General features: G+C 29.3%; 54 protein-coding genes (1 of these 54 running past the window's edge). 25 read left to right on the top strand and 29 right to left on the bottom strand.

Features of this window, described 5'->3' with window-relative positions; genetic code table 11:
• Together H518_RS0118095 and H518_RS0118090 are read right to left on the bottom strand one after the other, a co-directional pair.
• Positions 1 to 233 carry the start of a helix-turn-helix domain-containing protein gene (locus H518_RS0118095; protein WP_028890388.1) on the bottom strand. The gene continues 583 nt to the left of window position 1, outside the view, so only the first 233 of its 816 coding nucleotides appear in the window; it begins with the start codon at positions 231 to 233; the stop codon falls past the left edge of the window.
• Positions 234 to 317: 84 nt separating this feature from the next.
• Complete coding sequence (locus H518_RS0118090) at positions 318 to 794, bottom strand: tetratricopeptide repeat protein (RefSeq protein WP_028890387.1); 477 nt, start codon at positions 792 to 794, stop codon at positions 318 to 320.
• 331 nt (positions 795 to 1,125) lie between these two features.
• On the opposite strand from H518_RS0118090, the gene H518_RS0118085 reads away from it, so the two are divergent.
• A complete protein-coding gene (locus tag H518_RS0118085; protein ID WP_028890386.1) occupies positions 1,126 to 4,101 on the top strand; it encodes a DEAD/DEAH box helicase in 2,976 nt (991 codons plus the stop codon).
• Positions 4,102 to 4,308: 207 nt separating this feature from the next.
• Here the strand turns inward: H518_RS0118085 and rocD are convergent, their stop codons facing one another.
• Positions 4,309 to 5,553 carry an ornithine--oxo-acid transaminase gene (gene rocD / locus H518_RS0118080; RefSeq protein WP_028890385.1) on the bottom strand — a complete coding sequence of 415 codons (1,245 nt, stop codon included), beginning with the start codon at positions 5,551 to 5,553 and terminating at the stop codon, positions 4,309 to 4,311.
• Between the two features lie 597 nt (positions 5,554 to 6,150).
• Here rocD and H518_RS0118075 point away from each other — a divergent pair.
• The 11 genes from H518_RS0118075 to H518_RS21200 all read left to right on the top strand — a co-directional run bounded on the left by H518_RS0118075 (position 6,151) and on the right by H518_RS21200 (position 14,418).
• Positions 6,151 to 6,627: a lipocalin family protein gene (locus H518_RS0118075; protein ID WP_028890384.1), complete on the top strand. Its 477-nt coding sequence runs from the start codon at positions 6,151 to 6,153 to the stop codon at positions 6,625 to 6,627.
• Between the two features lie 17 nt (positions 6,628 to 6,644).
• Entirely contained in the window at positions 6,645 to 7,340 is a 696-nt protein-coding gene (locus H518_RS0118070; protein WP_028890383.1) for an OmpA family protein, read from the top strand.
• Between the two features lie 102 nt (positions 7,341 to 7,442).
• Positions 7,443 to 8,894, top strand: a complete 1,452-nt coding sequence (rlmD, locus tag H518_RS0118065; RefSeq protein ID WP_028890382.1) for a 23S rRNA (uracil(1939)-C(5))-methyltransferase RlmD — start codon at positions 7,443 to 7,445, stop codon at positions 8,892 to 8,894.
• Positions 8,895 to 8,900: 6 nt separating this feature from the next.
• Positions 8,901 to 9,380, top strand: coding sequence for a DUF6452 family protein (locus H518_RS0118060; RefSeq protein ID WP_028890381.1), 480 nt, complete (start codon positions 8,901 to 8,903; stop codon positions 9,378 to 9,380).
• A complete protein-coding gene (locus H518_RS0118055) occupies positions 9,361 to 10,077 on the top strand; it encodes a DUF6048 family protein (protein ID WP_028890380.1) in 717 nt (238 codons plus the stop codon). The genes H518_RS0118060 and H518_RS0118055 overlap by 20 nt, the downstream gene beginning before the upstream one ends.
• A 60-nt stretch (positions 10,078 to 10,137) precedes the next feature.
• Complete coding sequence (locus H518_RS0118050; protein WP_028890379.1) at positions 10,138 to 11,085, top strand: isopenicillin N synthase family dioxygenase; 948 nt, start codon at positions 10,138 to 10,140, stop codon at positions 11,083 to 11,085.
• A 4-nt stretch (positions 11,086 to 11,089) separates the two neighbouring features.
• Positions 11,090 to 11,413 (top strand): translation initiation factor, encoded by a 324-nt coding sequence (locus tag H518_RS0118045; RefSeq protein WP_028890378.1) that lies wholly within the window; start codon positions 11,090 to 11,092, stop codon positions 11,411 to 11,413.
• A 148-nt stretch (positions 11,414 to 11,561) separates the two neighbouring features.
• The gene (locus tag H518_RS0118040) at positions 11,562 to 12,506 is read left to right on the top strand and encodes a DUF1835 domain-containing protein (RefSeq protein WP_028890377.1); all 945 of its coding nucleotides are present in this window, start codon (positions 11,562 to 11,564) and stop codon (positions 12,504 to 12,506) included.
• Entirely contained in the window at positions 12,507 to 13,376 is an 870-nt protein-coding gene (locus tag H518_RS0118035) for a nucleoside phosphorylase (RefSeq protein ID WP_028890376.1), read from the top strand.
• Positions 13,377 to 14,237, top strand: a complete 861-nt coding sequence (locus H518_RS0118030; protein WP_028890375.1) for a substrate-binding domain-containing protein — start codon at positions 13,377 to 13,379, stop codon at positions 14,235 to 14,237.
• 19 nt (positions 14,238 to 14,256) lie between these two features.
• Positions 14,257 to 14,418, top strand: a complete 162-nt coding sequence (locus H518_RS21200) for a hypothetical protein (protein WP_155995264.1) — start codon at positions 14,257 to 14,259, stop codon at positions 14,416 to 14,418.
• 54 nt (positions 14,419 to 14,472) lie between these two features.
• Here H518_RS21200 and H518_RS0118020 read toward each other — a convergent pair whose 3' ends face one another.
• The gene (locus tag H518_RS0118020) at positions 14,473 to 15,114 is read right to left on the bottom strand and encodes a protein-L-isoaspartate(D-aspartate) O-methyltransferase (RefSeq protein WP_028890374.1); all 642 of its coding nucleotides are present in this window, start codon (positions 15,112 to 15,114) and stop codon (positions 14,473 to 14,475) included.
• 274 nt (positions 15,115 to 15,388) lie between these two features.
• On the opposite strand from H518_RS0118020, the gene H518_RS0118015 reads away from it, so the two are divergent.
• From H518_RS0118015 to H518_RS0118005, 3 genes are all read left to right on the top strand, one after another.
• Positions 15,389 to 16,348 carry a Gfo/Idh/MocA family protein gene (locus H518_RS0118015; protein ID WP_028890373.1) on the top strand — a complete coding sequence of 320 codons (960 nt, stop codon included), beginning with the start codon at positions 15,389 to 15,391 and terminating at the stop codon, positions 16,346 to 16,348.
• A gap of 29 nt (positions 16,349 to 16,377) precedes the next feature.
• Positions 16,378 to 17,265, top strand: coding sequence for a 3-hydroxyacyl-CoA dehydrogenase family protein (locus tag H518_RS0118010; RefSeq protein ID WP_028890372.1), 888 nt, complete (start codon positions 16,378 to 16,380; stop codon positions 17,263 to 17,265).
• Between the two features lie 435 nt (positions 17,266 to 17,700).
• A complete protein-coding gene (locus H518_RS0118005) occupies positions 17,701 to 18,171 on the top strand; it encodes a hypothetical protein (protein ID WP_028890371.1) in 471 nt (156 codons plus the stop codon).
• On the opposite strand, the gene H518_RS0118000 is transcribed toward H518_RS0118005, so the two are convergent.
• The 13 genes from H518_RS0118000 to H518_RS0117940 form a co-directional block, all read right to left on the bottom strand.
• The gene (locus H518_RS0118000; protein WP_028890370.1) at positions 18,125 to 18,934 is read right to left on the bottom strand and encodes a zinc ribbon domain-containing protein; all 810 of its coding nucleotides are present in this window, start codon (positions 18,932 to 18,934) and stop codon (positions 18,125 to 18,127) included. The genes H518_RS0118005 and H518_RS0118000 overlap by 47 nt on opposite strands.
• Before the next feature lie 25 nt (positions 18,935 to 18,959).
• Entirely contained in the window at positions 18,960 to 19,664 is a 705-nt protein-coding gene (locus H518_RS0117995; RefSeq protein ID WP_028890369.1) for a recombinase family protein, read from the bottom strand.
• 217 nt (positions 19,665 to 19,881) lie between these two features.
• Positions 19,882 to 20,958 carry a nucleotidyltransferase family protein gene (locus H518_RS0117990; RefSeq protein WP_028890368.1) on the bottom strand — a complete coding sequence of 359 codons (1,077 nt, stop codon included), beginning with the start codon at positions 20,956 to 20,958 and terminating at the stop codon, positions 19,882 to 19,884.
• 34 nt (positions 20,959 to 20,992) lie between these two features.
• Positions 20,993 to 21,460, bottom strand: a complete 468-nt coding sequence (locus H518_RS0117985; protein WP_043707284.1) for a Mov34/MPN/PAD-1 family protein — start codon at positions 21,458 to 21,460, stop codon at positions 20,993 to 20,995.
• The gene (locus tag H518_RS0117980) at positions 21,457 to 23,127 is read right to left on the bottom strand and encodes a ThiF family adenylyltransferase (RefSeq protein ID WP_043707281.1); all 1,671 of its coding nucleotides are present in this window, start codon (positions 23,125 to 23,127) and stop codon (positions 21,457 to 21,459) included. The genes H518_RS0117985 and H518_RS0117980 overlap by 4 nt, the downstream gene beginning before the upstream one ends.
• Entirely contained in the window at positions 23,127 to 24,074 is a 948-nt protein-coding gene (locus H518_RS0117975) for a nucleotidyltransferase family protein (RefSeq protein WP_028890365.1), read from the bottom strand. The genes H518_RS0117980 and H518_RS0117975 overlap by 1 nt, the downstream gene beginning before the upstream one ends.
• A 72-nt stretch (positions 24,075 to 24,146) precedes the next feature.
• Complete coding sequence (locus H518_RS0117970) at positions 24,147 to 25,019, bottom strand: hypothetical protein (RefSeq protein WP_028890364.1); 873 nt, start codon at positions 25,017 to 25,019, stop codon at positions 24,147 to 24,149.
• A 25-nt stretch (positions 25,020 to 25,044) separates the two neighbouring features.
• On the bottom strand, positions 25,045 to 26,148 hold the full coding sequence (locus H518_RS0117965) for a trypsin-like serine peptidase (RefSeq protein WP_028890363.1): 1,104 nt from the start codon (positions 26,146 to 26,148) through the stop codon (positions 25,045 to 25,047).
• Between the two features lie 97 nt (positions 26,149 to 26,245).
• Positions 26,246 to 26,869, bottom strand: a complete 624-nt coding sequence (locus H518_RS0117960; RefSeq protein WP_028890362.1) for a response regulator — start codon at positions 26,867 to 26,869, stop codon at positions 26,246 to 26,248.
• Complete coding sequence (locus H518_RS0117955) at positions 26,866 to 28,674, bottom strand: sensor histidine kinase (protein ID WP_155995263.1); 1,809 nt, start codon at positions 28,672 to 28,674, stop codon at positions 26,866 to 26,868. The genes H518_RS0117960 and H518_RS0117955 overlap by 4 nt, the downstream gene beginning before the upstream one ends.
• A gap of 23 nt (positions 28,675 to 28,697) precedes the next feature.
• Positions 28,698 to 29,243, bottom strand: coding sequence for a hypothetical protein (locus tag H518_RS0117950; protein ID WP_028890360.1), 546 nt, complete (start codon positions 29,241 to 29,243; stop codon positions 28,698 to 28,700).
• Positions 29,244 to 29,453: 210 nt separating this feature from the next.
• Positions 29,454 to 30,374 (bottom strand): type I restriction-modification system subunit M, encoded by a 921-nt coding sequence (locus H518_RS0117945; protein WP_028890359.1) that lies wholly within the window; start codon positions 30,372 to 30,374, stop codon positions 29,454 to 29,456.
• 278 nt (positions 30,375 to 30,652) lie between these two features.
• Positions 30,653 to 31,033 carry a hypothetical protein gene (locus H518_RS0117940; protein WP_028890358.1) on the bottom strand — a complete coding sequence of 127 codons (381 nt, stop codon included), beginning with the start codon at positions 31,031 to 31,033 and terminating at the stop codon, positions 30,653 to 30,655.
• 312 nt (positions 31,034 to 31,345) lie between these two features.
• Between H518_RS0117940 and H518_RS0117935 the strand changes: the two genes are divergently transcribed.
• Positions 31,346 to 33,031, top strand: a complete 1,686-nt coding sequence (locus H518_RS0117935; RefSeq protein WP_028890357.1) for a hypothetical protein — start codon at positions 31,346 to 31,348, stop codon at positions 33,029 to 33,031.
• Between the two features lie 373 nt (positions 33,032 to 33,404).
• On the opposite strand, the gene H518_RS0117930 is transcribed toward H518_RS0117935, so the two are convergent.
• Complete coding sequence (locus H518_RS0117930; RefSeq protein WP_028890356.1) at positions 33,405 to 33,701, bottom strand: hypothetical protein; 297 nt, start codon at positions 33,699 to 33,701, stop codon at positions 33,405 to 33,407.
• 532 nt (positions 33,702 to 34,233) lie between these two features.
• Between H518_RS0117930 and H518_RS0117925 the strand changes: the two genes are divergently transcribed.
• Together H518_RS0117925 and H518_RS0117920 are read left to right on the top strand one after the other, a co-directional pair.
• Positions 34,234 to 35,043 carry a hypothetical protein gene (locus tag H518_RS0117925; protein WP_028890355.1) on the top strand — a complete coding sequence of 270 codons (810 nt, stop codon included), beginning with the start codon at positions 34,234 to 34,236 and terminating at the stop codon, positions 35,041 to 35,043.
• A gap of 298 nt (positions 35,044 to 35,341) precedes the next feature.
• A complete protein-coding gene (locus H518_RS0117920; RefSeq protein ID WP_028890354.1) occupies positions 35,342 to 36,484 on the top strand; it encodes a serine hydrolase domain-containing protein in 1,143 nt (380 codons plus the stop codon).
• A gap of 63 nt (positions 36,485 to 36,547) precedes the next feature.
• Here the strand turns inward: H518_RS0117920 and H518_RS0117915 are convergent, their stop codons facing one another.
• Complete coding sequence (locus H518_RS0117915; protein WP_028890353.1) at positions 36,548 to 37,726, bottom strand: THUMP domain-containing class I SAM-dependent RNA methyltransferase; 1,179 nt, start codon at positions 37,724 to 37,726, stop codon at positions 36,548 to 36,550.
• Positions 37,727 to 37,838: 112 nt separating this feature from the next.
• On the opposite strand from H518_RS0117915, the gene H518_RS0117910 reads away from it, so the two are divergent.
• The 6 genes from H518_RS0117910 to H518_RS0117885 all read left to right on the top strand — a co-directional run bounded on the left by H518_RS0117910 (position 37,839) and on the right by H518_RS0117885 (position 43,657).
• Positions 37,839 to 38,564 (top strand): class I SAM-dependent methyltransferase, encoded by a 726-nt coding sequence (locus H518_RS0117910; RefSeq protein WP_028890352.1) that lies wholly within the window; start codon positions 37,839 to 37,841, stop codon positions 38,562 to 38,564.
• Positions 38,561 to 39,241 (top strand): ZIP family metal transporter, encoded by a 681-nt coding sequence (locus H518_RS0117905; protein ID WP_028890351.1) that lies wholly within the window; start codon positions 38,561 to 38,563, stop codon positions 39,239 to 39,241. Before H518_RS0117910 ends, H518_RS0117905 begins: the two co-directional genes overlap by 4 nt.
• Before the next feature lie 104 nt (positions 39,242 to 39,345).
• Positions 39,346 to 39,888, top strand: a complete 543-nt coding sequence (locus H518_RS0117900) for a hypothetical protein (RefSeq protein ID WP_028890350.1) — start codon at positions 39,346 to 39,348, stop codon at positions 39,886 to 39,888.
• A 65-nt stretch (positions 39,889 to 39,953) separates the two neighbouring features.
• On the top strand, positions 39,954 to 41,606 hold the full coding sequence (locus H518_RS0117895) for a tetratricopeptide repeat-containing sensor histidine kinase (protein WP_028890349.1): 1,653 nt from the start codon (positions 39,954 to 39,956) through the stop codon (positions 41,604 to 41,606).
• A 67-nt stretch (positions 41,607 to 41,673) separates the two neighbouring features.
• The gene (locus H518_RS0117890) at positions 41,674 to 42,315 is read left to right on the top strand and encodes a response regulator transcription factor (RefSeq protein ID WP_028890348.1); all 642 of its coding nucleotides are present in this window, start codon (positions 41,674 to 41,676) and stop codon (positions 42,313 to 42,315) included.
• A 76-nt stretch (positions 42,316 to 42,391) separates the two neighbouring features.
• Entirely contained in the window at positions 42,392 to 43,657 is a 1,266-nt protein-coding gene (locus H518_RS0117885) for a hypothetical protein (protein WP_155995262.1), read from the top strand.
• A 77-nt stretch (positions 43,658 to 43,734) separates the two neighbouring features.
• Here the strand turns inward: H518_RS0117885 and H518_RS0117875 are convergent, their stop codons facing one another.
• Positions 43,735 to 44,295 (bottom strand): hypothetical protein, encoded by a 561-nt coding sequence (locus H518_RS0117875; protein ID WP_043707279.1) that lies wholly within the window; start codon positions 44,293 to 44,295, stop codon positions 43,735 to 43,737.
• 56 nt (positions 44,296 to 44,351) lie between these two features.
• The gene (locus H518_RS0117870; RefSeq protein ID WP_028890345.1) at positions 44,352 to 45,875 is read right to left on the bottom strand and encodes a helicase HerA-like domain-containing protein; all 1,524 of its coding nucleotides are present in this window, start codon (positions 45,873 to 45,875) and stop codon (positions 44,352 to 44,354) included.
• 87 nt (positions 45,876 to 45,962) lie between these two features.
• Between H518_RS0117870 and H518_RS0117865 the strand changes: the two genes are divergently transcribed.
• Positions 45,963 to 46,595, top strand: a complete 633-nt coding sequence (locus tag H518_RS0117865; RefSeq protein ID WP_028890344.1) for a 7-carboxy-7-deazaguanine synthase QueE — start codon at positions 45,963 to 45,965, stop codon at positions 46,593 to 46,595.
• A gap of 64 nt (positions 46,596 to 46,659) precedes the next feature.
• Here H518_RS0117865 and H518_RS20170 read toward each other — a convergent pair whose 3' ends face one another.
• The 8 genes from H518_RS20170 to H518_RS0117825 all read right to left on the bottom strand — a co-directional run.
• Complete coding sequence (locus tag H518_RS20170; RefSeq protein WP_051263843.1) at positions 46,660 to 47,364, bottom strand: DUF2911 domain-containing protein; 705 nt, start codon at positions 47,362 to 47,364, stop codon at positions 46,660 to 46,662.
• 234 nt (positions 47,365 to 47,598) lie between these two features.
• Positions 47,599 to 48,552 carry an acetyl-CoA carboxylase carboxyltransferase subunit alpha gene (locus H518_RS0117855; protein WP_028890343.1) on the bottom strand — a complete coding sequence of 318 codons (954 nt, stop codon included), beginning with the start codon at positions 48,550 to 48,552 and terminating at the stop codon, positions 47,599 to 47,601.
• An 89-nt stretch (positions 48,553 to 48,641) separates the two neighbouring features.
• Positions 48,642 to 49,541, bottom strand: coding sequence for a DMT family transporter (locus H518_RS0117850; RefSeq protein ID WP_028890342.1), 900 nt, complete (start codon positions 49,539 to 49,541; stop codon positions 48,642 to 48,644).
• On the bottom strand, positions 49,528 to 50,613 hold the full coding sequence (locus H518_RS0117845; RefSeq protein ID WP_028890341.1) for an LptF/LptG family permease: 1,086 nt from the start codon (positions 50,611 to 50,613) through the stop codon (positions 49,528 to 49,530). Before H518_RS0117845 ends, H518_RS0117850 begins: the two co-directional genes overlap by 14 nt.
• 11 nt (positions 50,614 to 50,624) lie before the next feature.
• Entirely contained in the window at positions 50,625 to 51,755 is a 1,131-nt protein-coding gene (tgt, locus tag H518_RS0117840; protein WP_028890340.1) for a tRNA guanosine(34) transglycosylase Tgt, read from the bottom strand.
• Positions 51,756 to 52,044: 289 nt separating this feature from the next.
• The gene (gene rluF, locus H518_RS20165; protein WP_051263842.1) at positions 52,045 to 52,935 is read right to left on the bottom strand and encodes a 23S rRNA pseudouridine(2604) synthase RluF; all 891 of its coding nucleotides are present in this window, start codon (positions 52,933 to 52,935) and stop codon (positions 52,045 to 52,047) included.
• A gap of 66 nt (positions 52,936 to 53,001) precedes the next feature.
• Entirely contained in the window at positions 53,002 to 53,949 is a 948-nt protein-coding gene (locus H518_RS0117830; RefSeq protein WP_028890339.1) for a PorP/SprF family type IX secretion system membrane protein, read from the bottom strand.
• A 1-nt stretch (position 53,950) separates the two neighbouring features.
• Positions 53,951 to 57,671: T9SS type B sorting domain-containing protein (locus H518_RS0117825; RefSeq protein ID WP_028890338.1), on the bottom strand; the 3,721-nt coding region annotated here is incomplete at its 5' end.

Here is a 57,671-nt window from a genome sequence, read left to right as displayed (position 1 = left end):
CTTTCTTTTGGATTCGTAAGTTCAAAAAAAATATCAATACAACCGTCTGCAACAACCTTATAATTAAATTGATTGGAGAGTGGCTTCTCTGTTTTTAGTTGCCAATAACAATAAATGAATTCTTGGAGTGGTTTATTCGGACTAATTTCTTGATATGTTACATATTTATCTGACCGCTGAATTGTTGGTTGAATTGGTTTGTAAAGTTCTCTTATTTTTTCACTTACTTTCAATTAATTGAGTTTTCTACACTATAAACAACTTATTATAAGAAGAATAGGGTTGTACAACAGTTAGTATTATTACAAGTAACAATTTTAATTCCCAGTTATTTCTTTTAGTTCTTTTATCAAATTATCCGTAACTCCTTCTGTTGATAAGGATTTAGCGATTACCATATCATCATAAGCTCCTGAATAGTCCTGTAATCCAATTTTAACTGTCCCTCTAAGCTTATATAAAACACCACTTTTGGGTTCCTTTTCTATACATGTAGAATAATCTACAATAGCTCCTTCTAAATCATCTGTAACTCTTTTTATATCACCTCTAGTTTGGTAATATTCGTTTTTAGGATTTAAGTGTATCGCCGCATTACAATATTTCAAAGCTTCAGAAAATTCTTCTTCCATCGCATTTTGATCTGCCATAAAATGAAAAACAGCATCTTCAGAAAGCGCTTCTTCAGAGGTTTTATTCTTTTTTTTATTTTTTAGCACTTGCTCATACTGAGCATAAGCTTCTTTACCTAAAATCAATTCTAATTCATTGTCTTTCAAAACTTCTTCATTCATAGTTGTAATTTTTAATAATATTATATTTAACTTATTTATATCTTTTTCGTGTTACATAGTTAATCTATGCGCAAATTTTTGTTTCAACTTAGTCAGACACTAAATATATTGAATTTTATTAAAAAATCATATTTATTAAAGTTAATACAGCAATACTTCTATTTACCATTTATAAAACCACTTCGTTATTTTACTAAAAACGAATATGTTAAAAAAGATGTTCATTTCGTTAATAAAAAGAATCACAAAACTAAATTTAGCCCCTAATAATATATTATTTTCGCCATCTTTTTTATCACAAAATCTATAAAACAAGTACTTCTTCATACCTATGAAAAACGAAAAAAATTGGTTACAATATTATAAGAATAGTTTATCTGATAGTGAAAACTTAGCGATTGATATTTCTAAAATAAAAAACTTATTTCATCAAAACACGTCAGATTTAAGCAATGCACTTATAGGTTCAAAACAAGCAAATGAACTATTAGACGTTGAAGAACGAAGAATTAATAGATTAAAAGGAATAAAAAAAGACAGTAATAACTGGCATAAAGTAGAAGAAACAAAAATACTTATTTCTCCTTTTCATTTAGATTACAAAACTGACAACCCAAAATCTAAACAACGCCCTATTCATCCTTTTTGGGTTATTGCAGTTGTTAATCGTGATGGTCAATTATCAGCTCCTAAAGAATTATTTCCTTTAATCGTTCGTAACTACCTAACCCCTGTTGCCGATGTTAAAAACGATTTTATTTTTTCTGCTATTGATACTATTTTAGATGCCAAAGATCTTGAAGCACCAGAAGCCGAATATGAAGATGAATCGGTACCATGGGATGAATACTGGGATTATATAAACGAAATATTTTCAGAAATAACCAATAGCAACCTACAACAATACCAAGTAGAAAATTACACAACACAATATCAACTTACTTACTTTGCTATAAGTTCAAAAATTTCGACTGCAAAAAGTATTCTATTTTTATACGAAAACTTATTAAAAAACGAAGAAGAACTACCTATACTGTCTAAAATAATAAATCCGCTTTCTAAAAACAGAATAGAAGCAATTACCGATGCAGGTTTTTTAAATTACAATCACTTGCATTTAGGGCAAATGTCTAACGAATTTCCGCTATCAATCAGTCAACGAAAAACATTACTCTCTTATTTAACAGCAGAAGAAAATGCTGTTACCGCAGTTAATGGCCCCCCAGGAACAGGAAAAACAACATTATTACAAAGTTTAGTTGCTACCGAATTTGTAAAAGCGGCAATAAGAGGAGAAGATGCTCCAATAATTTTAGCCTGTTCAAACAACAACCAAGCGGTTACTAATATTATTGATAGTTTTATCAATTCTGAAAGTACGATGGTGGACTTATCTAGCAGATGGATTCCTGACTTTAACGGTTATGCAACTTACTTACCTTCGAACTCTAAAAGTGTAAAAGCCTTAAAAAACATCAACTTTTTAAAAGGGAACCTTTTTGGTAATGAAGGGACGTTGTGCGACTTAGAGAATGAAGACTATATAGACGAAGCCGAATATTATTTCTTAACAAACTTCTGTAATTATTACAATACAGAAACAAACTCATTAGAAGATGTTTGTGATCATTTACAAGAAGAAATTATAATTATAGAAAACACCTTAATAGATGGTGTTGAGTTTTCTACCGACTATATAAACTCTATAAATTACATAAATAACATACTTTTAGATGAAAGTAACTATGTAAAAAAAGATGCCTTTAAAATTGGTACACTTAAAGAATGGAGAACTATAATTACAGATCTTAAATCGGCAGTAAAACAAGCCGATTTTATAGAAAAAGTAAAACAATATTTTAAAGTTGATACCGATACAACTAGCAACAGTGTCGATTTTATTTTTAAAATTACAGAAGATACCATTGCTAGTAACGAAAAAACAATAGCACTTATAAAAGAATGTCTTACCAACTTAAACTTAGCATTACAAGCTAACTTACGATTAAAGAACTGGAAAGCAGAAAACAGTATTAAAGGATTTCCCTTTGTATCAGAAGAACAAATGTGGAATAATGAATACGAAAAAATGAATTCTAACGATAATTCGCAACGTTTTTTTTACGACGAATTAGATATGGAACTCCGCCATAAAGCCTTTCTACTTGCTGTTCATTATTGGGAAGCACGATGGTTGTTAGCCACAAACGACATGTTAGAAAACAATACCGAAAAAGGTACTGGAGAAAACGCCGTTAAAAATAAATGGAAACGTAGAGCAATGCTAACACCGTGTTTTGTAGCTACATTTTACATGGCACCAAGTCATTTTTTATACAGCCAATTTCAAGGAGAAGACGATAACGGAAGAGGAATTTTCGAATATATACCATTGTATAACTTCTTAGACCTTTTAATTATAGATGAAGCAGGACAAGTAACTCCAGAAGTTAGTATTCCTGTATTCTCTTTAGCCCAAAAAGCCTTTGTTGTAGGAGATTTAAAACAAATTGAACCAATTTGGTCAATACCTCCAAAAATAGACACTGGTAATTTAACCAGTCTTAACATGCTAAACAGCGAAGACGATGAAAACTATTTAAAAAACTTAGGATTCTTAGCTTCAAGCGGTAGTATTATGAGAATGGCACAAAACGCCTGTGAATTTGAAACCCCTTTAGCTACCCAGAAAGAACAAGGCTTAGTACTATTAGAACATAGAAGATGTAACGATGAAATTATTAACTTTTGCAACGAACTAGCCTACAATGGTATTTTAAAACCAATGAAAGGAAAAGCAAAAGATTCACAAGCTTTCCCTTCAATGATGGCATACCATATAGAAGGAGTTAGCGAACGTAAATACAATAGCCGTTGTAATATAAGCGAAGTAAAAGCTATTATAACCTGGTTACAACAAAATAAAGAAAAAATAAAAGAAGCCTATAATGTTGAAAACATTGAAAGTGTTTTAGGAATTATCACCCCTTTTGCAAGTCAAAAAGGAGAATTAGCAAAAGCCTTAACAGATGCAGGTTACAAAGTAAACAACATAAAACTAGGAACCGTACACGCATTACAAGGTGCAGAACGAAGCATTATACTATTCAGTTCTGTATATTCTAATGAAGACGAAGGAACCATGTTTTTTGAAAAAGACAACAAACCAAACATGTTAAACGTTGCCGTATCTAGAGCTAAAGAAAGTTTTATCTTATTTGGAGACACTCGAATTTTTGATGAAACAAAAAACACACCTTCTGGTATCTTAAAAAAGCATTTAAACGTACACGAAATGGTTAAATAAAGGAAATAACATTTTATTTTTTAGAAGCCATTTCCCGCTTTCCGCACTCGCTCTCTTCGAGGAGCTCAAACAAATGCTACAATCGGGGCTAACCTATTAACCAACATTTTAGATAAAATACAAATTGGTTCCACATTCAATATTATCTAAAAACAAAAAAAGGAGCGATTAAAATCGTTCCTTTTTTTATTTAAAATTTCAAAAAGCTTATTTCTTAAACTCAGAAATTGTTTTCTTAATAATCGAAATACAATCCATTAATTGCTCCTCAGTCATAACTAAAGGTGGTGCAAAACGAATAATATTTCCATGTGTTGGTTTTGCTAATAATCCGTTATCACGTAACTTCATACAAATATCCCAAGCAGTAGAACTCTCTTCAGTATCGTTAATTAAAACAGCGTTTAATAAACCTTTACCTCTAACAGATAAAACTAATTCAGTTTCTTTAGCAAATTCAGCTAATTCAGCTCTAAATATTTTACCTAAACGTTCAGCATTATCTGCCAAACCTTCTTCTTGTATAACTTCTAAAGCAGCCGTTGCTACTGCCGCAGCAATAGGGTTACCTCCAAAAGTAGAACCATGATTTCCTGGCTTAATAACGTTCATAACATTATCATCTGCTAACACTGCCGAAACAGGATACGCTCCACCAGAAATAGCCTTTCCTAAAATTAAAATATCAGCCTTTACATTTTCATGATCAATAGCTAACATTTTACCAGTACGAGCAATTCCTGTTTGAACTTCATCAGCAATAAACAATACATTATGTTTTGCACATAAAGCTTTTGCTGCTGCTAAATATCCTTCAGAAGGAACATATACTCCAGCCTCTCCTTGAATAGGCTCTACTAAGAAACCTGCAATATTTTTATCACTCTCTAAAGCTTCCTCTAAAGCCTTTAAGTTATTGTATTCAATTTTAATAAACCCATTTGTAAAAGGTCCAAAATTCTTACGAGCTACAGGATCATTTGAAAACGAAATAATTGTTGTAGTACGACCATGAAAATTATTTTCACAAACCACTATCTGTGCATCATTCTCATTAATTCCTTTTACCTCATAAGCCCATTTTCTACACAATTTCAAAGCAGTTTCTACCGCTTCTGCACCAGTATTCATTGGTAATAATTTATCAAAACCAAAAAGTTCGGTAGCAAATTTTTCATACTTACCTAACATATCGTTATAAAACGCACGAGAAGTTAAAGTTAAAGTTTGTGCTTGGTTTACCATTGCTCCAACAATTTTCGGATGACAATGCCCTTGGTTTACTGCTGAATAAGCTGATAAAAAATCATAATATTTCTTACCTTCTACATCCCACACATGTACACCTTCACCTTTACTTAATACTACTGGTAACGGGTGATAATTGTGAGCTCCATACTTATTCTCTAATTCAATCGCTTGTTGCGAAGTTAATTGGTCTAAAACAGCCATTCTAAAATAATTTTTAATTCATAAAAAACTATTCCTCTTCTACCTTTATCCTTTCGAAAAGCTCCGAAAATTCAGCGTGGGAAAGAAATCATCCCTAAAAAGTGCTGCAATTTACTAAATATTACCTGTCTTTTGATATCTTAATCTGAGATTTTTGCCAACAATGAAGAAACTTACAACCTTAATCGCTTAATTACTCTTAACAAAGCATTTTTATTCATGAAGGTCATAATATTTACTCATTAAATAACTCTCCTATTGTTTCAATAAATATACTATTTATAGATCTTTTTTTTCTTCATATAATGTCATTTTTAATACCCTATTTATATTTTTTTAATTAATTTTACGTTCTGTTGTTAATAGATAACAACACTGCATAAAAAAACGTTACAACAGACGGTTTTTAGAACCAGTAAGAAGTTGTTTTCATTAAAAAAAAGAAATTTATTACAGCATAAACATATACTTATCAATCAATTAAAAAAACATTATAAATTAACATTAAAATAGAGTGACTTAAAAACACTTTATGTGTCAAAAAATTAAACCTTCTAACGGCACAACACTTTATATAAATAACAAACTTATTAAATCATGAAAAAGACTTTATTTTTTATCATCTTTTTAGCTACACTTGCTGGATGTAAATCTACTTCAGTAGTTAACACTAAATTAGATAACAAAACCGAAAAAATGCTTAAAGGTAATTGGACCATTTCTGCTGTAAATTTCCCTGGTTCTGATTATTTAAATGTGAACTCTTTTAACTTAGGAGATTCTAAATGTTTTATTGGTAGTAACTGGAGTTTTATTTCTAATAATAATAAAGGTCAAATGAGTTTAAATACCCCAGATACTAACTGTAAAGAATTTAGTTCACCAATAACTTGGTACATTAATAAAAGCGGAGAGTTTGTATTAAAAATAATTAACGATCATAAAGCAAAAAACGTTAACAATGGTTTTGTTTTAAGTATAAACAATGTAACTGCAACAAGCTTCAATTTAATTGATAAAATAAATGTTGCAGGGCAAACAAAAAATATAACATATACATTTCAAAGAAAATAATTATAAAAAAAGTAACAATGAAAAAAACAATAATATATAGTCTATCAATTTTATTTTTAGCAAGCAGTATTTTTATTTCTTGTAGTTCAATTAAAAACGCTAACAACACTCAAAAAGGAGCCGTAATAGGTACTACAGCAGGTGCTATTTTAGGTGCCGTGATTGGAAACAATGTAGGAAGTGGTAAAAATTCTGAATTAGGAGCAATACTAGGAGGAGTTATTGGTGGTGTTGCAGGTGGTGTTATTGGTAACAAAATGGACAAGCAGGCTCGTGAAATTAAAGAAGCTTTACCTGGTGCTGAAGTAGAAAGAGTTGGTGAAGGTATTAAGTTAACCTTAGGTGAAAATGCAGTTAGATTCAATACTAATAAATCAACCTTAAGTGCAGCAGCTAAAGCAAACTTAAATAAATTACTACCTGTTTTTAAAAGTTATGATAATACTGATATTGCCATTTATGGTTTTACTGATAGCAAAGGTAAAGTTGCATATAATCAAACTCTTTCTGAAAAAAGAGCAAATTCAGTAAAAAAATACTTAACAAGTAAAGGTTTAAGTATAAGTCGTTTTAAAACAAAAGGATTAGGTATAACAAACCCTATTGCTTCTAACGAAACTGCTGAAGGTAGAAGTAAAAATAGACGTGTAGAGTTTGCTATTATTGCAAACCAACAAATGATTGATGAAGCTAAAAAAGAAGCAGGACAATAAACAATCCTCTCTTTTATAAAAAAGGCTACTCAAATGAGTAGCCTTTTTTGTATTATCAAACCATAACTTTTCATAATTTTGCATATCTATAAATAACAGAAAATGCCACGTAGAGAACGAAATAAATTTGTAAAGAAGAATCAAGTTTTAGAATTAAAAATTGAGGATTACGCTTTTGGAGGAAAAGGAATAGCAAGAATAAAATCTGAAGAAGGTAGCTTTGTTGTTTTTGTTCCTAATACGCTACCAGGTCAATTGGTAAAAGCACAAATTAGCAAATCAAGTAAGAAATATGCTGAAGCTAAATTAATTGATGTTTTAGAACCATCTGAAGATGAAGTTAAAGTTCCATTTCAAGACATTCCTGGAGCTCCTTACATTCAGTTACCTATTGAACTGCAACATAAATATAAGAAAGAAAGTACACTCTCTTTATTTAAAAGAATAGGGAAAGTTGAAAATATTGATGATTTATTTGATGAATTTATAACCTCTCCCAACGTATTTCACTACAGAAATAAAATGGAATACGGCTTTTCTGCAATTGGTTACGATAGAGAAAATAAAACAGATGCCGATTTTTTTACCTTAGGGTTTAAACGTCGTGGAACTTGGTGGATGGGTGATAATCTAAACAAAGATTCTGGTTTATTTGACGCTCAAGTTGAAGACAACCTAAAAGTAATACGTGAGTATTGTGAAAAAACAGGTTTAGCTCCTTGGCATGGCCCTAGAAAAGAAGGTTTTTTTAGATATTTTGTAGTTCGTAAATCTTATAAAACAAATGAGTTATTATTTAATTTAGTAACTACATCGTATGATTTACCTAATTTTGATATGCAGGCTTTTGCTAAATTATTAAAAGATATTTTTGGAGAACGCTTAGCTGGTTTACTTCATACTATAAACGATGAAATTGGAGACAGAACTATAGCAACTTCAGGAAGTATTGAACTTGTTACAGGAAAAGATAAAATTGTAGAAGAACTATTAGGCTTAAACTTTGAAATAAGCATGAAAAGCTTTTTTCAAACAAACCCTAAATCTGCCGAAAAACTATACACAAAAGTTGTTGATTATGCTTTAGAGAACAAAGAAGCTGTTGACAATACTGTGGTTATGGATTTATTCTGTGGAACAGGAACTATCGGACAAATTTTAGCTTCACGAAGCGACAATGCAAAAATAGTTGGAGTAGATATTGTAGCTTCTGCTATTGATGATGCAAAAGAAAATGCGAAACGAAACAATATTGAAGGCTTACAGTTTTATGCAGCTGATGTTGGTAAATTTTTATTGGAACACCCACAATATCAAAATAAAATAAAAACAATTATTTTAGATCCCGCTCGTGCTGGTATTGCGCCAAAAACATTACGTAAAATAATCAGATTGAATGCTGATAGAATGGTTTACGTATCTTGTAACCCAGCAACACAAGCTCGTGACACAGAAGAATTAATTAACAGTGGTTATAAATTAAAAAAGATTAGTTTAGTAGACCAGTTTCCGCATACAGCACATATAGAAACCGTTGTTTTATTTGAAAAATAAGCTTTAATGAAAAAATACATCCTTTTATTATTTATTTGTTCTGTAGGATTATCATCTTGTGAAAAAGATGATTTCTGTGTTCAAAATCCTGTTACACCAAGATTAATCTTAAGCTTTTATGATAAAGATGATACCTCTTTAAAAAAGAAAGCACTGCGTTTTTCTATGATTGCACAAGGTAAAACAGATAGTCTTTTTACAAGTATAACTACAGATAGTATTGCAATACCTTTAAACTCGTTAGCAAATGAGACTATTTACACTTTAAAAATGAATGATGTAGATAACATAGCTGTAAACAATAAAATAGCAACTTTAACCATAAAACACAACTCTGAAGACGACTATGTTTCTCGTTCTTGTGGTTATAGAATAGTATTTAAAGATATTAATTTAACACATACTAGTTGGATTGATAATTTATCTACTTCAACAATTACAAATATTAACGATCAAACAAAAGCGCATGTACAAGTATATTATTAGTATCTGTTTGCTATTTGTTGGTGCAAATGGTTTTTCTCAGAAACAAAAACTATCAAAAACTAAAAAAGACACCATAACCTATAAAACAGGTTATGGTTTACGTTTAGGTGTAGATATTAGCAGACCTGCCTTATCAATTGTAGATAAGAGCTATAGTGGATTAGAATTGGTTGGTGATTATCGTATTTCTAAAAAATGGTATATCGCTACAGAACTAGGGTACGAAGAAGAAAAAACTTTTGAAGATTTTACAACCTCAACATCAAAAGGAAGCTTTATTAGATTAGGAGCTAACTTTAACGCCTATAAAAATTGGTTAGATATGAGCAACGAAATTTATGTAGGTATGCGATATGGGTTTGCTATTTTTGATCATACTTTAAATAGCTACACACCTAATGTTACTAGTGGAGTTGAAAAGACACTTCCCTATTTCCCTACCAATACAATAACAACTCCTTTAACAGAAACAGGATTAACAGCTCATTGGACTGAAATTCAACTAGGTATAAAGGTAGAAGTTTTAAAGAACTTATATTTAAGCGGAGGGTTTTCTTACAAAATAATGTTAAGCTTAGATGATCAAAAGAGCTTTAAAACATTATATGCCCCTGGTTTTAATCGTGTTTTTGAAAGTAATACCGGTTTTGGTTTTAATTATACAATCTCTTACCTAATCCCTTTTGTTAATAAGTAATTTTAAAGCCTATCGTTGATTTCACTAACTTTACACTTTAAATAATTAAACTTATTAACAATGAATAAAATTCCAAGCGTAAATTTAGCAGACTTTTTATCAGACGATAAAAACAGAAAACAAAAATTCATCAATGAAATTGGTGACGCTTATGAGAATATAGGATTCGTAGCTTTAAAAGGTCATTTCTTAGACGATAAACTAGTTGATAATTTATATACTGAAATTAAAAACTTTTTTGACTTACCTACTAATATAAAAGAGAAATATGAAATCCCTGGTATTGGTGGTCAAAGAGGCTATGTTTCTTTTGGTAAGGAAAGTGCTAAAGGAAAAAAAGAAGGTGATTTAAAAGAATTTTGGCATTTTGGTCAGTATGTAGATGCTGCCTCTAAATACGCAAATGAATATCCAGACAATGTAAGTGTTGAAGAACTTGCTAAGTTTAACGAAGTTGGTAAACAAACCTACCAAATGCTAGAAAAAACGGCTAAATACGTTTTACGTTCTTTAGCATTACACCTAGGCTTAGAAGAAGTTTATTTTGATAACTATATTAAAGACGGAAATAGTATATTACGCCCTATACACTACCCTCCTATAAAAACAGAACCAAAAGGAGCTGAAAGAGCAGCTGCCCATGGAGATATTAATTTAATTACCTTATTAATGGGAGCTCAAGGAAAAGGGCTACAAGTTCAAAATCATAAAGGAGATTGGATTGATGCTGTTGCGCAGCCTGATGAATTAATGATTAATGTTGGCGATATGCTATCTCGCCATAGTAACAACAAATTAAAATCTACCATACACAGAGTAACAAATCCTCCAAAAGAATCTTGGGGAACCTCTCGTTATTCTATTCCTTTCTTTATGCACCCAGTATCTGATATGAAATTAGATGTTTTAGATAATTGTATTGACGAAAACAACCCTAAACAATTTGAAGATATTACAGCTGGTGAATTTTTAGATGAACGTTTACGTGAATTAGGATTGAAAAAATAATATTATGGACTTAAAAGATCAATTAAAAAATTTATTTCCAGAGCATAAAGAAACTGAAGTTAAAAAAGAACAGAAACCTGATATTTGGTTGCAAGACGATCCTATACTTTGCAAGTATGAAAAACGTAAAGGAAAACCGATTACAATTTTAGATGGCTACACAGGCGCTACCCAAGATTTTAAGAAACTTGCAAAAGAAATTAAAACAAAGTTAAGTGTTGGCGGTAGTTTTAAAGATGATAAAATAATTATTCAGGGAGATTACCGAGATAAAATAATGCAAATTCTAAAAGACAAAGGCTTTAATGTAAAACGCGTTGGAGGTTAATTAATATTAAAACATCAAGAATAAATATTTCTTGATGTTTTTTGTTTTTACTATATTTAAACGTTTTTTAACAAGAAACTAATAATAACGTTAAAAAAAGAGCGTTTATTATGTATAGATCAATATAATTAATTTCAATCCCTAAAATATGACATCCCCAACATTACATATTACAAACGGAGACTACACTACAAAACGTTTAAGAAAATTAAATTTTGATGGTCAAATAATTACATGGCGAGAAATGCTCTGTGAAGGTAAAACTACTGTTGAAGTTGGTAGTGAAGACTTTTGGAGAACTCGTTTCGATTTTTTTAAATCTTCCTATAAAGTTTCTAAGCAAAAGTTTATTGACTATACAGTAAAAGAATACCGTAATCTTTGTAATCAAAAACAACAAGATGAAATTGTTTTATGGTTTGAATATGATTTGTTTTGTCAAATAAACATGCTTGCTGTTATAAGCTGGCTAAAACGCTATAGAAAAGGACGTCAAATATCTTTAGTTTGTAGCGGAAAAATAGAAACACAAGAAAAATTAGTCGGTCTAGGAGAATTATCCGACAATCAATTAAAACAACATTATAAAAATAAGGTTGTTTTAACCCAAGATGACATCGAATATGCTGATTATATTTGGCAGTTATATTGTTCAGACAGTCCATTACAATTAGAAAACGCTTCTAAATCAAATAAAAATTCAATCTTCAGTTATTTAGAAGAAGCAATAAAATCTCACCTTCTTCGATTTCCATCAATCAAAAATGGTTTAAACCATATTGAAAATGGCATTTTAGAAACCGCAAAAAACAATCAATTTAGTACTAAAAATCAACTTGTTGCTAATTTATTAGCAAACCAAGAAAATTACGGTTTTGGTGATACACAGTACCTTAATAAAATAGAGCAATTAAAAAAACTATTCACTTCATTTAATCCCGTTAAACTAAGTAGGGTTGGTAAACAAGTACTAGAACTGCAAACCAACTATTATGGTAAAATACGTTCTGATTTTTCGTATCTTGGCGGAGCTAAAAAATACAGCTATTTATATGTAAACGCTACAGATAAATTGTTGAAAATTACATCATAAATGAACATTAAACATTCTGAACTCATCTTAAATCCTGATGGAAGTATATATCATCTAAATTTAAGGCCAGAACATATAGCTACCAATATTATATTCGTTGGAGATCAAAACCGTGTAGATAAAGTTACGCAACACTTTGACAGTATTGAATTTACAACTCAAAAACGTGAATTTAAAACTACTACAGGAACTTATAAAGGAAAACGTTTAACTGTAATTTCTACAGGTATTGGCCCTGATAATATTGATATTGTTTTAAATGAATTAGATGCTTTAGTAAACATCAATTTAGATACACGTCAAGTAGGAAAAACGCATACATCATTAAATATTACGCGCATAGGTACTTCTGGTTCTTTACAAACAGATATTCCTGTTGATAGTTTTCTACTAAGTTCACATGCCTTAGACTTAAACGGAATGTTATTATCTTATAAAACAGAAGAAATAACCCATCCAGAAGTTGAAAAAGCTTTTATTGCACACACCGATTGGTGTTCAAAAAAACCATACCCTTTAATAGTATCGAATGGAAAATACTTAGAAGACAAATTAATGTCTGATAAAGTTTTTAAAGGTATTACTGCTACAGCAGGAGGTTTTTATGGCCCACAAGGACGCGTATTACGTTTGGCTTTACAAGATGCAGAATTAAATAAAAAAATAGATAGTTTTAACCATAACGGAAACAGAATTACCAATTTAGAAATGGAAACTTCTGCTATTTATGGTTTATCAACATTATTAGGTCATAATGCAGCTTCAATGAATGCTATAATTGCCAACAGAGCTAACGGAACATTTAGCGAAAATCCTGGTAAGGTTGTTGCTGATTTAATTAAATATACATTAGATAAATTAGTAAAATAAATGCTAAACTTAAAAGTAGGTGGCGTACCAGAACACTTTAATTATCCTTGGTATTTAACCTTAAAAAATAAAGAATATACGAACGAAGACATTAATTTACGTTGGCAAGATTTCCCTGGAGGAACCGGAGAAATGTGTAAGGCTTTACGTTCTGGTGATGTTGATATTGCTATTGTATTAACTGAAGGTATTATTAAAGACATTATAAATGGTAATCCTTCAAAAATAACCCAAGTTTTTGTACAAAGCCCTCTAATATGGGGAATTCATGTTGGCGCTAAATCTAAATTTAAAAAAATTGAAGATTTAGAAAATGCTACCGTTGCTATAAGTCGTTTTGGTTCAGGATCACATTTAATGGCTATTGTAAATGCACATAATAATGGTTGGAATATAGATAATTTAAAATTTAAAGTTGTTGGTAATTTACAAGGAGGAATAGACGCCTTAACAAATGGTGAGGCCGATTACTTTATGTGGGAACACTTTACAACAAAACCACTGGTAGATAATGCTACTTTTAGGCGTTTAGGTGATTGCCCTACTCCATGGCCTTGTTTTGTTGTAGCAGTACGTAATGAAATACTAGAAAAAAACTTTAATGAAGTAAAAAAAGTATTAGACATTATTAATAATTGTACTACTGATTTTAAGAACCTTAAAAATATTGACGAAACACTAGCCTGTAGGTATGAACAACAATTAGAAGACATTCAAAAATGGTTATCAATAACTGAATGGAATCATGGAGAACCTATCACAAAAAATTTAATAACAAGCATACAAAATAAAATGATAGGTTTTAACGTTATTGAAGAGAAGAAAGATTCTGGTGAGTTAATCAGAAATATGTATATTTGATTTTTTAAAACCAAAAAAAATGAAAAAAATAGTATTTATTGCAATTTGTGTTGTTAGTTTAGTGGGTTTTTCTTCTTGTGGAAGTACAGCACCTTGCGGTTTATCTAAAATTGATAAAACAAAACAAAATAAACATCAATCAGAAATTATTGTTGCTGATGCAACTGAGATTGCTGAATAAGTTGATGTTCTTTTAATTCAAATTCAATAAATCCGCTTTTCTTAGGCGGATTTTTTAGTTTTTGTCCTCTAACATTGGTACAAATTTAAAATCACCTAATTCGTGTTTTTCAAATTCCTTTGGAGAGTTTCTAATAAATAATGTCATTACCTGTTCTTTATCACCTACAGGTATTAATAACATACCTCCTACTTTTATTTGCCCAAGTAATGCTTTTGGTACAAACGGCGCTCCTGCTGTTACAATTATTTTATCAAAAGGTGCTTCTTCTACCAACCCAATATAACCATCACCAAAAATAAATCGTTTAGGTCTATAACCTATCTTAGGTAAAAACATTGATGTTTTTTTAAACAACTCATGCTGACGCTCTATCGTGTAAACCTCAGCTTTTAACTCTAATAAAACTGCTGTTTGATAACCAGAACCCGTTCCTATTTCAAGTACTTTTTCTCCTGGCTTTATTTCTAAAACTTGTGATTGGAAAGCAACCGTATATGGATGAGAAATTGTTTGCTCTGCCGCAATAGGAAATGCTTTATCTTGATATGCATGCGCTTCAAAACTACTATCTATAAACAAATGCCTAGGTATTTTACGAACAGCCTTCAATACATTTTCATTTACAATGCCTTTGGCTTGTAACGTAGTTGCTAACTGATTTCTAAGTCCCTGGTGCTTTGTTGTGTCTTTCATTTATAAATACGATGCTAATGGTGAATTATTATTTAATCTGTTGATTTACAATTCTATTATTTTTAACAAATAATTATGCTGTTTATTTTCTAATAATATAATTTCAACATGCCAAAAATAGTAATAAATCTGTATAAAAGTGTATCTTTGTTAGCATTGCTTTTCAAGTTAAAATAGAAAAGCTAAATAGGTTAAAAACAACGTCATTTAAAGGTTGAATACTCTAGTAATGTACAACCTTCTTGTTAAAAATGACTAAAAAATCAAACATATTATGTTAAAAGCTGGAGTTTTAGGTGCAGGTCATTTAGGTAAAATACACTTGCGTTTGTTACAACAATCTAAAAAATATGATTTAATAGGTTTCTATGATCCTTTTACTGAAAACGCTAAAAAGGTTGCAAAAGAATTTGGGTATAAATTATTTGATTCTATTGAAGAGTTAATTAATGCTGTTGATGTCGTAGATATCGTTACCCCAACCCTATCTCATTTTGATTGTGCCAAACAAGCTATTGAAAATGGGAAACATGTTTTTATTGAAAAACCAATAACAAATACATTACAAGAAGCTGAGGCTATAAAAACGTTGGCTAGCCAGAACCATGTTCGTGGTCAGGTAGGACATGTTGAACGTTTTAACCCTGCGTTTACCGCTGTAAAAGACATGATAGACTCTCCAATGTTTATCGAAACACATAGATTAGCAGAATTTAACCCAAGAGGAACTGATGTACCTGTTGTTTTAGATCTAATGATTCATGATATTGATATTATTTTATCAGTCGTAAAATCTAAAGTAAAAAACGTACATGCTAGTGGTGTTTCTGTTATTTCTGACACCCCAGATATTGCAAACGCTCGTATTGAGTTTGAAAACGGATGTGTTGCGAATTTAACTTCTAGCAGAATATCAATGAAAAATATGCGTAAAAGTCGTTTTTTTCAAAAAGACGCCTATATTTCTGTTGATTTCTTAGAGAAAAAATCTGAAGTTGTTAAAATGAAAGATGTTCCTGAGAACCCTGATGAATTTGCTATGATTTTACAAAATGCTGAAGGTGTTAAAAAACAAATTTATTTTGATAATCCTGCGGTTGTTGAGAATAATGCCATTTTAGATGAACTAGAATCATTTGCTGATGCAATAAATAATAATACAACACCTATTGTTTCATTAACCCAAGGTACAGAAGCCTTACGAGTTGCTCACTTAATTATAGACTGCTTTTAACAAAAAATAATAAAAACACAACAAACAATATGAAAAACATCGCTGTTATTGGAGCTGGAACTATGGGAAATGGAATTGCCCATACATTTGCTCAATTTGGTTACAACGTTCAACTTATTGATATATCTCAAACTGCTTTAGACAAAGGTTTGGCTACTATTACCAGGAATTTAGACAGAATGGTGTCTAAAGAAAAAATATCTGAAGATGATAAAAAAACTACTTTAGCTAATATTACAACACATACTTCTATTAAAGAAGGGGTGCAATCTGCTAGTTTAGTTATTGAAGCTGCAACAGAAAATGTAAACTTAAAATTAAAAATATTTAAAGATTTAGATGAAGTTTGTCCTGAAAACACCATTTTAGCTACAAATACTTCTTCTATTTCAATAACACAGATTGCTGCTGTAACAAAAAGACCTGATAAGGTAATTGGAATGCATTTTATGAATCCGGTGCCAATCATGAAATTAGTTGAAATCATTAGAGGTTATAATACTTCTGATGAAGTAATGGATTTTACTGTTGATTTAACTAAGAAAATTAAAAAAGTTCCTGTAGAGGTTAACGATTACCCTGGTTTTGTGGCAAATCGTATTTTAATGCCAATGATTAACGAATCTATTGAAACCTTATATAATGGCGTTGCTGGTGTTGCTGAGATTGACACAGTTATGAAATTAGGTATGGCACACCCAATGGGTCCATTACAATTAGCAGATTTTATTGGTTTAGATGTATGTTTATCAATTTTAAATGTAATGTATGAAGGTTTTAAAAATCCTAAATATGCTCCATGCCCGCTATTAGTAAATATGGTAAACGCAGGTAAATTAGGTAGTAAATCTGGTGAAGGTTTTTACGACTATAGTGAAAGTCGAAAAGCTGAAAAAGTAGCTAAAATGTTTTCTTAAAGTAAAACAGTTGTAAATTTCGGTTTATCAAAATAAGCAAACCCTTCTATTTTATAGAGGGGTTTGTTATTTTGTATTCAGTATTTACAGTAACAATATTGTTACAGCATTTTCCTTATAATTCTCAAAAAAACCATTAATCCACTTAGGGTTAAATATGAAATTTCATTACTTTTATAGTATAATTACTATATATTTATTAGCATAACATAAAAAAAACTGAATGAGAATTTTAACAATATTATTATTTCTGACTTTAATTTTGCACAAGAAAGGAACCATTTTAATTGTGTTGATAAGTTTGAATCAATTGAAACAAAAGTTGAATTTCAAAAAACTATATCCTATAAAATAATTTCTTCAAAAAAAATATACACTGAGGAAAGTTTTGAATTTAGTAAAGGTATAGCTATTATCGAAGACTTAAACGAAATATTGAATACAAAAGATATCCTACGTGTTTTAGGAACTATTGCTATTAAAAATAAAATGAGTGAAATTATTGCTTTTAAAACCTGTTTAGCTTCTAAAATTTATTTTCAGCAAACTAAACCTTCTGAACAGGAAATAAAGTATCTTGAAGAAAACTTCATAACTGAATTTAAAATAGATATTGATAAATCGTTAAGTAAAAAGGAGAAAAAAAGGAATAAAAAAAAGAGAGATTTTATAGAATCAGTTGCGACTGAAATTTGCCAAACTATAGAAAAAAATGACTCTAAAAATTTTAATCAAAAAGCACTTTCTAATGCTTTGATTCCAAAAGTTTCAGAAAATGTAGAAAGAATGATGAGAGTTTATGATTTATCATTTGAAATAGGTTCAGAGTTATTTATTAAGGATTTGACTTTCTATTTAATTAATAATTGTAAAACTGTAAATGACTATACTCATAGAAAAAAATAAAAAGATTTACCAACATTGACAATAGCCCATGTGCCCCATTTGACGTCTTTTGCAAAGAAGAGTTAGTAGGCAGAATATAGTTAAGCGTAATATTTACTTCCTGTTCTGATACGACTATCTTTTCAGTAATGATTTCTATAATGTTACGTTTTTGTTCTTTGGTAAGTTTATCCCAATTTTCATAAAGAGAACGAGCTTCTTCGATAATATAACCACTAGATTTAAACTGGTCTTTTAAAGCATATATTTCACCTTCAAGCTCTGGTATTTTTCTTTTTAACTGTTCTATTTGAGTATTTGGTTTGTCATAGAAATCTTTAAATCTCTCTGTTTCAATTTGCCCTTTTTCGTGGAGTTCAAATAGTTTTTGTATTTTTATTTCTAATGTTTCAATTTTTGATTTGATATTTACAATCTCTTGCTCTTTATCACGGATTACAGTATGTGTTCCATCAAAATAACGATTTACTTCATCTTTTGAAATAATGAACTCGGTAAGTTGTTCTTTGAAAATTTCTTCGATATCTTCAATATGAATTTTACGTTTGCATTTTTTACAGGTGTATTTTGGATTACTTGAAGGAACGTACATTCCACCTCCACACTCGCAGAAAAGATAACTTGTGAATAGGTAAACCTTTTTATTCAGTGGCTGCACTTTTTCCTTTTCTTGTTTTTGGATAATTACATTTACTTCATCCCAAACTTCGTCAGATACAATACGTGGAGCTTCATGGATATACCATTCTTCTTTATCACGCATAACGGTTTTTCCGTTTTCGTCTATTTTAGTGGTATGTGAGCGACGTATTCCCTTTGCTGTTGGGTCTTAATAATCGTTTTATAGTAGTCCCTGAAAAGAGGCTCTTTCGTTTAGTACGATATCCTTTATCATTTAAAATATTAGCAACAGTTCCAAATCGTTTATGCTCTAAAAATAAATCAAACATCATTTTTCTAATGGGAGCTTCGTATTCATCTAGTGCCATATCATCTTTTCCTACACGCTTATATCCAAATGAAATACTTCCCATCACTTTTCCCATTTTCGCTCTTACCTCAACAGACGACTTAATACGTTCAACAATATTCTCTCTTTCCCACTGACTCATAGCAGAAATTATAGTGTAAAAAAATCTACCCGATGGAGAACTTGTATCTATCGATTCTCCAAGTGAAACTAAGTCAGCATTGTATTTTTGAAAAATATCTGAAAATTCAAGAAGCTCTTTTACGTTTCGAGCCAAACGTGATATTTTTGAAAAAATTAAAGCTTCAACATGTCCACTTTTAATATCACGCATCATACGTTGTGTTTCATGATGTGATATTACACTTTTACCACTGAATGCTTCCAGATGATACTCTTCTACAATTTCCCAATCTTTTAGCTCTGCATACATTTTTGCTTTCTCTAAATGATGCTCTGGACTATCTGAACTCTGCTGTGTTTTTGTGGATACTCGAATCCACACGCCAACTCGCTTTTTCATGACTTCTAAGTTTCTGTGAATGAAAAGCTAAGCTAACACAACAATTTCACTAAAACAAGGTAATATTTGTTGTGGAAATACTTTTAGTACATAGTATTTCCACGGAATTAGAAAACTTTAATGAAAAAATAGACTATTGCCAAGGTTCTTAATTTAACTGATGATTTTGTAACTAAACTTGAATCAGGAATCATTCAAGGAAAAGTATCTAATTGTTTTAAGACTTTTCAGGAAAATAATCTAATAAATAGTTTTTGTCATTTTTAAGATCATCTAAGACAGCATCTAAAGCAATATTTATTTCTTCCTTATCTTTAATAGAAAGTGAATCTGTTAAAGATATTCTTAAATTATCTGGAGACTTAACTTGAATAGTCTTGATGTTATCTTTTATAAAATTTAAAATCAAAACTAATTTTTGATTCAACTTTTTAGGCATTCTTATTTCCTGAAAAGCTTTTTTAGTTAATTCTGTAATGAGAATTGATTTTAATGGTAGTTTTTTTTCTGACTTTAAGATTTTTAATAATCTGATAATCTCTATTTTTTCATTCTCATTATCTCCAAGGTCTTTTTGTATATTAGGATTCATTTTTAATTTTCTTGAACCTGTTAATAATTTGGGGTTTCTAAATAGGTTATATTCATTTTTACCTCTTATAAAATCTGTTCTTAATGTGGGTACTACATCAATAATTTCTTTAGAACCATTAAGTTTGTATATCAAACCTAAAGAATGCTTTTGTTCACGAATACCAATTAAATCTGTATCATTAAATCTATACTTTAAAAAGTTATGTAAGGCATCATGCATATCTTCCTCCTTAGAAAAACTAGTTCTTTTAAATTTGACCAATATATCTAGATCAGATAAACCACTTACAGCAGTTCCTTGAACAGTAGACCCCTGATATGTTACTCCCCTTCCTAATAACTTATTACTAAATTCTCTTTTTATAGCCAATTTAAGTTGTTTCCCTTTTTGAAGGACTTGTTTATCAATTTCATCTGGTTGATAAGAATTTAATACAGATCCTAAGTAACTTATTTCATCAGCTTCATCTAAAATTTCTTCTTTACTAGTAAAAACAGAGAGTAATAATTTGATAATTTCAAAACTAACTGATCCTATAATAGCACCAATCATTCCAACTAGAATAAGCGATTGAAAATCAAATTCCTTGTGAGGGTTTTCTTTCTTTTCTTTAGATTGACCTACAATATTCATTATCAAGCCAAGTACACCTCCTACAATTGCTCCAGTTCCAGTAAAATTATCTTTTGGTTTTTTCATAATTTATTTTAATTACTCAAATGCTTGAAGATATTTATATAAAAGGGAAAAGTTTTTTATTCTCATATAAGTAAAACTTAAAATTATTAATAGATTCTTTGTTCGTACTTATGATTAATAATATTGGATTTTTAATATGTACAGTTTTGCATTGCTCAATACTAATCATAGCTTTTAAGTCTGTATTACTATAGTGTATTGAACCATTAGGGTGCGTGTGCCATTCTCCTACATAATACTGATGTGGTGTTTTTTTATAAGCTTCTTCGAAATCTTTTTGTATTCCCTCTACACTCCTTTGAAATAAAGAAGGGCTTCCTTTATAAACCTTAGGTAAAATCGTTTCACTAATAGTTAGTGTTTTGAAATCATTACTATAATATCCTATCAAAAAACCACCAAACTCGTTTGGATATTGATCAATACCATAAGTAGAAATTTTGCTAAATAGCTTATCTGAAATTATAATTTCAACATCTTTAGTTGTGTTTTTTAATTTCAAAATTCTTTTAATTTAAGTTTATACTCTTGTTCAGATCCTGTTTCAATAACAAAATTATTTTTAGGTAAATCATCTTGATATTTTAGATTAATATGTTTCAAAGCATACTGTACTAATACGTTTATATCATTATAAGAAGCTTTAAAAGTTGGACTCCAACAACCTGTTGGATTATACATATCTTCAGTGTCTTGCTTTAGTACTTCTGAAAATTGTTTTATTACAAAATCATAAATGTTGGGATAAAAAGCACAGACCAATTCTTGTGCTTTATTAGTTATTGACATATTTATTAAATCACACGATAGGTCAAGTTTATTTAAAACATACATTAAGTCATTATCTGTAGAGCAATCAAATACAATATCAAATGAATTTAGATATTCTTCCAATTTTTGACGACCTATAGATTCATTAAAAAAAGCTTTTGATATAAATTCAAAGTAAGCTTGATCAGCACTACTTTCTACTTCAACAAAAGGAGAAATATATGATAATGTACTCCTTAGCTCTTCAACCTTTCCTGTTAAACCGTTTGCAAATTGAAATTCGGCACGACATACATTTTCTGGTTCTTTTATATCATAATCACATAAATCTATATTTTTACATCCACTTTTTGTTAAGGTATGTGCCACTATACTTCCTATAGCTCCTGTTCCTATAATTAGGATCTTTTTATTTGTTATTTTTTCAGAAAACACTCCTCTACCAAAGAAATATGAATACGAGGAATTACGAGAGATCCCCCAAGTAATTTTGCCATCAATAAGTTCTGTTGACCATTTTTGATCTTTTTTAACCCCTCTTATAGGGAATTTCCCTATTTCCAATAGTGCTACTTGCCAATGAATTTCATTTTCAGAAATTTTATAGCCTATATATAAAGGAATCGGTTCTCCTAAATGTTTTTTATTTATGCAATCCTTTTCAAAACCATAAAGAAATTCTAGAAAATTCTTTTTAAAAATAGACTTAAAACTCTTCCAATCGTTATAAATAAATTTATTAAGTATCGCAGGAGATTCTTCTATATAGACATAAACCCCATGATAATTGTTTGAAATGTTTTTATAAAAAGAACTCCATTTACAATTTGCTAATTTTAAACCAGATAAATTAGTAAAGCTCTCTGTTAAAAAATTAGTGATTTTTATATCTTTAAAGAATCCTTCATTAAGAAATTTTAGATTTACAAACCCATAAGCATCTTTTTTAAATTGATAATCTACCTCAGTAAATATAAATGCACATTTCTTATTTTTAAAAGTATGTTCGGGTACAATTAAGTGTTCATAGTGTGTGTTTTCTTCTTTATTTATATAATATTTTACTATCCAATTTTTAAGTGAACTGAAATCAATATTCAACTTTTCTTTAAGATCAATACAATGTGAGGTATGAATACAAATCATTCCATTACCCATAACATGTTTATACTCTAATAATTCTGAATTACTGAAATTTATAGTTTCAGAATCATGACTTTTGAATGGGTATTGTAAAGAAATTTCTACATCAAATTCTAAAGGAAAATTTAAAAGTTCAAAATCAATAGAAACTCTCCCTTTAAGAGAGAGTTCATCTGATTTAAATTCTTTAATTATAGAAACAAAAGAAAGCTCTTCAATAGTATTTATTATCGTTTTATTTCTTTGTGCTGCCATTATCCGAAACGTTCATTTTTTGGTGGTCTAGAGTTCAATCCTGCACCCGTTTCTACTCCATATCCATTATTTTCTTCGAAGTCAGAATTCTTAGGGAAATAGAATTTTAAATTATCTTCATTTTCCTCTATTCTATCTAACATGTTTTTCATTTTATTAGACATGCCTTTCTTTTCATGAGTTTCTAAAGTATCAGCAACATCATTTCCACTATTCCCTGGGTCTTTAAGGGTGAAATTATCTTTAGCAATATGGTCTTTTATATATTCCATTACAGCTTTTAATTGCTCCCAAAGGTTTCCAGAAATGGTATCTTTATCAAATGCCTTAATTGTAATGAGTTCAAGTAAGAATGATTTATATTTTTCAGAGTTTGTAGTTTTCCATATTTTAAGCAACCGAATAATTTTTCGTTCATTATCCCTACTTTTTATATGATCTATTTGTGCTTTGATATTGGTTTGAATGTAGCTTTGTTCTTCTAATGAACCATATCTAGAATTAATATATAGATTCAACTTATTGTCATCTTCATATTGATCTTTATTTAACTCCCTTCCTGGTACAACATCAATACTGATATCATCACCGTCTTCATCTGTATAAAATTCGATACCTATGGATACTTTTTGTTTTATCACATTAGCTTCACCTTTATACTTTTCATAAAGAAAATCAAAAATATCATCAAACATTACTTCAAGAGTATCAAATGAATTCCGTTTAAAAGGAATCATTACATCTAAATCAAACTTATTATTGATTGCTGTAGATTTAGCATAGGAACCAGAGTTTAATGGACTATACATATCAGTTGTATATTTACTCTCAATAGCTTCCTTTATTTCTTTTCTTTTTTCACGATACTTATCCAATAAATCGTTAACATGTGCCATTCGATAGCTTTCTAACACCTCTGCGAGGTATTCACTTTTAGTTATATCCATAATATTTTAATATTTTATTGATTGCAAGAAAGTGCATTTTTTAAGGCAATAAAATACCTCGAAGAAGGCATTTTAAGCATAAAGGTTTTGTAGTTTTAGTAGTGTCATTGCATTGTTGTACAAATGCGGTACTACGTTCGCATATGTTAATAGATGTTTGTTAGGTATGTTTTTATATTCTGAATTATGCGAAGGAAAAAATTGATCATTTGAATAATATAAAACTCCAATTCCTTCACTTAAAAACTCTTTAACAAGAGGTATCATATCATCATCTAGGCAAGTTTTATCCCATTTTCTTCCATCTGCACTAGAATTATCAAAAATGATTAACTCAAAATCCGTAGGATGTGGCCCTTTTTTATTGACCAATTCATTTTTAATCTTTTTATAGGTAAGTTCTTTGATGTTTATTTGAGTGCAATTGAATTGTACTTTTGAAGACCCTTTAATGAAAATACGTTGTAAATCTTTATTAACTGGTGTAGTGACTTCATTTACCAATAATATTTTAGATTGAGCTCGTAAATTATTATTATCAATTTCAGCATTCTTTATATGTTGTATCGTTCTAATTTCAGCTTCCTTTACATTATCAATTGAGTCTTGAAATGTTTTTTTTAAAGCTTTTATCTTTTTATCCGTTTTTTGTTTTATAATTTGATCTAGACCTAAAATGCTTAAAAAAGTCAAAAATAATGTTAATAATAACCCTTGTGTACCTATTTTTGAAATGAATAAATTATCAATATTATTCTCATTGGTAATTGTCCGTTTTGTGTTTTCTAGAATATCATTACTTAATGAATAAATTTCTTTGCTTATGTTTTGTTTAATCAGGGTTTCTGAATTAGTTATTACTTTTTCCTCAATTTGATTATTCTCTTGTTGAGCTATTAAAAGCGTAACAAAGCTTATAGCTATAATGAATGTTGTTTTTTTCATTTATTTTGTCTTTTTAAATTGAAAATTATTCTTTCTCTGGATGTATTTCATAGGTATATTTCTCACCTAATTTTTCTAAAAGTTCTATAAGGAATAGAGAACTTACTGCATAATTTGCTCGAAACTCAGTATATTCCTCTGAAGTTCCCGCATAGTGAATACCTAATACTTTTCCAGAATTAAAGTCTAATAATGGAGAACCTGAGTTTCCTCCCCAAGTTGTGCAATCATGTTTATAGATATAATTAGAAACTGACGTTCGAAAAAAAGCTCCAGGAGCAAATTGTTTTACGCCAGAAACGCTGTTAAAAAATGTATTTTTTAGATCTTCATTTTGATTACAAGCAGGATACCCTACTACATAAACGTCTTCTTTTAATGTTGGAGGTGTGTATGAAAGTTCTAATCCTTCAGGTAATTTCTGATCATTATGATTTTGAGTTTGCACTCTTAATAAAGCAATGTCTAATTCTGAATTTTCTGTTATGTGAATTACTTCTTTTATATCAAATTCAAGCTCTATATTGGTATCGTGCTCTTCTTTAAAGTCTATTTTAACTCCTAATGGACGTCTTCTATAACTGTCTTTTATCTGAAAAATACCCTTTTCTTTTTCAGAAGCAAATAAATTAGCAACATGTCTATTGGTAACAATAATATCCGTGTTTTTTAATAACCAACCAGTTCCTGCCCATTTTCTTCTATCATCTCCAGTAATTTCAATACGACCTACAGCAGGAATAACTTTAGAAATTGTAGTAAGGTTTTCTTTTATGTGTTTATCCCAAGACGTGGTAATTGCAATATCAATTTGATCGTTATTAATCAAAAACACAGGTCGATTTACTGTTTTTATAATGCTTTGTTCAGCTCGTTTATATAAATCCATTTCCTCAGAAATACCTTCAATAGAAGAATTAAAGAGCTTTTCAATTACATGTGCATCTTCAAAGTCATTTAAAAATGTTTGTAGGCTTTTAAAAAAAGTTTCTTCATTAGTGAAATCTACTTGTAGTTCAATACTTCGAAGTATTTCTTCGTTACTGTAATACGCCTTTAAATTAGCTAATACATCTTTGGGAGATTGCCTGAAATTTTCGTTCTCTGAAGGTTGTTTTTCTGAATCCATTATACTTGTTTTTATTTGACGACAAGTACGTTACGATTCGTGAAAAAGGCAATACCTTAATGAAGGTATCTTTTATTTTTATATAAGAAATAAAAGTTTAATCAAAGTCGGATTTTCTATTCAACGCATACTCTAATAATGCGTTTCTACCTTTGAGGTTTAATTTTTCGATCATATTTTTACGGTGCGTTCCTACTGTGTAAGCACCTATAAATAGTTTTTCTCCAATTTGTTTATTTGTTAATCCTTGACCAATAAGTTCTAAGATTTCATATTGGCGTTTAGTAAGCAGTTTTTTTTGTTTTATAGTAGCTGTTGAGTCTTTTTCTAATGATAAATTAGAATCATAATATGTTTTCCCTGAATATACTTCTCTAACAGCCTCCAAAAGTATTTTCAAACTTGCATTTTTAAGTAAATATCCTTTAACACCAATGGCTATCATTTTATTTACTGTTTCTCGTTTTCCTATCATTGTAAAAGCGATAACTTTAATATGAGGATACTTTTCTACTATTTGCTTGGTTGCTTCGATTCCATCTAATCTAGGCATACGTATGTCTACAATAACAACATCTACGTGTTTATGTTTTAATGTTTCCAATAAAGCTATTCCATCATTTGCTTTACCTACAATGGCAATATCTTCTTCAAACTCAAAATAGATATCAATTCCATCAATAAGACAGTTGTGATCTTCCGCAATTACAATATTAATCATAGTGGTATTTCAATAATAAATGTAGCTCCATGGTTGGGAACAGATTCAATCGTTAATTTTCCTTTTAATTCTTCTACTTTTTTATAGATACTATATAACCCTAATCCTTTCTTATTGTTATTAGATTGAGATTTATCAAAGCCTATTCCATTATCTTCTACCATAATTGTTAAGGAGTTTTCATAAACAGTAATATCTACAGAGACTTCAGAAGCTTTTGAATGTTTAACAGCATTCGTAATAAGCTCAGTAGTCATGCGACGTAAGTCGTTCTCTATGCTAATATTTATAATATTAGTTACTCCATAGCTTTGGACATCTACAGATAATCGATCACTTTCATTAATTATAGATGCAAAGTCTTTAATAACGTCAATCCAATACCCCGAGTTTTTAGAAGCTGAATCTTCCAAATGTGACATATTTCTAATTTTTTGATAGGCATCATCCAATAATCCTTTTGTTTTAGATATTAGATTTTCTTCTTCTTTAAGAAAGCGATTTTTATTAATCTTAAGATTTTCAAAACATTGTTGAATCGCTACAATTAAACTTCCTAAATTATCATGTAATTCACCTGCAATACGTTGTCTTTGAAAATCTTTTTCTTCATTACGAGCATCAATAGCCCTTAGTTCTTTTTCTTTCTCTGCAAGCTTTTTCTTACTCCGATAATATAGTATCAGAACTGTACATATAATAATTACAGCAATTAAAATAGTCATAACTAGGTATAGCAGATTTTTATCTTTTATCCGTTCAGACTTTAAAATTAAATTTTTTTGAGACAACTCATTCGTTTCTAGAAGAGTTAATATGGTGTTTTGTTTAGTAATATTAATACTATCTCTATAAGTTGTCATTTTCTTATAGTATTCAAAAGCAACATCTTTTTTATTTAAATTTTCGTAGTTTAATGATAGATACTTGTATAATCCTATTTTCCTATTATAAATATTTTCTTTTATAGGTAGTACTTCTGCCTTTAAAAGTTGAACAATTGCCTCTTTATAATTCCCTTGTAGTGTATGTGTATATGCCTTTGTTTTTAAAGAAGATTCAATCTTATCTGGGGAATTGAGCATATTTGCATAATGTAGCATACTATCTGTATGAATTTTAGTTTTATCCAAATCGTCAGTATAACTTTGATAAAAAACAGCTTTATAGTTATGTAATTTGTATAGCGCATCTGGTGTTCCAATACTGTTCGCATATTGACTTGCTTTTTGCAAGTTAAAAATAGCATTCTTCGTGTTTTGGGGTGAGATTCCCATGAAAACCAACCCTAAATGAGCTATGAGTAATTGTTCGCTATTTTCATTTTCTTCAGCATTTTTAAAAAATATTTTTAAATAAGATTCACCATCATATTCTAAAAAATCTTGAGAAACTAAGGTATAATGAAGATCGTAATTAACAGCATTAGCCATTTTAAGATTGCTATTTAGATTAAATAATTTTTGAGATTTAAGCTTTAAAGAATATGCTTTTTCTTCTTGATTATTATATCTATAAACATCTCCAAGTACATAATAATACCACCCTTTATAAACCTTTGGGAGTTGAATACTATCTACTTTTTTAAGTGCTATAAATGCCTTTACTATATTACGCTGTTTAAGCCGTAATTTCCCTTTGTAATACCAATATAAACTACTGTCTTTTTTAGAAGATTGTAACTGTATCAATTCTCGCTCAAAAACTGTATAAAGTTTACTATCCAATAAAGAATCTAATCTAGTTAGCTGCGTAAACGCATTACTAGATAAAAACAAGCAATATAGTAGAAGCAAATATTTCAAAATTTAATTTTTATAGTATTAACTTATGGCGTTGTAATAGGATCAATTACACCTCCACCCACTGTTCTAGGTTCCTCTTGTTGAATAATTTCCTTTGACTTTCCAGCAATAAAATCTTGAAGAATTTTTATATCATAATCAAAGTTTTTTTCATCATCATTAAATGAAACATGATGTTGAACGAAAAAACGATATATAGCAATATGCCAATCTTCAAAATCCTCATCATGAACTGTTATTACCAAAATCTTTTCACAAGGAAAGTTCGTACACTTAAAAATCGAACTTAGAGGGAACCTTTTTCTATCCCAATCTAGATTTCCTGCACCTATTTTTCCTCTATGAGTAGGATGACCATGTCCATATACAGCAAGCATACATGGAATGAATTCACTTGAAATATCATCATGCTTTTTAAGACTCAAACTATATGTTTTTTCAGAATCAGATAAAGAAATTTTCGGGATTTCAGTAGCTATTTTTATTTCATTATTCTTTTTACAATAAGTACCCTTACTATGAAAGGTTTGCTTGTGTTTTGCATTTTCTAAAAATGTATTTTTCTTCATGATTTAAAATAATTTTAATTATGCCTCAAAACTAGATCATGAATGTTATTTAAAACATACCTTGGTGAAGGTAAATATATCATCTTGATTAACTAATCGAATATAAACTCTCAATCGCTTCATACAATAATTCCAAAATTTTATTTACATCGTTTGTTCTAGAAGAAACCCAACTATATCAAAACGATACATATTTTCTTAACTCCTGCTTTATAAGTTTTTTTTAGAAATATGGAAGTAATTAATAATCGTTAAGGTAGAGCCAACTCTAATGTTTTCAAGATTATTTCCTTTAATCATCATATCCGATTTACAAATAGCGTAGGTTTCGTCGTTTATTTCTTTTCCGTATAAATAAACATCACCTGTTGCACGAATTTCACCATTTTTATCTTTTATAAAATTCTGACTTTCGGCTAACATCCCACCACTACCACAAGCAGGGTCGTAAATAGTCATTACTGGTGGTAAATTATTTTTTATAGGGTCGAAAATAATGTGTGTCATTAAATCAATTACCTCACGCGGTGTAAAGTGTTCACCTGCTTCTTCGTTATTTTCTTCGTTAAATTTTCGAATTAGTTCTTCAAATACATACCCCATTCCTAAGTTAGAAAGAGCTGGTAATTTTCTACCTTCAGGATCTTCTTTTTCAAAAGGAGTTAGGTTGATGTAGGATGAGGTGAATTTTTCTAAAACATCTAACAATACGTCTTTAGCTGCCATGTGACGTACTTGGCTTAGTAAATTAAATTTTTCAATAATTTCTTTTACGTTGGGGCTAAATCCGTTTAAATAATCCTCAAAATTAGCTTGTAAAATTTGTGTGCTATTAGTTGCGGTGTCTTTAATTTTTTGAAGTGTCCATTTACTGGTATTGTAAAATACATACTTCGAAGCTTCACGCAAACCAGATTCATCCCACTCAGTAAAACCAGCTTCATCACGCTGAAAGGCTAATTCTTCTAAAACAGCTTCTTTGGTTGGTTCTAAAAGGGCATCTAAACGTCGTAATACAATCATTGGTAAAATAACGTCACGATATTTTCCACGTACGTATACATTTCGTAAACAGTCATCTGCAATAGACCAAATAAAGGATACTAATTTATTATGAGATGATTTTTTCATTAATAATTATCTGTTTTTGATGTATGTAAAAAAACAGGAAAATGTAATTCCTGCATTCTTGTTCTTTTTGTGATTTTAAACCTCTAAAATAACAAATATAAATTCATATAATTATGGATATCCATAATTATATGAATTTATATTTTACTAAAAAATAGTAGGTCTTTTATACAAAGAAAGTAAAGGGTTAATGATAATACAAAAGAGATCGTAAATTGTAAATCAAAAACACTTTTATTTTATATAATAGAGATTTTATAAGTTTTGTTTTTCAGAAATCACCTATATTGCTCACTTAGGTTATCAACGACATAAGAAAAAGAATTCATTACTTCCCACCAAGGAGTTCCTATATTGGAATCTCCTTTTTTTATAGATTTCCAGTTAATTCTCGTTGATGTGTAATTTAGCGAGTATCCTTCATAAAAGCCGAATAAAATTACCTCATTATTCTTATAAGATATATGAATTTTCATTTTCCTGCCATTTTGAACGAATGGTTTTGATATAAGGGTGTTATTTTCATTTACATCAATACCGAAACCTCTGTTATGGTGGTTTATATACGCCTGTTTAATATCAAATTTAGAATTACTGCAAGCTACTTTTATATATGAAGAGTTACTATCGGGTTGTGAATTCCATATAAATGAATCCATAGAAGAACTATATGGACTTGGAATTGAGGTAGTAGAATTATTCTGAGACGAATCTATTGCAGTTTTTTTTACATAAACATGAAAAAAAACTACAAGAAATTAATAATAACGACAACCTAACTGTCTTTTTTAAGTTAATGACATTTAGTATTTTACATAAAAATACAATGTTTTTTTAAAAAACTATTTAAATAAAAAAGCAAGAAAAATATATTTACATGTAATTATTTCCTAATTCATTAATTTTAGGGTGATTTCACTGTAATATTAAGTTGATAAGTGCTATTTTTAGCATAAACCAAACTTAATATTATGAAAAAAACATTTATCTATCTATTTTTTTTTATTCCCACTCTCACATTTGCCCAAATAAATTATACTAATGAAGCAAAAAAAGACCTTAAAGAACAAGACAGTATATTAAAAATAAGTTATGCAGATTTTAAAAAAGCTAAAGATTCTTTAAAAGTTTTAAGCGAGATATTGTCCCCCAAAATATCTGAATATTATAAAGAAGCTATCTTATTAAAGAAACAAACAGATTCTTTATACGATGTAGCCAAAACATCTCTTTCTTTTTATTCTCAAAAAAATGTTAATCAAAAAATTTTGGATAGTGTAATAAGTCTTCCTGATGATTATTCGGTAGGATTTAAAGAAAAGCAAGAGGAAAAGCAAGAAGAAACGACCTATCTATATTTTGGAGACAAAAAAGTGATTTCTAAGAATGAAATTATTAAAGACCCCATTGCTAATGAAGTTTTAACAAATGTTTTTTCAGAGGAATCGGAGATGCATTTTGGTAATTTTTGGTTCCCACAAGATGGTCAAAGTATTCCTTTGTTTACAAAATCATGTCGCGACTCAATAAAAAAAGGAAAAAATTGTATTGATATTAAGTATTTGAAATTTGAAAAAATCACTATCGATTTATACGAAGGAACTTTAAGAGATATTAAAGTATATTTGAAAGGCATTAACGGTAAAATATATCTTTTTGAAAATTCTGTAGGAATTTCATTACTTAGACTTAACAAGCTTTCGGGGAGAAATTATTTAGGTAATTCATCTATACAAACAGATAAAAATGGAGCATCTGAATACAAAAACCATAGCGTAAAAGTATCTGATGTGTTCCGTTATTTTTCTCAACCTAATGGTAATTATGTCCCCCATGATGAAAGCTTTACATTTCCTATTGAAACAAAGGAAGGTAAAACAAATAAAAAATCTTCTAATATTTATGAATTAAGGCAATCTACAAGTTTGAATAACGTGATAGATTTAAGAGCATATACTGATATATTGGGTTTAGCTAATCAAAGTGCTAATGGTATTACAAACTTTTCAGGACAAGCCGATTTCTTTATTATTCCGTTTAGGTTGGATACTCATTTTATAGGAAATGTTTTTCTATTAAAAAAGATAAAGCCTTATATATCTTACTCTCGATTTGATGACAATGATAAGTTTTTAACGTTAACAGATGGTAGTAGTTCCGATTTTAAGACCTTAGAAACAAGGATAGAACATTTAAGAAAATCGTATTTAGATACTGGGGTAAAACTTTTTTTATTAAACTTTAAATTATTAAAAGAATTACCTTTTGAAACAGGTTTGTATGGAAGTTTAAGATATCAATTATCTAGAATAAATCTTACATCTGGAGTTGAGAGCTATAAAACCTTAGGAATGGGTGGTGGAATAAATTTTGAATTTAAAAGGTTTAAGAATTTTAGTCTTAATTACTCATTTGAGTTAAGTGACTATAATCAAAACTCATATAACAAAATAAAAGGTTTTGAAGATCACAATAATTTTTTAGTTATGAGGAATGAGGCTGAATTTTCTTATTATCCTGTAGAGAAAAAGAATAATGCTATTTTCTTAAAACTTATAACATTTGATGATATGACAAAAGGGGCTGATGCTAATTTTTTTCAACTTCAATTTGGTTATAAATTTGTTATAGGTGCAGGGAAAATAAAAACGAAATAGTACTTTTATAATATAAACTTAGTTTAATGATGTATGATAAATACATATCTATAAAATATTTTTTAACAAATAACCCCAAAGATGAATCTTGGGGTTATTTATTAAAGGCACATATCTAATGGTTATTCTTAGCCTTTCCAATATTCTGTTCGTCAAAATTGACAAAAACAAACAGGTAATATTACTCCAAATAATGATGTGTTAGCATAAGCGAAAAAGCATCAAATATTCCCATTCGGTAATGTTCGGGATTTGGATATACTCGAATATCTGGCATAAACCGTTTTAATTCTGGATACCAAGAAGTAATAGTTTTTGAAATAGAATATTTACTATTCCCTTCAAATTGGCTGAAAGTCTCCTTTATATCATCTCATGAATATTTGAAAATAGGTAAATCTAATTTTATCGCTTCCATTTCAAAAGCATCAATAACCTTCATAACTCGCTTGCTAACTCTATTATCAGCATCTGTATATCCTCGAAGTAAAATAAGGGTTGGTTTGTATTCCTTAATAAAAGTTAGAAGTCTTTTGACGTATTTATCCTTGGTCAAAGGACGGATTCTAGCAATACCATAATTAATCAATTCCTTAGGTGTTTCGCTGATAACATAGCCCATACCAAGGGAATTTGGGTATAAGGTAACTACGAGAGGATTAGTTCTCATAGTTCTTACCTAGTTCTATAAGGCGGTCAACAATAGTATCTACAAGTATTAATCGCTTATCAATATGCGGTGCTTTCATCTCTTCTAAAAGTCTATCTTTTAGAGCGATTCCATTACGTAAACAATTATTAATAATTTCTGGATAGTAGTTTTTGAAAAGTCTTTCAATCGGAATTTTTAAAATAATGTGGTATGAAAAGAGAATAAGAATACTTGCATCCAGTTTGTGGTGCTATATCTTTGAAAGATTTCCTGTATCAATACCATGGAGATACACCTGTACGTTCTCGGTAGCTTTTAAGAAGGTGTTTTGCATTTGTCATAAAATAAAAAGTATTGGGGTTAATTAATGTGTCCAACACTCTTGCATATTATTTATTGCTAACTTTAGCCTACTTACGAAAACCCTCACAGATTTTATATTAGCTTTGTATTTCCTAAATCAGGTTCTTAAACACGCAAAAAAACATATACAAACAGGTTATACTTAATGATGCGAAACAAAATTTACTTAATAATAATTTGTCTTTTTTTGAATTGTAATTCGAATCAAAAAAAAAAGGGAATTGAACAGAAAAAACCTCAACTTAATAGAACTGAATTAAACGGAATTTGGGGATTAAATAATTATTTTGACAAAATAATCACTGATAAACAGATAGCTAAGCATAGAGTAAAACAACCAACTTGGTTTGCTATTCTTTTGGAAATAAAAAATGATTCTATTAAAAGTTATGGTTCTATTATGAACTTAAATTACAAACTGAATTATGATACTGATACCCTAGCAATATTCGATTCTTTTGGAGATATGTATGCTCTGATTAAAAATAGACATAGACTTTTATTAACTCAGCTTTATAGTCATGGGGAAGTTGATTCAGTAAAATATTTTTTTACTAAAAGAAATAATTTAAAAAAATTACTTGTACATCAAGATAGTAGTTATAATCTTTTAAATGGACAAAATGAAAAAATTGAAGGTATTAGTAGAAGTATTACACGATATTTCAATGAAAAATTGATTTCTGGAACTTACACTTTTAACGACAAAATTATTGTCTTTGAAAAAGATGGAGACTTAAAAAATTTCAATGAATATGATAAATATGAGGTGCGAAATTATTTTGGAACACTTCATCCTCATAAAAATTTAGATGTAATTACATTGAGGAATTCTGAAAATGGTACTTTTAAACAATTCAACTGGAAATTTGAAAAGGATAAATTAATATTAACAGATTTTATCAACGAAATAATAGTCTACAAAGATAAAAAGGAAATAACCGATGATTTTGTTCTTGGAAAAAATAGAATTGTATTAAAATTAGAAAGTAACTAAGTGTAAAAAAAGTAATCATTGTACAAACCTCTAATTTTACAATACAGCAATAGAACAAGCCCTTTTCAGGTCTTATATTTTATATCTAGCTCTCTAAAAACTAAAAGATTTTAAAATGAATACTTGTTTATTTTAAAAAGCTTTTTTCCATGTTTTTTTTAAATATTTACAAGAATGGTCGTAAATATCTAGAAAAAGAAGTCCCGATTTGTTCATTTTTAACAAATTGAAACCTTCTAAGATGCCTATTCATATAGTTTTGCTTTAAAATAATATTTAAACAAAACTTAAAAAAAGCATGAATACTTTAAAGCGTTACAACTATCAAAAACAATCGATAAAAACATTAAAAATAAAAGTTTACCTTCTTTTAATAGCTATCTTTTTCATAAGCTGTACTGAAGATCCAATATCTATATCGAGTACATTAAAAAAGGATATTGCAAACCAAGAATATGTAAAAATAATTGAAGAAAACCTTTCTAACTTACCTTTAAATAGTCAAGTTGCTATTGCAATTATAAACAATGAATCTACTGAATATATAGGTGTAATAAATGATAAGAATACTTTAAAAGTAACCAATAATTCGGATAATATTTTTGAAATTGGGTCTATTACTAAAGTTTTCACAAGCATTTGTTTATCAAAGCTAATTACAACAAATGAAGCTACTTTAACAGAAACTCTAAGCAGTCAATTTGATTTTTCAATTCCAACTGGTGGAGACATTACACTACTGCAACTAGCAAATCATACTTCTGGTTTACCTGTTGTACCAACAAACATTGGTGAAATAAAAGGATACAATGCAAGTGATCCTTATGCTACATACACATTAGATAACTTAAAAAGTTATTTACAAAATGATCTTGTTTTAAGTTCAGAAAGTGGTTTTGAGTATTTATATTCTAATTTAGGAACAGGAATGTTAGGATATATTTTGGCTCAAAAAAGACAAAAAACATATGAAGAATTACTACATGATATAATTTTTAAACCATTAAATATGGATAATTCTACAACATTACTAGCAAATGTCGATCCAAAAAAATTAGTTGAAGGAAGAGATAAAGATGGGAATATAGTTCCTTATTGGAATTTTGATGAAGTAGCATCAGGTGCAGGTTCTATTAAATCTTCAGTTAAGGATTTAGAAAAATTTGTCCGTAAAAACTTTGAAAACGACATTGTTTATAATTTACCACAGAAAAAAACATTTGATAAAGGAAACAACACTTGTATTGGCTTAGGTTGGGGTATTATTGAAGATGAAAATTTTACTGTACTTACTCATAACGGAGGTACTGGCGGGTTTACTTCGATATTAATGCTAGATAAAAGATTGAAAACAGGTATTATAGTACTATCTAATGTTGATAAATATATTCAAGAAGCTTCTCAATTATGTAACTCTTTATTTTTAAATAAAGCAAACTAGAATAATTCTTTTCTAACTAAAAAAGCCCTTTAAAGAATTAAATACTCTTTAAAGGGCTTTCTATTATTCATCTATTTCAGATTCTAAATCATTCTTTACTCTTTTACTTCCTTCGTATAATTCATATTTTACGAAACGGCAATTTAAATCAGCATTTTTAAGTGGAATTCTCTTAGATGTTCGTAAACCAACATTTTTTAAGGCATCCATATCAGAAGTTATTAGCCACGCTGTAGATCCATGATAGTTATGCTTTAAAGTATCACCTATCTTTCCATAAAACTCATTTACATCAATATTTAAACGTTCTCCGTACGGAGGATTAAACAATATCGTAGTTTTACCAAATACTTCTTTCTTAGAGTTAAAAAAGTTTACATGATGTATCCCTATAAATTCTTCTAAATTTGCATTTATAATATTCTGCTTTGCTTTGGTAACTGCAGATGGTGCTTTGTCAAACCCCATTATTTTAAAATGCGAACTTGTTATTTTTTTCAATAAAGCATCCTGAATTACAAAATACAACTCTTCATCGTAATCTTTCCAATTTTCAAATGCAAAATGTTTACGGTTAATGTTTGCAGGTATATTATTAGCAATCATTGCTGCTTCAATTAATATTGTACCAGAACCACACATTGGATCAATAAAATTCTCTTCTCCTTTATAACCTGATAACAATACCAAACCTGCTGCTAACACTTCGTTAATAGGTGCAATATTGGTTGCGCTCCTATACCCTCTTTTATGAAGTGAATCTCCAGAAGAATCTAATGAAATAGTTAACCATTCATTATGAATGTGAATATGTATTTTAACATCTGGGTATTTTAAATCTACATTCGGACGTTTTTTATACTTGTGCATAAAATAATCTGCAATAGCATCCTTAGATTTTAAACTAATGTAATGTGAGTTTGTTGTAAAATTCTTAGAATTAACAACAGCTCCAATAGCAAAAGTTCCATCAACATCAATATAACGATCCCATTTTACACGCTGTATTGCTTCGTATAAATCTTCTTCATCAAAAATTTTACTCTTTTTAATTGGTTTTAAAATACGAATAGCTGTACGTAAAGCAATATTTGCCTTATACATAAACCCTGTATCTCCTTTAAAAGTAACATTACGTATTCCTTCTTTAACGTCTTGAGCACCAAGTTTTCTTAGTTCATCTACTAATACTCCCTCTAAACCTGCCATAGTAATAGCAGTCATTTTAAAATCTTTCTCCATGTAACTGTAAAATTTCATTGCAAAAATACAGTTAATTTTGGGTAGATGTTAATCTTTTCTTGTTTCAATATAAAAAACGTAAGATTTATGTATTTTTGCAGACTTTATAATTATGAAAACAACAGACTGGTTTACTTCGTGGTTCGATACCTCATATTATCATACATTATACAAACATAGAAATGATGCTGATGCTCAATTTTTTATGCGAAATATAACTTCGTTTTTAAAATTACCTGCATCAAGCCATATTGCTGATTTACCTTGTGGTAAAGGAAGACACGCTGTATTTTTAAACTCTTTAGGCTATAAAGTTACAGGTGGTGATTTAAGTAGTAATAGTATTAAACACGCTAAAAAATCTGAAAACGAGTCTCTTAATTTTGAAGTTTGGGATATGCGTGATCCTATTAAACACAAATACGATGCTATTTTTAACTTATTTACGAGCTTTGGTTATTTTGATGATGACAATGAAGATATTGCTATTTTAAAAAGTATAAAAAACGGCTTGAATGAAAATGGCGTATTCGTTTTAGATTTTTTAAATGTTGAAAAAGTAAAAGCTACTTTAGTTACAGAGGAAATAAAAACAATAGACGGTATTGAATTTCATATTAAAAGAGAAATTAAAAATGGTTTTATTTTAAAACACATCTCTTTTATTGCTGATGAAAAAAATCATACATATACTGAACAGGTAAAATTTTTAACTTTAGATAAAATGCAAACGTATTTTAAAGAATCTAATTTAAAAATTAAACATGTTTTTGGTGATTATGGTTTAAATAATTTTGATAAGAACACATCTGATAGATTAATTTTAATTGCTGAATGAGTTATATTTTATTAATAATAGCTGTTTTAATAGGTTCTTTATTTGTTTTAATTTTAAAACCAAATAATAAGTTTGTACGTTTATTATTAGCCTTTAGTGGGGCTTATTTACTATCAGTTACTATTTTACATTTACTACCCGAAGTTTATACACATACTCATAGTCCTAAGAAAATAGGAATCTTAATTTTAGTAGGTATTATTATTCAATCTGTTTTAGAATCTTTTTCTAAAGGCGCAGAACACGGCCATATTCATTTACACTCTGATACTTCTAAATTTCCTTGGCTACTATTTGTTAGTTTATGTATTCATGCTTTTTCTGAAGGTTTACCTATACACCATACTGGCGATAATTTACTTTGGGCTATTATTGTTCATAAAATTCCTATCGCAATTGTTTTAACTACTTTTTTAATACATACAAAATATAGTAAACTAACTATTATCTTTTTTTTAAGCTTCTTTGCTTTAATGAGCCCGTTAGGAATATTAGTTTCTGATAAAGTGTCGTTTTTTAATGATTATCATACCGAAATAACGGCTTTAATTATTGGAGTATTTCTTCATATTTCTACCATTATACTTTTTGAAAGTTCAGAAAATCACAAATTCAATTTTCAGAAGTTTACTGCAATTCTTTTGGGTGTTTTGTTAACCGTTTTTACCTTATCTTAATTTTACCTATATTTAGATAATATAAGATACCTATTTATAGGTAGTTCTTAATAGTTGTATATTTATGATATTTGAAATATTATTAATTTATAACCAAACTAATCATGAAAAAAAAAATAATATTAATTTTACTTGTAACAACTATCCTTTCATGTTGCAAAAAAAAACAAACAATTTTAGATTTTAGTCCTTCCATAAATTTAGAAGTACAAAATAATTTCAGTTGTGAATCTATTGATTTAAGAACATTAAAAGTTAACTACAAAAAGAATTTAGATGTTTCTCCAAATGTTAGCTACTATCAATATCAACAAGGAAAAAAATATATACAAATTGAAACTCCTGTTCCTAACAAAAATTATAAAGTTTTAAACGCTTACTATGATAATAGGGAAATATACTCTACAATAATTATTCATATTACAGATAGTACATCATCACAAGCGAGAGAGCAATCAATGTCTCATTTATTAAAAGGAAAAATTAAATTTAAAGATTTAAAAAACATAGACCCTAGTCTACCTTCTTTTGACCCTATTGATTCTAAGAAAATAGTTCATGTAGTTATATATAATGATGATGGTACATTAAATAAATTTATAAGACCAAATGAAGCTGGAGGGGGAGTAATTGTTGGAAATCCATAATTTTATATTGAATGATTTTTTTTAATAAACTGCTCATAGCTACATTGATCGTTAATTACAATGTTATGAGCAGTAACAATATTTTTAAGAATAAAAGCCAAAAAAGAATAAACAATGATTCCAGTTTTTATTACTTTAAAAAAGGAATAAATTTTGATAACCTAAACAAACATCATTTAGCTTATAAAAGCTATTTAAAAGCCAGAACGTGCTATCAACATAAAAATAACTTTGATAGTGTAGCTGAATGTAATTTTCAGATTTATACATTACTAAATTCCCAAAAAAATTTACCTTTTGATCCAAAAATTTACTTTACAGGTTTTATTAATTATGTTAATAATTCAAAAGACACTATAAAACAAATAAAGTCTTACAAAGAATATGCTATTAAATTTTTTAAAAAAAGACAATACTCTAATTCTTTAAGTTTTTACAAAAAAATAATACATCTTTCTAAGCATCTAAAAAATAAAAAAATAGAAGCTAATACCTATTCAAACATAGGGCTATTATATACAAATTACAAACAGGATTCTGCTAATTATTTTTTTGAAAAGGCTCTTGATATTTATGACAAAAATTCAACCACAGAAATTTTCTCAACTTATTTAAATTATGGGAATCTATATCAAAAAAAGAATGACTTTTATAATGCTATAAAAAAATTTAAAAAGGCCGAAAAAATTAATCCCAAAAAATATGCTTTAAATTTAAAAAGAATACTTTTTTTTAAATTAGCTCAATCATACAAAGAGATTAGTGACTATAAATCAGCCTATTTTTATTTTGATAAATATGATTTAATAAGGGATAGTATAAATAATACGCAGCAAAATATTGCTATCTCTGCTATAAAAGAAAAATATGATAATGTAAAATTAAGGGCAGATAATTTAGAAATTGAAGGCAAAAGAAAACAAAATCGTAACCTACTATATGGTTCACTAGTATTCTTAATTTTAGCAGGAACTACTGGTTTTCTTTTTCTAAAAAACTCCAAAAAGAAACGTTTACTTGCTGAACAACAAAAAGAACTTGAAAAACAAAAAAACTTAACCTTACTTAAAGAACAAGAAATCATGGCTATTAATGCTATGATAAAAGGACAAGAAAAAGAGCGCATACGAATTGCCGAAGATTTACATGATAACATTGGTAGTGTATTAGCTACTTTAAAACTGCATTTTGAAAACTTAAAACTTAATAGAGAAAAAAAGCATTTTAATCAAGATGAACTCTATCAGAAAACTGAAAATTTAATTGACGAAACTTACTTAAAAGTCCGCAGTATTGCCCATGCAAAAAATGCTGGTGTTATTGCTAATAAAGGTTTATTAGTAGCTATAAAAATTATGGCTGAGAAAATATCAGATGCTAATAAAATTGATATTCATGTTTTAGATTTTGGTTTAAATAAAAGGTTAGAAAACAACTTAGAAATCACAATTTTTAGACTTATACAAGAGCTTATTACAAATATTATTAAGCATGCAAATGCTACTGAAGCCACTATTAATATTTCTCTATTCGATAAGAACCTAAATATTATTATTGAAGATAATGGTAAAGGCTTTAGCTATAATAAAACAACCTTAAAAGAAGGAATGGGTATTAACTCTATTCGAACCAGAATAAAATACTTGAATGGTACTTTTAACGTAGATTCTACTATAGGCAAAGGAACTTCTATAATTATGGATATTCCAGTGATATAACATATACCTAATACTAAGTATATTTAAAAAAACAACATTTATTATCTTTGGGTAAAACACATAAATTATGATAACTATTGCTATGGCCGAAGATCATCAAATGTTGATTGATGGTGTTCAATCTTTTTTTGAATACGATGAAGACATCAATATTATTGGAACAGTTAATAATGGTGAAGAATTAATTAAACTTGTTAGTTTAAAGCAACCTAAATTGGTTATTACTGATATTCGTATGCCAAGAATGGACGGTATTCAGGCCACTAAGCTAATTAAAACTCAATTCCCGCATATTAAAGTACTCGCCTTAACTATGTTTGATCAACCTGAAGCAATAAAACAAATGTTAGATGCAGGAGCTTCTGGTTATTTACTTAAAAATTCAGGAATTAAAATGCTATCAAAAGCAATTGTTACTATAGCTAATGGTGATACTTTTTTTGACCCAAACGTCGCTTTTAATTTCATGAATGATTATATAAATGAAAACGTTACAATAGGTAAATCTGAAAAAATTGTATTATCAAATAGAGAAAAAGAAATACTACAATTAATTGCTAACGGTAACACCTCTAAAGAGATTGCTGAAGCATTATTCATAGCAAAAACGACGGTAGATACTCATAGAAAAAATATGATTCGTAAACTTAGTTTAAAAGGGGGTAACGAATTAGTGAAATACGCTATTGATAAAAAGTATCAATTTTAAATTACCTATTTATAAGGATAAAAGCACTTTCTTAATATTTATAATTTTGATTCATAACCAATTAAAACTAAATATTATGAAGAAAAATATTTTAACTTTAGCATTTACACTATTTACCTTATCACTTTCATACGCTCAAATTAGTGGAGCAACGGCTTTAATGGCTTTAGATGAATTAGACAAATCAATAACAAGTCAAATAAACTCTGTAGATAATTTAATTACAAATAGTATTGGAAATACTGGTAATATGATATTATCAATATCCGCTAGATTAAAAAAAGATATTAACGAAACGATTGGTAATACCGATAAAATTTTAAGAGAAAAACAACTAGGTCTTTATAATCAAATCTTATCACTAAAAGATGATTTTAATAAAGCTATAAAAGAAAATATTGAAAATATTGATGTTATTGCGACACGTGTAACCCAGGTAATTGATGATTTTTTTGGTAAGAACCGAGAACCTAACATTTTCAAATATAATACTGGTGTATTTGTACTCAATTATGATAAAGATTATTCTTTTAGTGCTACTGGTAAAAACTTTGATAGACCTTATGAAGTTTTCGCAAAAATTAATGAAAACAAAATACTTCCTTCTACTTCAAATAACACTAAACTAAATTTTATTATTGATTCAGCTTTTATAAAAACAAATGATGATAAAAACTATATAATTGGTGAAATAGTTTTTAAATGGAAGAAAGGATTATTTAAACGTAAAAGAGAAAGACGAGATAAGTTTATAATACCATTAACACCTTTAAATATAGGAACTGCACAAGCTTTTTATGAACAAGAGTTACCTAAAAAAATATTTTACTCTCAGCAAAGAACATACAATTGTAGTACCGGTTCGAGTAATTGGAAAGGAGATCAAGAGAGAGAAAGTACTGCTATAAATATTTTACCTGTTAATGGAAGAAGCTTCGATAAAAATTCAATTGTAATTAACAATTGGGATCAAAGATATGGTGGAGGCTATCTTTTTACTTCTAAAACAGAACAGCAAACTATAGGCCGAATTACTTGTAAATCAGATAAAAAACCATATGGTGGAGGTGGTAAATCTACTTTAACCTTTAGTTATAAAGAATTTGAAATTAAATATGAGGTTAATAATTTAAAAACAAATTCTCTAAATGTCTCTACAGTTAACCCTACTTTATTTAAACTTCCAGAACCTGTTGACGGGAAAAGGCCTAATGTAAGTTTTGTAAAAATAAAAACTTATGATGATAAAGAGATTATATTAACCCCCAATGAGCAGAATAAATATTTTAGTTTAAAAATAAACCCAGTAACAGACGATATTAGTATAAATTGGAAAAAGTAAATGTTACTTTTAATAGTTGCTATTTTTAAAATTAGCATAAAAAAAACCGAAACATTTGTTTCGGTTTTTCTTATTTATTAATTAAACCATATGGTTAATGATTTTATTTTAGCTAAATCAGGTATTTGATCTTTACTTACTTTTTGAGTACTAAAGTCTTTTAATCCTAAATCTTCTTTATCAATAGAAACTGTAGCATTTAAATCATCTATAAATAAAGTTGCTGATAAGAATGAAGATTCTACTTTACTTATATTATTATTTGCATTAATTTCTTGGAATGTAGAATTAATATTTAAACCTGTTTTTGTTTTAAAACGTTCATCAAAAATCTCAATACTCTTTATTGTTGATGTTGAATCTAATTGTTCTTTTGGTATAATCGTTAGTAAATGCTTCCCTCCTTTTTCAAAAATCATATACTTATCATCTTCTTGAAAAAAGTTATTTCCTTTGGCTCCTTCGCTCAATTCTTTTACTATAGAATCTTTAGCAAAAATTCCATCAACCTCTTGCATTGTTGTTTTTATAGTTAGTGCACCTACTTTACCTTTAGAAATGTCATACGTATTGTTTCCACACTGTATAAATACAACTGAAATTAAAGCGAACACTATGGGTTTGATTATGTTTCTCATCTTATTGTTGATTGATTGGGTTATTTTTTATTAAACGTTTATATACTCTATTTGTTTTACTTTAATACTTTTTTCAAGATTCCAAAAACAGCTCTTATAAAAGTTGCACTTGTTAGTACTTTTATTATCGGATTTTGTCGTGTACTTCTACTTCTTGTTGATGACGATCTTCGTTTTGTTTTATCTTCTTCTTTTTTACGAGCTTCAGTAGTTTTTTCTTTATTAATTTTTTCTATTTTCTCTTTTAATAACTCGTAAGCACTTTCTCTATCTACAACATCGTTATACTTAGGTATTAATCTTGAATTGTCTAAAACCTGCTTAATTTCTCTATCAGTAAGCACATCCATTCTACTCATTGGTGCTCGTAACATAGTTCTTGCTAATGGAGAAGGAATTCCTTTTTCATTTAATACCGAAACTAAAGCCTCACCAATACCTAATTGCGTTAAAACTTCCTTTGTTTCGTAATATGCTGAATCTGGGTAATTCTCTGCTGCTAATTTAATAGCTTTTCTATCTTTAGCTGTAAAAGCACGTAATGCATGTTGAATTTTCATTCCTAATTGTGCTAATACATCTTCTGGTACGTCTTTAGGATTTTGAGTTACAAAATACAATCCAATTCCTTTCGATCTAATTAATTTTACAATACTTTCTATTTGGCTTAATAATGCTTTTGAAGCCTCTTCAAAAACCAAATGTGCTTCATCAATAAAAATAACTAGTTCTGGTCTGTCGCTATCACCTTGCTCTGGAAACGTTTCATATACTTCTGCCAATAACTGCATCATAAAAGTTGAAAACAATTTTGGTTTATCTTGAATATCTGTTAATCGCAAAATAGATATTAATCCTCGTCCGTTTTCATCAACACGCGTTAAATCATCAACTTCAAATGATTTTTCACCAAAAAACAAATCACCTCCTTGTTGTTCTATTTCTACTATTTTTCTAAGAATAGCTCCTGTACTAGCTGTAGAAATTCGTCCGTATTCTTCTTGAATTTCTTCTTTTCCTTCATTTGTAACAAATTGAAGAATTTTTTTAAAATCTTTTAAATCTAATAAAGGTAATTTACTATCATCACAATATTTAAAAATAATTGCAACAATTCCCGACTGTGTTTCTGTTAAATCTAAAATACGAGATAATAAAACTGGTCCAAATTCTGATACAGTTGCTCTTAAACGAACTCCCTCTTGCTCAGATATTGATAAAATCTCTATCGGAAACTTCGTTGCATTAAAAGGTATACCTATTTTTTCATGGCGTTCATCAATTTTAGCATGCCCAGGGCTTGGTTGTGCTAATCCACTTAAATCACCTTTTACATCCATTAACAGTACAGGTATCCCTTTTTCAGACATATTTTCAGCCAATACTTGTAAAGTTTTCGTTTTACCTGTACCAGTTGCACCTGCAATTAATCCGTGACGATTTAATGTTTTTAAAGGAATATTTACCAAGGCATTAGTTACGGTTTCTTCACCTAACATACCCGCTCCCAAGGTGATAAAATCTCCCTTACTTTTATATCCTTCGTTTATATAATTAAAAAACTCTTCGGTTTTACTCATTTTATTGCAATTCTTTTTATTGATAGAACACGTAAAAGTAACAAAAATGATTCAAAAAATTTTAATGTTAACTATCTTTGCTGCCTTATGTTGAAAAAAGAAGTACAAGAGTTAATTAAAAAAGGTGAAATGCTTCCTTTAATGGAAGAGTTTTATACTATTCAAGGAGAGGGATCACATACAGGTACCGCTGCCTATTTTATTAGAATTGGTGGTTGTGATGTTGGTTGCCATTGGTGCGATGTGAAAGAAAGTTGGGATGCTAATTTACACCCACCTACAAAAACCGACCTAATTGTTGAAAATGCCAAGAAATATGCTAAAACAGTTGTTATTACTGGTGGAGAACCTTTAATGTGGAGTTTAGATTATATTACTAAAGAGCTTCAAGATAAAGGAATGAAAACACATATTGAAACTTCTGGTGCCTATAAATTTTCTGGAGTTTGGGATTGGTTTTGCTTATCACCTAAGAAAACTAAATTACCTACAAAAGAATGTTACAAAGAGGCTGATGAGTTAAAAATGATCATTCATAATAAGAATGATTTTCAGTTTGCAGAAGAGCAAGCTGAAAAAGTTGGTAAAAAGTGCCAACTATTTTTACAGCCAGAATGGAGTAAAAAAGAACAAATGACTCCGTTAATTGTAGATTATGTAATGAAAAACCCGAAATGGCGTGTTTCTTTACAAACTCATAAATTTTTAAATATACCTTAATAAAAAAGCAACCTAATTAGGTTGCTTTTTTATTAAGGTATATTTAATCTTACTATTACAGCTTCTATATTTTACTTTGCCATTCTTTAATAGATTTTTTACTTAAATTAATAGCGTTATTTCCGTTATCACCAAGTTTTTTAGATAATTGAATACACTTTTTTGCAGCTATAATTGCTTCTTTATATTTCTTTAATTTTGATAGAATAATTGAATATTCTCTATAATCCCAAAAATGTGGTTTTTCTTTTAACGAAATAGCTTGCTCCATCCATCTTTTAGCTTGCTCCAAATCATAACCTCTTTCATGATAATTTACTGCTGCAATATGAAAATCAATTGCATTTCTTCTTAATTCTTTCTTTGTAATTCTTTCTAACAGTTCTTTAAAATGAAATTCGATAGGAATTGAAATATAAGTTCGTTCCCACATTATTCCAAGGTTCGCTGAAGATTCTTTAATGTTATCTATGTTAATCGTTAGCGTTTCAATATCTCTATTTAATTTAAATACGGGTATCGTTATTTTAAGTGCAACTTTATTATTGTCCCATACTTTAGGAACTCCCCAATTTTCTATATCAGTATAAAAGAAAATATCCCAAGATTCAATATTTGGTTTAGTATACAAAGCATAAGAACCTGCTTTTAATTCTTTTCCGTCAATCTCTACATTTTCACTAAAAGTTATAATAGTATTTTTATTGGCTCCTGTTCTCCATATTTCACCATATTTTTCAAGACTTCTAAATATAGCTCTCCCCTTCATAGAAGTGCGCTAATAGTTTAATTTAACATCTGTAAGACCTACTCGCTGTTCTACATTCTGAAAAAACTCTTTTTTTGCCGTCTTACTTGCGATAGTAAACTTAAAGGTATTAGAAATATAATAATAAGGGTTAATTTTTTATTCATTTTCAATCGTTTTTCTATTAAAAATTAAAGCTAAAAAAACTCGCCTAAAAGGCAAGTTTTTTTAAATAAAAATTAATCTATTTTACTGTTATTCTTTATACACTCCCATGTTTGCATATTTATCCATACGCTGGGTAACTAGCTCAGTTTCATCTAAATCTTTTAATTCATTAAATGCAGCTAGTATTTGTTCTTGTACTGCTTTAAAAGCACCGTTTCTATCTCTATGAGCTCCTCCTAAAGGTTCTTCGATAATCGCATCAATTAAAGTCATTTTCTTCATGTCTTCACCTGTTAACTTTAAAGCTGCAGCTGCTTGTTCTTTATACTCCCAACTACGCCATAAAATAGATGAACATGATTCTGGTGAAATTACAGTATACCAAGTATTTTCCATCATGTACACTCTGTTACCTACACCAATACCTATTGCTCCACCTGAAGCACCTTCACCAATAATAATTGTTATAATTGGTGTTTTTAAGCGAGTCATTTCAAGAATATTACGTGCAATAGCTTCACCTTGTCCGCGTTCTTCAGCTTCTAAACCTGGGTAAGCTCCTGGTGTATCTACCAAGGTAACTACAGGAATACCAAATTTCTCAGCCATTTTCATTAAACGTAATGCCTTACGGTATCCTTCTGGATTAGCCATTCCGAAATTACGATACTGACGTGTTTTGGTATTGTACCCTTTTTGTTGACCAATAAACATAAATGATTGATCTCCGATTTTACCTAAACCACCAATCATTGCTTTATCATCTTTTACATTACGGTCACCATGTAACTCCATAAAAGTATCACCACAAATAGCCTTAATATAATCTAAAGTATATGGACGATCTGGGTGACGTGATAATTGTACACGCTGCCAAGGTGTTAAGTTTTTGTATATTTCTTTTTTTGCTTTTTCAAGCTTTTTTTCAATTTTATTACAGGTTGCAGTAACATCAACCTCACTTTCTTTTCCTATATCAAAACATTTTACCAACTGATCCTCTAAGTCTTTTATTGGTAATTCAAAATCTAAATATTCCATTATATATAGTTTGATTTTATATTAGTTGTTTTCAAAGGCAAACATACTAAAAAATTGTAGAGTTTAGCTTTCTAACTTTTCTTAAAACGCTATTTTTTCCTAAATTTATTTTTTATTAAACTTGTATTTTTTAAAATACCATTTAATACGACTACGAATAAAACAATAAATGCTCCATAATAAAATTCGGCACTCATTTGCTCTTTCTCTCCAAATACTATTAGCGCTAAAACAATAGCGTAAATTGGCTCTAAATTAATAGTTAGCATTACAGTGTATGGTGTTAGATATTTCATAACATATACAGAAGCAATAAAGGCATATGCAGTACAAATGCTACTTAATATGATTAAATAAAACCAATCATTTGCTGATATTTGAAAAAATTGAATTGAAAATTTTTGTGTAAATAATAAATACAATGTTACCCCTAATGCACCAAATAATAATTGATAAAAGGAAATTACATTAGCATCATATTTTTTTATAAAAAGACCGTTTAAAACAGCAAATAAAGCTGACAAAAAAGCCGATATTAAGGCATAAATGATTCCTAATGTGTATTGACTTTGAAAGTTAAAAATGATATAAAGCCCTACTATTACTAATAGTCCTAATAAAATTTCAATTGGCTTAATTTTTCTTTTAAAAAAAATAGGCTCAATAAGTGAAGCAAAAAAAGCACCTGTACTCATTGTTACTAAAGCTACAGAAACATTTGATACTTTTATTGCTTTAAAAAATGTTACCCAATGTATTGCTATGATTATACCTGATAATAAAAACTTTAAGAGTCCTTTTTTATCTACTTTAAATGATTTTTTACTAATAAAAAAATAGATTGCAATAAACACTACTGCTAAAGACATGCGATACCATACTAAAGGAACTGCATCAATAGAAATTAATGCACCGAGTATTGCTGTAAATCCCCAAATAAATACAATGAAATGTAAATGAAGATAATTTTTTAATTTATTTCCTTGCATTGATATATAAATATATTGCGTACCCTCCAAAAACAACATTTGGTGTCCAAACATTTAATAATGCATTTGCACCCGCTACTCCACCAAGTACTTCTGCTACTTTTAAGAAAAATACATAAATAAACATTACTGAAATACCTAAAGCTAAGTTTAAACCTACTCCACCTCTTCTTTTCTTATGAGCTAAAACTACAGCTATTAAAGTTAAAATATAACAAGCTATCGGTAAACTAGTACGTTTATATAATTCAACTAAATAAACATTTAAGTTTTTAACTCCTCTTTTTTTAGAAATCTCAATAAATTCTATTAACTCAGGAGAATTCATTTCTTGAGCCATAATGTTTTTATAGTTAAAGTCTTTAGGTGTAAAAGAAAAAGTAGTATCTAAACTATTTCCAGAAAAAATGCTATCTCTATCTTTAAATATTTTTCTTTTTTTCCAGGTACTTAATTTAAACGTACTGTCTTTTTCGTTCCATCTAATATTATCAGCCGTTAGTTGATACTTTAACTGAATTCCATCATAAACTTCAGTTGAAAAATAATTACCTGAATTACTTTTTAAATTAAATCTTTGAAGGAACATATAAGTACTATCATTTAGCTGTAAACTAAACTCATTTATTGATTTGTCAGCATATTTCTTCTTCTTTAAATATTTTCTCACAAACGCTTTTCTTGTTTTACTACTAGAAGGCACAAAAAAGTGGTTCATTGATAAAGCCAAGACACAAACAATTGTAGCTCCTATAAAGTATGGGTATAAAAAGCGAGTAAATGATATCTGAGAGCTGTTAATTGCTACAACCTCAGTATTATTTGCTAATTTTGATGTAAATAAAATTACTGCAATAAATAATGCCAATGGCATAAATGTATTTGCGTAATAGATTATAAAATTCTTGTAATAATCATTTACTACTTCAAAAAGAGTTAAATTTTCTTCACGTAAAAATTTATCTATTTTCTCTGCAATATCAATAGCTACCGCAATAGGTATTAATATTAATAGGGTAAATAAAAATGTTACCAAATAGCGTTTTAATATGTACCAATCTAATATTTTCAAAAAAAAGGTTTTTATAAACGATTGTCCATTTGTTTAACCATCTTGTCTTTCCATTCTACGAAATCTCCAGCTAAAATATGCTTTCTTGCTTCTCTTGTTAACCACAAATAGAAACCTAAATTATGAATAGATGCTATTTGTTTTCCTAGCATTTCTTTTGCAGCAAAAAGGTGACGTAAATATGCTTTTGAATACATCGTATCTACCCAAGTAATCCCCATATCGTCTATCGGAGAAAAATCTTGTTCCCACTTTTTATTCTTTATGTTGATAGATCCGTATGCTGTAAATAACATACCATTACGAGCGTTACGAGTTGGCATTACACAATCAAACATATCAATACCTAAAGCGATATTCTCTAAAATATTAATTGGAGTTCCAACTCCCATTAAATAACGAGGCTTATCTTCTGGTAAAATAGCCGTAACAATTTCTGTCATGGCATACAATTCTTCCGCAGGTTCACCAACTGAAAGCCCACCAATAGCATTTCCTTGCGCTCCAACTGAAGCAATATATTCTGCTGATTGTTTTCTTAAATCTTTATAAGTACTTCCTTGTACAATAGGAAAAAACGTTTGTTCATGACCATATTTAAAAGGTAGTTTTTCTAAATGATTTACACATCGTTTCAACCACCTATGCGTCATATGCATAGAACGTTTTGCATAATTATAATCACAAGGGTACGGTGTACATTCATCAAATGCCATAATAATATCGGCACCAATTGTACGTTGCGTTTCCATTACATTTTCTGGTGTAAAGAAATGTGTAGAACCATCAATATGACTTTTAAATTTTACTCCCTCTTCATTAATTTTTCTTCTTCCAGATAAAGAATAAACTTGATATCCTCCACTATCTGTTAAAATATTTCGATCCCAATTCATAAACTTATGTAAACCTCCTGCGGCTTCTAACGTTTCTAATTTAGGTCGTAAATATAAATGGTAGGTATTTCCTAAAATTATATCGGGATTTATCTCATTTTTCAACTCAGATTGATGAACACCTTTTACAGTACCTACTGTACCTACAGGCATAAAAATTGGAGTTTCTATAGTTCCGTGATCAGTAGTTATAACTCCTGCTCGGGCTTTACTTTTTGGGTCGGTTGTTTTTAGATCGAATTGCATAAGTGGCAAATATACGCTTATTTAAGAATTGAAAAAGTAAATAAAATCATAATAATTATTACTTAGAACCTCGTGTATCAATTATACTGTATTAAATTCTATGTAATACCAATTCGGACATAATATAATCGGTAAAATATATTTACTTTTCTACTATTTTTTTGTTATAAAATTTGAAATATAGCTAAGGCTATGTTTCAATTTCATGCCTTAAACTAGCGAAAATTAAAGCATATTTATTTACAATCATTTTATATCCGAATTGGTATAATAATAATTTTTCTTATAACTATTTACGTTTACGTCCGAATTTTTGATTTGTACTTTTATTTGATTTTGGTGATTTTTTTCTGAAAGAAGCACTCTTTCTATTAAAATCGTTTGGTTTTTTAACTTCCTTTTTAATTGTTTGCTTAGGTTTTTTCTTCTTTTCAACCGTAACTGAAGCTTCTTCTGTTTTAGAGGAACTAGAAATCATTTCATTAATCTCTTTCATCTCATCAGCTGTCAGTTCTCTCCAATCACCTACTTTTAATTTACCTAAACTTACGTTCATTATACGTTCGCGTTTTAATTTAGTTACTTCATAATCTAAATACTCACACATTCTACGTATTTGGCGGTTTAAACCTTGTGTTAAAATAATTTGAAAAGTAAAATCATTTATTTTTTTAACTCTACATTTTCGAGTTACAGTTCCTAAAATAGGAATTCCATTACTCATCTTTGTTATAAACTCTTCTGTAATTATTTTATTTACCGAAACAATATATTCTTTTTCGTGATTGTTTCCTGCTCGTAAAATTTTGTTTACAATATCACCGTCGTTCGTAAGAAAAATTAATCCTTCAGACGGTTTATCTAACCTTCCTATTGGAAACAATCTTTCAGGGTGACCTACATATTTTATGATATTCTTTTTTTCCTTACTATCTGTTGTACAAACAATACCTACTGGTTTGTTTAAAGCTATGTAAAGCGTTTTAGGTTTGGCTTCTAATAAACGACCATCTACCCTTACTTTATCTCCTTCAAAAACCCTGTTACCTAATTGAGCAACATTTTTATTAATTGTAACTCTACCTGCCGCTATAAATTTTTCAGCTTCTCTTCGAGAAGAAACTCCTGTACTGCTAATAAATTTATTAAGATTGATTGAAACTTTATTCTTGTTTTCCATTATTGCAAAGAAAAGAAAATCCTCAAGTTTTAACTTGAGGATTTAATTATAATACTATTATTTTTTTTAAAAAATCATCATTTTTTGAGTACATCTAGCCAAACTAGGTCTTCTTTCATAATCAAAACCAAGGGTAATCATATGAGTACCATAATTAAAATCTTGTGTTTCATTCATGTTAATACTAAAACCATAAGACATATATAAATTATCCTTTTTTATACCCAATAACGGTGCTATTGCATTAGGTACAAAAAACTGATCATTTAAAAAAGTATAACTTAAACCAGCCCAAACATATCCATCATTAATCCCTTTTCGAACCTTAATATTCATATCAGTTCTTGACCTTTTATCTGCTTCATAATATTCAACAAACATAGAAGGTTCAATTTCTATATTGTTTCTAATTCTGGCTAAAACATATGAAGAATAAACTGTAAATCTTCTTAATGCTTCTGGTTCGTTAGTAGTTAAGTTTTCTACTTTTTTGTTTAATATATTATTCGCATTTAAACTAATACTAAATCGTTCATAACGATATAACATACCAATATCAAAATTAGAGTTCGTAACCGATCTATTTGCCACAGTTTGTCCTGAGTTATTATTAGATGTATCAATACCAAACTGCGTAAAATTATAACTTAAACCGAAAGATAAAAAACTATCATGAAAATCACTTAAAGTCAAATGACTTGCAAGTGATAATTTAACTCCTTTTTGAGAGGTAGCTCCATTTTTATCATTAAAAACAGTTATTCCTCCTCCAAATCGATCAGCTATACGAGCTTCAACTACTAGTGATTGTGTATCTGGAGCTCCTTCTACTCCAATCCATTGACTTACTCCGTTTAACCTAATTTGCAACCCTGGACCAATACCGGCATAACTGGGAGATATCAAAAAAGGATTATCTGCCATATGACTTATGTACTGAGGTAAATTAATTTCCTGAGCGACTAATTTTACACTAAAAATTACGATGCTTATTGTTATTAATATCTTTTTCATTTTATCTATATAATGTAAAGTGTCCCATTAGTTTTTTCTCTTCTCCTGATAACTCATTGTAATAAAGAGTATACCAGTAATCTCCTGCAGGTAATGGTTTACCATCATAAGTACCATCCCATCCTTGCTGCATTCCTCTAAACTTAGTTATTTCACGGGCATATCTATCAAAAATATATACTTTTAAATTATGGTAGTTCTCTACTTCTAAAGGATACCAGAAATCGTTAACTCCATCACCATCTGGTGTAAATAAATTTAAAACAGTTATGGTTACATAAACACCTCTTACAGTTAAGGTTACTTCACATCCTCTAGCATCTGTTACCGTTATTGTATAATCTTTAGTTTGTAAAATTACAATTTCGTTTTCATCTTCATAGTCAACTCCATCAACTGTAAAACTATAAGGAGGTAAACCAAAATCTACATTTGCTATTAACTTATTTTTTTGAGAATCATCAATTGTCATTGTTAACGCTTGAATATCTTCAATATCAATAGGGTCTGACACTAAACTTTCTGAACATGAAGTTACAGTATCTGTAGCTGTAACAGTATAACCATTACCAGCAGCTACGTCAATAAACTCACCAGTTGTATTTGTTGTTACTAATGTACCTCCTAGATATAAACTATAAGACATATTATTCTTATACTTATCTGCAACAATTGCTTTGATTATGTTTCCTGTCGGACAAGTATATTCAAAGTCTACTGTTAATTCTAAATCTACAGATTCTATAGTTGTTAATGGTGCTATTGATTTAGATGGACATCCACCACCACTATCTCTTACACTAATTAAATAAGTCGTATTTGCTTCAATTCCAGCTGCAGCACCAATTTCTATTTGATTTTGATTATAAGGTGTTGCTAACTCAACATTATTTATACTAACAAAGTAAGGTTGTGTTCCTCCTTGAACATCAACAGTAATTATTGGTGTTGGACTGTTTAAACAAACCTGTTCAGTTACACTAACTAAACTTATTTCTAATTCGTCTGGTTCTATTATCTCTACTCTTATAGGTGCATTAATACAACCTACAATGTCTTTAACAGTTACCCAATATACACCAGCCGCTAAATTCTCAAATACACCATTTTTAACATATTTGTTTTCTGGGTATTCAGGACTACTTGGTTCAGAAACAAGATTGAATTCATAATCTCCGTTACCATCTTGACCTGTTGCTGTAATTATACCTGTATTACTACCAAAACATGTTACGTTTTGAGTAGCTACAGCTGTTCCAACTAATGGTAATGGTTGATTAATTGTGTATTGCCCTGTTATAACACTACAAACATCTCCTGCTGTATTTGTACTTCTTACATTAATTTTATAAGTTCCTACATCTAAATTAGAGAATGAATTTGATGCTTGCCAAGTACCATCTATTGGAGTATCTGATCCATCTAATAACTGATATTCGTAATTACCTAATCCGTTTTCTGCATTTGCACTTAATACTGCATTTGCATCTCCGTTACATGTTATAAATGCCGATGCTGTATCTAAAGTTGCGGTTAATGCAGTATATGAATTAATTGTTATTATTCTTGGATCTGAAATACATGATTCTGTATCTCTTACATAAAAATTATGTTCACCTGCTCCTACACTAAAAATATAGTTTAGTCCAGCATTTGGTGCTAAGAAATTAACTCCATCAATACTAAATTCATAAGGTCCTGTTCCTCCTGATCCTGATACTTCAACTGTTGCCTCTGTTCTATTACATGTAATATCTGCTGTAATATTTGCTGATGCAATTGTTTTAGTTGGATCAACTATATCAATAGGTCCTACTCTTCCGTCACAAGAATAACCATCAGATACTATTACTGAATACCCAACTCCTGCTGATAGGTTAGTAAATATTGGTGATGCTTGAGTTGTTGTTCTAGTTCCATCAGGATATTCTAAAGCATACATGTAATTTATAGGTGCATCTTGTAATTGACCTCCTAAAACATTTATAGCTTCAATTGTAGCTGTATACTCTCCAATACAATCATTAGGTGTTACGGTATAACTTCCTGTTATTGTAGTACCTGGATCTAATTGAAAAGTTATTACTTCTATACAATTACTAGCATCTCTAACTGTAGCTTGATAATTACCTGCTTCTAAACCTGTAATTACATTATTATTATCGAAATTTTGAATAGTAACACTTGTTGTTGTATTTATCAATTCGTATTGGTAAGCTCCCCAACCTCCTTGTGCAGTTAAGTCAACCTCACCTGAAGTTAAAACATTACATTTTAAGTATGTTAACTCTTCTGAAAGAGTTAAAGCATTTGCTGGCTCTTCAATAGTAAAATTACCTGAAGTAACTGTACAGAAAGGTGTATTTGGCATATTTACAACAATATAATAATCACCTCCTGGTAACGTATTTATTGTTGTTATTGCATTTCCAATACCATTTCCTATCTGACCTGTTGTTACTCCTCCTACATTGAAAACTTCATATGAATAAATGTCAACATATGGTGTGCTTGGATTAAAAGTTAAATCTACACTTCCATTACCTCCTGAACAAGCTCTTTGGATGTTATTAACAATTAACTCATATTCTGGTGTTTCATCTACAGTATAATATTCTGTAAATACACAATTTGTATCAGTGTTTTCAATTTCAATTCTATAATTTCCTGTTGCTAATAAACTAATAAAATCTCCATCAATTGTTCTTATTGGTTCCAATAACAAACCTGTTGTATCATTATACAGTCTATATTCTACATTTGCAATTGCTATTGTAGAACTGTATGTTGCAATAATATCTTCACCATTATTACAATCAATTGCTTTTTGAGACGTAACTGTTACCCCTGTAATTCTTGCAAAAGGGTTTATAGTTCTTATTGTTGTGTCTGAACAATTATTATCATCAAAAACAGTAACTGTTATTTGACCTCCTACTTCATTTGCAACAGTATAACTAAATACTCCGCTATCTTGAGTAAGATCATCTGTAGTATCTCCAGGTGTACCATTATCATATACAAATACTGCTCTTACAAAATTACCAGTACCTCCTACTCCTACAGTATTTACTGATACTACAGCATTATTTGTTTCATTTCCTACTGTACAACCAAACTCACTTATTGTAACTGCTCCAGAAATATCAATATCAGCATTTTCAGTAATTGTTACGTTTCTAATGCTTGAACATCCATTAGTCCCTGTTGCTGTAATTGTATAAATACCTGCTGGTAAATCTTCAAATGTACTTGTTGCAACATCTAAAGTTCCTGCTATTGGAGCTATAGTATAAGTTAATGGTGATATACCATTATTAACCGGTGTCATACTTATTGCTCCATCTGAACTTCCATTACAAATATCATCAATAACTGCTGTAGCTGTAAATATTGGTTGCTTTTCTACTGCTATATCAATAGTTCTTACTACTGGACAAGCTGCTGGTGATGCATCTTCATCTGTAACTGTTACTGTATAAGTACCTGCAACTGTTGGACTAAATGTTTGACCACTTATAAATGCTGTTCCAGCTACAACTACTGCACTTGGTCCTGCAATCTCATAAGTATAATTTCCAGATCCTGATGCTACTGTTATAGTAACTGTTCCGGCCATTGGTGCTGAACAAGTTAAATCTTTAGTCGTTGCTAAACTAAATACTAAATCTTCACTTATTGTTATTGCTGTTCCTGCTGGTGCAGCACATCCATTTGAATCT

It is taken from the genome of Tenacibaculum ovolyticum DSM 18103, from assembly GCF_000430545.1.
GTDB lineage: Bacteria > Bacteroidota > Bacteroidia > Flavobacteriales > Flavobacteriaceae > Polaribacter > Polaribacter ovolyticus.
This window is presented reverse-complemented; position numbering and strand designations above follow the sequence as displayed.

Excerpts from the sequence above, each read along its gene's own strand:
- H518_RS0117865 (WP_028890344.1), top strand. The coding sequence starts at position 45,963 with ATGTTGAAAAAAGAAGTACAAGAGTTAATTAAAAAAGGTGAAATGCTT.
- H518_RS0117920 (WP_028890354.1), top strand. The coding sequence starts at position 35,342 with ATGAATACTTTAAAGCGTTACAACTATCAAAAACAATCGATAAAAACA.
- H518_RS0118030 (WP_028890375.1), top strand. The coding sequence starts at position 13,377 with ATGCTAAACTTAAAAGTAGGTGGCGTACCAGAACACTTTAATTATCCT.
- H518_RS0118040 (WP_028890377.1), top strand. The coding sequence starts at position 11,562 with ATGACATCCCCAACATTACATATTACAAACGGAGACTACACTACAAAA.
- H518_RS0117850 (WP_028890342.1), bottom strand. The coding sequence starts at position 49,541 with ATGCAAGGAAATAAATTAAAAAATTATCTTCATTTACATTTCATTGTA.
- H518_RS0118055 (WP_028890380.1), top strand. The coding sequence starts at position 9,361 with ATGTACAAGTATATTATTAGTATCTGTTTGCTATTTGTTGGTGCAAAT.
- H518_RS0118035 (WP_028890376.1), top strand. The coding sequence starts at position 12,507 with ATGAACATTAAACATTCTGAACTCATCTTAAATCCTGATGGAAGTATA.
- H518_RS0117890 (WP_028890348.1), top strand. The coding sequence starts at position 41,674 with ATGATAACTATTGCTATGGCCGAAGATCATCAAATGTTGATTGATGGT.
- H518_RS0117895 (WP_028890349.1), top strand. The coding sequence starts at position 39,954 with ATGAGCAGTAACAATATTTTTAAGAATAAAAGCCAAAAAAGAATAAAC.
- tgt (WP_028890340.1), bottom strand. The coding sequence starts at position 51,755 with ATGCAATTCGATCTAAAAACAACCGACCCAAAAAGTAAAGCCCGAGCA.
- H518_RS0117975 (WP_028890365.1), bottom strand. The coding sequence starts at position 24,074 with ATGGATATAACTAAAAGTGAATACCTCGCAGAGGTGTTAGAAAGCTAT.
- H518_RS0118000 (WP_028890370.1), bottom strand. The coding sequence starts at position 18,934 with ATGCGTGATAAAGAAGAATGGTATATCCATGAAGCTCCACGTATTGTA.
- rluF (WP_051263842.1), bottom strand. The coding sequence starts at position 52,935 with ATGGAAAACAAGAATAAAGTTTCAATCAATCTTAATAAATTTATTAGC.
- H518_RS0117990 (WP_028890368.1), bottom strand. The coding sequence starts at position 20,958 with ATGAAAAAACCAAAAGATAATTTTACTGGAACTGGAGCAATTGTAGGA.
- H518_RS0117900 (WP_028890350.1), top strand. The coding sequence starts at position 39,346 with ATGAAAAAAAAAATAATATTAATTTTACTTGTAACAACTATCCTTTCA.
- H518_RS0117940 (WP_028890358.1), bottom strand. The coding sequence starts at position 31,033 with ATGGATTCATTTATATGGAATTCACAACCCGATAGTAACTCTTCATAT.
- H518_RS0118045 (WP_028890378.1), top strand. The coding sequence starts at position 11,090 with ATGGACTTAAAAGATCAATTAAAAAATTTATTTCCAGAGCATAAAGAA.
- H518_RS0118020 (WP_028890374.1), bottom strand. The coding sequence starts at position 15,114 with ATGAAAGACACAACAAAGCACCAGGGACTTAGAAATCAGTTAGCAACT.
- H518_RS0117935 (WP_028890357.1), top strand. The coding sequence starts at position 31,346 with ATGAAAAAAACATTTATCTATCTATTTTTTTTTATTCCCACTCTCACA.
- H518_RS0117970 (WP_028890364.1), bottom strand. The coding sequence starts at position 25,019 with ATGAAAAAAACAACATTCATTATAGCTATAAGCTTTGTTACGCTTTTA.
- rlmD (WP_028890382.1), top strand. The coding sequence starts at position 7,443 with ATGCCACGTAGAGAACGAAATAAATTTGTAAAGAAGAATCAAGTTTTA.
- H518_RS0118075 (WP_028890384.1), top strand. The coding sequence starts at position 6,151 with ATGAAAAAGACTTTATTTTTTATCATCTTTTTAGCTACACTTGCTGGA.
- H518_RS0117870 (WP_028890345.1), bottom strand. The coding sequence starts at position 45,875 with ATGAGTAAAACCGAAGAGTTTTTTAATTATATAAACGAAGGATATAAA.
- H518_RS20170 (WP_051263843.1), bottom strand. The coding sequence starts at position 47,364 with ATGAAGGGGAGAGCTATATTTAGAAGTCTTGAAAAATATGGTGAAATA.
- H518_RS0117910 (WP_028890352.1), top strand. The coding sequence starts at position 37,839 with ATGAAAACAACAGACTGGTTTACTTCGTGGTTCGATACCTCATATTAT.
- H518_RS0118015 (WP_028890373.1), top strand. The coding sequence starts at position 15,389 with ATGTTAAAAGCTGGAGTTTTAGGTGCAGGTCATTTAGGTAAAATACAC.
- H518_RS0117960 (WP_028890362.1), bottom strand. The coding sequence starts at position 26,869 with ATGATTAATATTGTAATTGCGGAAGATCACAACTGTCTTATTGATGGA.
- H518_RS0117905 (WP_028890351.1), top strand. The coding sequence starts at position 38,561 with ATGAGTTATATTTTATTAATAATAGCTGTTTTAATAGGTTCTTTATTT.
- H518_RS0117950 (WP_028890360.1), bottom strand. The coding sequence starts at position 29,243 with ATGAAGAAAAATACATTTTTAGAAAATGCAAAACACAAGCAAACCTTT.
- H518_RS0117830 (WP_028890339.1), bottom strand. The coding sequence starts at position 53,949 with ATGAAAAAGATATTAATAACAATAAGCATCGTAATTTTTAGTGTAAAA.
- H518_RS0118085 (WP_028890386.1), top strand. The coding sequence starts at position 1,126 with ATGAAAAACGAAAAAAATTGGTTACAATATTATAAGAATAGTTTATCT.
- H518_RS0117885 (WP_155995262.1), top strand. The coding sequence starts at position 42,392 with ATGAAGAAAAATATTTTAACTTTAGCATTTACACTATTTACCTTATCA.
- rocD (WP_028890385.1), bottom strand. The coding sequence starts at position 5,553 with ATGGCTGTTTTAGACCAATTAACTTCGCAACAAGCGATTGAATTAGAG.
- H518_RS21200 (WP_155995264.1), top strand. The coding sequence starts at position 14,257 with ATGAAAAAAATAGTATTTATTGCAATTTGTGTTGTTAGTTTAGTGGGT.
- H518_RS0118070 (WP_028890383.1), top strand. The coding sequence starts at position 6,645 with ATGAAAAAAACAATAATATATAGTCTATCAATTTTATTTTTAGCAAGC.
- H518_RS0117855 (WP_028890343.1), bottom strand. The coding sequence starts at position 48,552 with ATGGAATATTTAGATTTTGAATTACCAATAAAAGACTTAGAGGATCAG.
- H518_RS0118060 (WP_028890381.1), top strand. The coding sequence starts at position 8,901 with ATGAAAAAATACATCCTTTTATTATTTATTTGTTCTGTAGGATTATCA.
- H518_RS0117965 (WP_028890363.1), bottom strand. The coding sequence starts at position 26,148 with ATGGATTCAGAAAAACAACCTTCAGAGAACGAAAATTTCAGGCAATCT.
- H518_RS0117945 (WP_028890359.1), bottom strand. The coding sequence starts at position 30,374 with ATGAAAAAATCATCTCATAATAAATTAGTATCCTTTATTTGGTCTATT.
- H518_RS0118090 (WP_028890387.1), bottom strand. The coding sequence starts at position 794 with ATGAATGAAGAAGTTTTGAAAGACAATGAATTAGAATTGATTTTAGGT.
- H518_RS0117995 (WP_028890369.1), bottom strand. The coding sequence starts at position 19,664 with ATGAAAAAGCGAGTTGGCGTGTGGATTCGAGTATCCACAAAAACACAG.
- H518_RS0117930 (WP_028890356.1), bottom strand. The coding sequence starts at position 33,701 with ATGAGAACTAATCCTCTCGTAGTTACCTTATACCCAAATTCCCTTGGT.
- H518_RS0117915 (WP_028890353.1), bottom strand. The coding sequence starts at position 37,726 with ATGGAGAAAGATTTTAAAATGACTGCTATTACTATGGCAGGTTTAGAG.
- H518_RS0118050 (WP_028890379.1), top strand. The coding sequence starts at position 10,138 with ATGAATAAAATTCCAAGCGTAAATTTAGCAGACTTTTTATCAGACGAT.
- H518_RS0118010 (WP_028890372.1), top strand. The coding sequence starts at position 16,378 with ATGAAAAACATCGCTGTTATTGGAGCTGGAACTATGGGAAATGGAATT.
- H518_RS0117980 (WP_043707281.1), bottom strand. The coding sequence starts at position 23,127 with ATGGCAGCACAAAGAAATAAAACGATAATAAATACTATTGAAGAGCTT.
- H518_RS0117875 (WP_043707279.1), bottom strand. The coding sequence starts at position 44,295 with ATGAGAAACATAATCAAACCCATAGTGTTCGCTTTAATTTCAGTTGTA.